At 73.4% G+C, this 55,287-nt stretch carries 57 protein-coding genes (2 of these 57 only partly in view); 40 read left to right on the top strand and 17 right to left on the bottom strand.

The annotated features are described in order from the left end of the window. The 7 genes from folP to O7602_RS00570 all read left to right on the top strand — a co-directional run. Positions 1-534, top strand: the 3' portion of a protein-coding gene (gene folP, locus O7602_RS00540) for a dihydropteroate synthase (protein WP_281586286.1). It extends 345 nt beyond the left edge of the window; the window shows 534 of its 879 coding nt (coding positions 346-879); its start codon lies off the left edge, out of view; its stop codon occupies positions 532-534. Beyond that, entirely contained in the window at positions 531-890 is a 360-nt protein-coding gene (gene folB / locus O7602_RS00545; RefSeq protein ID WP_281586287.1) for a dihydroneopterin aldolase, read from the top strand. Before folP ends, folB begins: the two co-directional genes overlap by 4 nt. Then, entirely contained in the window at positions 887-1,414 is a 528-nt protein-coding gene (gene folK, locus O7602_RS00550; protein ID WP_281586288.1) for a 2-amino-4-hydroxy-6-hydroxymethyldihydropteridine diphosphokinase, read from the top strand. Before folB ends, folK begins: the two co-directional genes overlap by 4 nt. Positions 1,415-1,452: 38 nt before the next feature. Then, on the top strand, positions 1,453-1,941 hold the full coding sequence (locus O7602_RS00555; protein ID WP_281590035.1) for a DUF3180 domain-containing protein: 489 nt from the start codon (positions 1,453-1,455) through the stop codon (positions 1,939-1,941). 118 nt (positions 1,942-2,059) lie between these two features. Further along, positions 2,060-3,292, top strand: coding sequence for an ABC transporter permease (locus tag O7602_RS00560; RefSeq protein ID WP_281586289.1), 1,233 nt, complete (start codon positions 2,060-2,062; stop codon positions 3,290-3,292). A 65-nt stretch (positions 3,293-3,357) separates the two neighbouring features. Next, the gene (locus O7602_RS00565; RefSeq protein WP_281586290.1) at positions 3,358-3,660 is read left to right on the top strand and encodes a hypothetical protein; all 303 of its coding nucleotides are present in this window, start codon (positions 3,358-3,360) and stop codon (positions 3,658-3,660) included. A gap of 81 nt (positions 3,661-3,741) precedes the next feature. Next, positions 3,742-4,233 carry a hypothetical protein gene (locus tag O7602_RS00570; RefSeq protein ID WP_281586291.1) on the top strand — a complete coding sequence of 164 codons (492 nt, stop codon included), beginning with the start codon at positions 3,742-3,744 and terminating at the stop codon, positions 4,231-4,233. A gap of 60 nt (positions 4,234-4,293) precedes the next feature. Here O7602_RS00570 and O7602_RS00575 read toward each other — a convergent pair whose 3' ends face one another. Continuing rightward, positions 4,294-5,286 (bottom strand): ATP-binding cassette domain-containing protein, encoded by a 993-nt coding sequence (locus O7602_RS00575; protein ID WP_281586292.1) that lies wholly within the window; start codon positions 5,284-5,286, stop codon positions 4,294-4,296. A gap of 2 nt (positions 5,287-5,288) precedes the next feature. Here O7602_RS00575 and O7602_RS00580 point away from each other — a divergent pair, with 2 nt between their 5' ends. The 4 genes from O7602_RS00580 to O7602_RS00595 all read left to right on the top strand — a co-directional run bounded on the left by O7602_RS00580 (position 5,289) and on the right by O7602_RS00595 (position 10,274). Further along, positions 5,289-5,978, top strand: a complete 690-nt coding sequence (locus O7602_RS00580) for an ABC transporter permease (protein WP_281586293.1) — start codon at positions 5,289-5,291, stop codon at positions 5,976-5,978. Then, positions 5,975-6,697: an ABC transporter permease subunit gene (locus O7602_RS00585; RefSeq protein ID WP_281590037.1), complete on the top strand. Its 723-nt coding sequence runs from the start codon at positions 5,975-5,977 to the stop codon at positions 6,695-6,697. The genes O7602_RS00580 and O7602_RS00585 overlap by 4 nt, the downstream gene beginning before the upstream one ends. Positions 6,698-6,898: 201 nt before the next feature. Further along, positions 6,899-7,903 carry a glycine betaine ABC transporter substrate-binding protein gene (locus tag O7602_RS00590; RefSeq protein ID WP_281586294.1) on the top strand — a complete coding sequence of 335 codons (1,005 nt, stop codon included), beginning with the start codon at positions 6,899-6,901 and terminating at the stop codon, positions 7,901-7,903. A 133-nt stretch (positions 7,904-8,036) separates the two neighbouring features. Next, positions 8,037-10,274, top strand: a complete 2,238-nt coding sequence (locus O7602_RS00595) for a hypothetical protein (protein WP_281586295.1) — start codon at positions 8,037-8,039, stop codon at positions 10,272-10,274. A 208-nt stretch (positions 10,275-10,482) separates the two neighbouring features. Here O7602_RS00595 and O7602_RS00600 read toward each other — a convergent pair whose 3' ends face one another. Next, positions 10,483-11,652 carry an NADH-quinone oxidoreductase subunit D gene (locus O7602_RS00600; protein WP_281586296.1) on the bottom strand — a complete coding sequence of 390 codons (1,170 nt, stop codon included), beginning with the start codon at positions 11,650-11,652 and terminating at the stop codon, positions 10,483-10,485. Beyond that, on the bottom strand, positions 11,649-12,725 hold the full coding sequence (locus tag O7602_RS00605) for an SAM-dependent methyltransferase (RefSeq protein ID WP_281590039.1): 1,077 nt from the start codon (positions 12,723-12,725) through the stop codon (positions 11,649-11,651). The genes O7602_RS00600 and O7602_RS00605 overlap by 4 nt, the downstream gene beginning before the upstream one ends. 174 nt (positions 12,726-12,899) lie before the next feature. Here O7602_RS00605 and O7602_RS00610 point away from each other — a divergent pair, with 174 nt between their 5' ends. The 7 genes from O7602_RS00610 to O7602_RS00640 all read left to right on the top strand — a co-directional run bounded on the left by O7602_RS00610 (position 12,900) and on the right by O7602_RS00640 (position 19,612). Further along, positions 12,900-13,835: a Rossmann-like and DUF2520 domain-containing protein gene (locus tag O7602_RS00610; protein ID WP_281586297.1), complete on the top strand. Its 936-nt coding sequence runs from the start codon at positions 12,900-12,902 to the stop codon at positions 13,833-13,835. Continuing rightward, positions 13,829-14,677 carry a pantoate--beta-alanine ligase gene (gene panC / locus O7602_RS00615; protein ID WP_281586298.1) on the top strand — a complete coding sequence of 283 codons (849 nt, stop codon included), beginning with the start codon at positions 13,829-13,831 and terminating at the stop codon, positions 14,675-14,677. Before O7602_RS00610 ends, panC begins: the two co-directional genes overlap by 7 nt. 28 nt (positions 14,678-14,705) lie before the next feature. After that, complete coding sequence (gene panD, locus O7602_RS00620; protein WP_281590042.1) at positions 14,706-15,134, top strand: aspartate 1-decarboxylase; 429 nt, start codon at positions 14,706-14,708, stop codon at positions 15,132-15,134. Between the two features lie 105 nt (positions 15,135-15,239). Beyond that, on the top strand, positions 15,240-16,133 hold the full coding sequence (locus O7602_RS00625; protein ID WP_281586299.1) for a septum formation family protein: 894 nt from the start codon (positions 15,240-15,242) through the stop codon (positions 16,131-16,133). A 61-nt stretch (positions 16,134-16,194) separates the two neighbouring features. Beyond that, the gene (locus tag O7602_RS00630; RefSeq protein WP_281586300.1) at positions 16,195-17,943 is read left to right on the top strand and encodes an L-aspartate oxidase; all 1,749 of its coding nucleotides are present in this window, start codon (positions 16,195-16,197) and stop codon (positions 17,941-17,943) included. After that, positions 17,940-18,836, top strand: coding sequence for a carboxylating nicotinate-nucleotide diphosphorylase (nadC, locus tag O7602_RS00635; RefSeq protein WP_281586301.1), 897 nt, complete (start codon positions 17,940-17,942; stop codon positions 18,834-18,836). The genes O7602_RS00630 and nadC overlap by 4 nt, the downstream gene beginning before the upstream one ends. Positions 18,837-18,853: 17 nt before the next feature. Further along, positions 18,854-19,612: a type III pantothenate kinase gene (locus O7602_RS00640; RefSeq protein ID WP_281586302.1), complete on the top strand. Its 759-nt coding sequence runs from the start codon at positions 18,854-18,856 to the stop codon at positions 19,610-19,612. Positions 19,613-19,677: 65 nt separating this feature from the next. Here the strand turns inward: O7602_RS00640 and O7602_RS00645 are convergent, their stop codons facing one another. After that, positions 19,678-20,418 carry a class I SAM-dependent methyltransferase gene (locus O7602_RS00645; protein WP_281586303.1) on the bottom strand — a complete coding sequence of 247 codons (741 nt, stop codon included), beginning with the start codon at positions 20,416-20,418 and terminating at the stop codon, positions 19,678-19,680. A 94-nt stretch (positions 20,419-20,512) separates the two neighbouring features. Between O7602_RS00645 and lysS the strand changes: the two genes are divergently transcribed. From lysS to O7602_RS00660, 3 genes are all read left to right on the top strand, one after another. After that, positions 20,513-22,021, top strand: a complete 1,509-nt coding sequence (gene lysS, locus O7602_RS00650; protein WP_281586304.1) for a lysine--tRNA ligase — start codon at positions 20,513-20,515, stop codon at positions 22,019-22,021. A gap of 115 nt (positions 22,022-22,136) precedes the next feature. After that, the gene (locus O7602_RS00655; protein ID WP_348651305.1) at positions 22,137-22,487 is read left to right on the top strand and encodes an Lsr2 family protein; all 351 of its coding nucleotides are present in this window, start codon (positions 22,137-22,139) and stop codon (positions 22,485-22,487) included. Between the two features lie 497 nt (positions 22,488-22,984). Then, positions 22,985-25,522, top strand: a complete 2,538-nt coding sequence (locus O7602_RS00660; RefSeq protein WP_281586306.1) for an ATP-dependent Clp protease ATP-binding subunit — start codon at positions 22,985-22,987, stop codon at positions 25,520-25,522. 244 nt (positions 25,523-25,766) lie between these two features. Here the strand turns inward: O7602_RS00660 and O7602_RS00665 are convergent, their stop codons facing one another. Then, the gene (locus O7602_RS00665; protein ID WP_281586307.1) at positions 25,767-26,669 is read right to left on the bottom strand and encodes an A/G-specific adenine glycosylase; all 903 of its coding nucleotides are present in this window, start codon (positions 26,667-26,669) and stop codon (positions 25,767-25,769) included. A gap of 96 nt (positions 26,670-26,765) precedes the next feature. Between O7602_RS00665 and O7602_RS00670 the strand changes: the two genes are divergently transcribed. The 3 genes from O7602_RS00670 (at position 26,766) to O7602_RS00680 (ending at position 28,720) form a co-directional block, all read left to right on the top strand. Then, positions 26,766-27,278 carry an ACT domain-containing protein gene (locus O7602_RS00670; protein WP_281586308.1) on the top strand — a complete coding sequence of 171 codons (513 nt, stop codon included), beginning with the start codon at positions 26,766-26,768 and terminating at the stop codon, positions 27,276-27,278. Beyond that, positions 27,275-27,838: a peptide deformylase gene (locus O7602_RS00675; protein ID WP_281586309.1), complete on the top strand. Its 564-nt coding sequence runs from the start codon at positions 27,275-27,277 to the stop codon at positions 27,836-27,838. Before O7602_RS00670 ends, O7602_RS00675 begins: the two co-directional genes overlap by 4 nt. A 105-nt stretch (positions 27,839-27,943) precedes the next feature. Further along, complete coding sequence (locus tag O7602_RS00680; protein WP_281586310.1) at positions 27,944-28,720, top strand: hypothetical protein; 777 nt, start codon at positions 27,944-27,946, stop codon at positions 28,718-28,720. A 6-nt stretch (positions 28,721-28,726) separates the two neighbouring features. Here the strand turns inward: O7602_RS00680 and disA are convergent, their stop codons facing one another. From disA to O7602_RS00700, 4 genes are all read right to left on the bottom strand, one after another. Continuing rightward, positions 28,727-29,914, bottom strand: coding sequence for a DNA integrity scanning diadenylate cyclase DisA (gene disA / locus O7602_RS00685; protein WP_281586311.1), 1,188 nt, complete (start codon positions 29,912-29,914; stop codon positions 28,727-28,729). A 142-nt stretch (positions 29,915-30,056) separates the two neighbouring features. After that, on the bottom strand, positions 30,057-31,505 hold the full coding sequence (radA, locus tag O7602_RS00690; protein ID WP_281586312.1) for a DNA repair protein RadA: 1,449 nt from the start codon (positions 31,503-31,505) through the stop codon (positions 30,057-30,059). Between the two features lie 105 nt (positions 31,506-31,610). Beyond that, positions 31,611-32,381 carry a hypothetical protein gene (locus O7602_RS00695; RefSeq protein ID WP_281586313.1) on the bottom strand — a complete coding sequence of 257 codons (771 nt, stop codon included), beginning with the start codon at positions 32,379-32,381 and terminating at the stop codon, positions 31,611-31,613. 142 nt (positions 32,382-32,523) lie between these two features. After that, positions 32,524-33,363 carry a UbiA family prenyltransferase gene (locus O7602_RS00700; protein WP_281586314.1) on the bottom strand — a complete coding sequence of 280 codons (840 nt, stop codon included), beginning with the start codon at positions 33,361-33,363 and terminating at the stop codon, positions 32,524-32,526. A gap of 45 nt (positions 33,364-33,408) precedes the next feature. Between O7602_RS00700 and O7602_RS00705 the strand changes: the two genes are divergently transcribed. From O7602_RS00705 to O7602_RS00720, 4 genes are read left to right on the top strand one after another with little or no spacing between them, the layout of a single operon-like run. Next, the gene (locus O7602_RS00705) at positions 33,409-34,164 is read left to right on the top strand and encodes a methyltransferase domain-containing protein (protein WP_281586315.1); all 756 of its coding nucleotides are present in this window, start codon (positions 33,409-33,411) and stop codon (positions 34,162-34,164) included. Between the two features lie 41 nt (positions 34,165-34,205). Further along, entirely contained in the window at positions 34,206-35,372 is a 1,167-nt protein-coding gene (locus O7602_RS00710; RefSeq protein WP_281586316.1) for an acyl-CoA dehydrogenase family protein, read from the top strand. A gap of 58 nt (positions 35,373-35,430) precedes the next feature. Further along, complete coding sequence (locus tag O7602_RS00715) at positions 35,431-36,450, top strand: type III polyketide synthase (RefSeq protein WP_281590044.1); 1,020 nt, start codon at positions 35,431-35,433, stop codon at positions 36,448-36,450. A gap of 39 nt (positions 36,451-36,489) precedes the next feature. After that, the gene (locus tag O7602_RS00720) at positions 36,490-37,092 is read left to right on the top strand and encodes a hypothetical protein (protein WP_281586317.1); all 603 of its coding nucleotides are present in this window, start codon (positions 36,490-36,492) and stop codon (positions 37,090-37,092) included. Positions 37,093-37,099: 7 nt separating this feature from the next. Here the strand turns inward: O7602_RS00720 and O7602_RS00725 are convergent, their stop codons facing one another. Further along, on the bottom strand, positions 37,100-37,792 hold the full coding sequence (locus O7602_RS00725) for a hypothetical protein (protein ID WP_281586318.1): 693 nt from the start codon (positions 37,790-37,792) through the stop codon (positions 37,100-37,102). A 327-nt stretch (positions 37,793-38,119) separates the two neighbouring features. On the opposite strand from O7602_RS00725, the gene O7602_RS00730 reads away from it, so the two are divergent. Together O7602_RS00730 and ispD are read left to right on the top strand one after the other, a co-directional pair. Continuing rightward, complete coding sequence (locus tag O7602_RS00730) at positions 38,120-38,605, top strand: CarD family transcriptional regulator (protein ID WP_013288937.1); 486 nt, start codon at positions 38,120-38,122, stop codon at positions 38,603-38,605. Between the two features lie 54 nt (positions 38,606-38,659). Beyond that, positions 38,660-39,355, top strand: coding sequence for a 2-C-methyl-D-erythritol 4-phosphate cytidylyltransferase (ispD, locus tag O7602_RS00735; RefSeq protein ID WP_281586319.1), 696 nt, complete (start codon positions 38,660-38,662; stop codon positions 39,353-39,355). A gap of 11 nt (positions 39,356-39,366) precedes the next feature. Here ispD and O7602_RS00740 read toward each other — a convergent pair whose 3' ends face one another. Next, positions 39,367-40,473, bottom strand: a complete 1,107-nt coding sequence (locus O7602_RS00740; RefSeq protein ID WP_281586320.1) for a hypothetical protein — start codon at positions 40,471-40,473, stop codon at positions 39,367-39,369. Between the two features lie 172 nt (positions 40,474-40,645). Here O7602_RS00740 and ispF point away from each other — a divergent pair, with 172 nt between their 5' ends. Further along, entirely contained in the window at positions 40,646-41,128 is a 483-nt protein-coding gene (ispF, locus tag O7602_RS00745; RefSeq protein WP_281586321.1) for a 2-C-methyl-D-erythritol 2,4-cyclodiphosphate synthase, read from the top strand. 36 nt (positions 41,129-41,164) lie between these two features. On the opposite strand, the gene O7602_RS00750 is transcribed toward ispF, so the two are convergent. Further along, positions 41,165-41,698, bottom strand: a complete 534-nt coding sequence (locus tag O7602_RS00750) for a hypothetical protein (protein WP_281586322.1) — start codon at positions 41,696-41,698, stop codon at positions 41,165-41,167. Positions 41,699-41,886: 188 nt separating this feature from the next. On the opposite strand from O7602_RS00750, the gene O7602_RS00755 reads away from it, so the two are divergent. Both O7602_RS00755 and O7602_RS00760 read left to right on the top strand, forming a co-directional pair. After that, entirely contained in the window at positions 41,887-43,239 is a 1,353-nt protein-coding gene (locus O7602_RS00755) for a BTAD domain-containing putative transcriptional regulator (RefSeq protein WP_281586323.1), read from the top strand. Between the two features lie 51 nt (positions 43,240-43,290). Then, positions 43,291-44,289 carry a tetratricopeptide repeat protein gene (locus O7602_RS00760; protein ID WP_281586324.1) on the top strand — a complete coding sequence of 333 codons (999 nt, stop codon included), beginning with the start codon at positions 43,291-43,293 and terminating at the stop codon, positions 44,287-44,289. A 3-nt stretch (positions 44,290-44,292) separates the two neighbouring features. On the opposite strand, the gene O7602_RS00765 is transcribed toward O7602_RS00760, so the two are convergent. Continuing rightward, complete coding sequence (locus tag O7602_RS00765; protein WP_281586325.1) at positions 44,293-45,489, bottom strand: homogentisate 1,2-dioxygenase domain-containing protein; 1,197 nt, start codon at positions 45,487-45,489, stop codon at positions 44,293-44,295. Between the two features lie 93 nt (positions 45,490-45,582). Here O7602_RS00765 and O7602_RS00770 point away from each other — a divergent pair, with 93 nt between their 5' ends. The 5 genes from O7602_RS00770 to O7602_RS00790 all read left to right on the top strand — a co-directional run bounded on the left by O7602_RS00770 (position 45,583) and on the right by O7602_RS00790 (position 49,959). Beyond that, the gene (locus O7602_RS00770; RefSeq protein WP_281586326.1) at positions 45,583-46,443 is read left to right on the top strand and encodes a hypothetical protein; all 861 of its coding nucleotides are present in this window, start codon (positions 45,583-45,585) and stop codon (positions 46,441-46,443) included. Next, complete coding sequence (gene fahA / locus O7602_RS00775) at positions 46,440-47,639, top strand: fumarylacetoacetase (RefSeq protein WP_281586327.1); 1,200 nt, start codon at positions 46,440-46,442, stop codon at positions 47,637-47,639. The genes O7602_RS00770 and fahA overlap by 4 nt, the downstream gene beginning before the upstream one ends. Positions 47,640-47,784: 145 nt before the next feature. Beyond that, a complete protein-coding gene (locus O7602_RS00780; protein ID WP_281586328.1) occupies positions 47,785-47,994 on the top strand; it encodes a DUF397 domain-containing protein in 210 nt (69 codons plus the stop codon). Positions 47,995-48,104: 110 nt separating this feature from the next. Then, positions 48,105-48,587, top strand: coding sequence for an SRPBCC family protein (locus O7602_RS00785; protein ID WP_281586329.1), 483 nt, complete (start codon positions 48,105-48,107; stop codon positions 48,585-48,587). A gap of 118 nt (positions 48,588-48,705) precedes the next feature. Then, entirely contained in the window at positions 48,706-49,959 is a 1,254-nt protein-coding gene (locus O7602_RS00790) for a PQQ-binding-like beta-propeller repeat protein (RefSeq protein WP_281586330.1), read from the top strand. 61 nt (positions 49,960-50,020) lie between these two features. On the opposite strand, the gene hisC is transcribed toward O7602_RS00790, so the two are convergent. The 4 genes from hisC to hppD all read right to left on the bottom strand — a co-directional run bounded on the left by hisC (position 50,021) and on the right by hppD (position 54,160). Further along, entirely contained in the window at positions 50,021-51,115 is a 1,095-nt protein-coding gene (hisC, locus tag O7602_RS00795; RefSeq protein ID WP_281586331.1) for a histidinol-phosphate transaminase, read from the bottom strand. Beyond that, entirely contained in the window at positions 51,112-52,155 is a 1,044-nt protein-coding gene (locus O7602_RS00800) for an RDD family protein (RefSeq protein WP_281586332.1), read from the bottom strand. The genes hisC and O7602_RS00800 overlap by 4 nt, the downstream gene beginning before the upstream one ends. A gap of 87 nt (positions 52,156-52,242) precedes the next feature. Further along, positions 52,243-52,944: an RDD family protein gene (locus O7602_RS00805; RefSeq protein ID WP_281586333.1), complete on the bottom strand. Its 702-nt coding sequence runs from the start codon at positions 52,942-52,944 to the stop codon at positions 52,243-52,245. 10 nt (positions 52,945-52,954) lie between these two features. Next, positions 52,955-54,160 carry a 4-hydroxyphenylpyruvate dioxygenase gene (gene hppD, locus O7602_RS00810; protein ID WP_281586334.1) on the bottom strand — a complete coding sequence of 402 codons (1,206 nt, stop codon included), beginning with the start codon at positions 54,158-54,160 and terminating at the stop codon, positions 52,955-52,957. Positions 54,161-54,299: 139 nt separating this feature from the next. Here hppD and O7602_RS00815 point away from each other — a divergent pair, with 139 nt between their 5' ends. Beyond that, complete coding sequence (locus tag O7602_RS00815; protein ID WP_281586335.1) at positions 54,300-54,788, top strand: Lrp/AsnC ligand binding domain-containing protein; 489 nt, start codon at positions 54,300-54,302, stop codon at positions 54,786-54,788. Positions 54,789-54,946: 158 nt separating this feature from the next. Next, positions 54,947-55,287 carry the 5' end (the start) of a PQQ-binding-like beta-propeller repeat protein gene (locus tag O7602_RS00820; RefSeq protein ID WP_281590045.1) on the top strand. It continues 1,057 nt past the right edge of the window, so only the first 341 of its 1,398 coding nucleotides appear in the window; its start codon is at positions 54,947-54,949; its stop codon lies beyond the right edge, outside the window.

Consider the following 55,287-nt stretch of genomic DNA (forward strand, 5'->3'; position numbering starts at 1 on the left):
GCCGACCCGGACATGGCCCGGGTGGTCCGGGACGCCGGCTGCCCCTGGGTGCTGATGCACTGGCGGGGCCACTCCCGCGACATGCGCGACCTGGCCACCTACACCGACGTGGTGGCCGACGTCCGGGCCGAGCTGGGTCGACGGGTCGACGCGGCGCTCGCCGCCGGCGTCGCCGCCGACCGGATCGTCGTCGACCCGGGGCTCGGCTTCGCCAAGACCGCCGCGCACAACTGGGCGCTCAGCGCCCGCCTGTCCGAGTTGGTCGATCTCGGCTTCCCGCTGCTGTTCGGTTCCAGCCGCAAGTCCTACCTGGGCCGGCTGCTCGCCGACCCGGCGGGCGTGCCCCGCCACACCGACGGGCGGGACGCCGCGACCATCGCGACAAGCGTGCTGGCCGTGGCCGCCGGGGCCTGGGGGGTACGCGTGCACGACGTCCGCGGCACCGCCGACGCGCTCGCCGTCTGGCGGGCCACCGGCAGCCCGCGGCTGGCGAGCGCGACGCGGGCCGGCGCCGGCAGCGGAGCGACCCGGTGACCGACCGGATCGAGCTGACCGGCCTGCGTGCGCACGGCCGGCACGGCGTCTACGACTTCGAGCGCGCCCAGGGGCAGGAGTTCGTGGTCGACGCGGTGCTCGAACTCGACCTGGGCCCGGCCGCCCGCTCGGACGAGGTGACCGACACGGTGCATTACGGCGAGCTGGCCGAGCGTTTGGCCGCGGTGATCACCGGCGAGCCGGTGAACCTGATCGAGACACTCGCCGACCGGCTGCTCGCCATCTGCCTGGCCGACCCGCGGGTCGGCGCCGCCACGGTGACCGTGCACAAGCCGGAGGCCCCCATCCCGCACGCCTTCCGGGACGTGGCGGTCACCTTGCGGCGTACCCGGTGACCCGGGCCGTGCTGTCGATCGGCAGCAACCTCGGCGACCGCCTCGGCCACCTGCGCGGCGCGGTGGCCGCGTTCGGCGACGACGTGCTACTGGTCTCCGGCGTCTACGAGACTCCACCGTGGGGCGACGCGGAGCAGCCCGCGTACCTGAACGCGGTGGTGATGGTCGCGGACCCGGCGGCGGCGCCGGGCGACTGGCTGGCGCGGGCCCGGGCCGCCGAGACGGCGGCCGGTCGGACCCGCGACCCGGCCCGGCGGTACGGCCCGCGCACGCTCGACGTGGACGTGATCGCGGTCTGGGACTCGGCCGGTCAGCCGGTGCTCGTCGACGACCCCGAGCTGACCGTGCCGCACCCCCGGGCACATCTGCGCGCCTTCGTGCTGCGGCCGTGGATCGACATCGAGCCGCACGGCCGGCTGCCCGGGCACGGCTGGCTGACCGACCTGCTCAACGCCGAGCCGCTGGCCGCCGACGCCCTGGAACTGAGCCCCCGGCCCGATCTGACGCTAGAGTCGGACACATGAGTACGGCCCGGACCCCACAGGACCCCGACCGCTTCCGGATGGGTCCGACCCGGGTCTCCACGCTTGTGGTGGCCGGCCTGGCCGCCGCCGCGGTGGCCTGGCTGCTGATCAGCGGCTTCTACTACGACTTCGCCCCCGACCTGCCCTGGCTTCCGGTGATCACGCTGGCCGGGCTGGCCGTGCTGGAGGGCTACGCGGCGGTCAACACCCGCAGCCGGATCGAGCGGCGGCCCGGCCGGGAGCCGGTGAATCCGCTGCTGGTCGCCCGGTTCGTGGTGCTCGCCAAGGCGTCCGCGCTGGCCGGCGCCATCTTCGCCGGCTTCTATGCCGGGTTGGCCGGCTGGCTGTTCGTGGAGCGGACCAACGCCGCCGAGAGCGACCGGCCGGCCGCGGTGGCCGGGCTCGTCGCCTCGCTGGCGCTCGTCGTCGCCGCGCTCTGGCTGGAGCGCGCGTGCCGGGTGCCCGAGCAGGAGGACGACGAGGACCGGGAGCCGGGCGACCGCGAGACACCGCGCGGGCGTCGCTGATTCCGAGGCTTCCCCCGCTCTCCGCCCGCCGGTACCGTCCCTGGCGACCGGAGAGCGACGGCCGCACCGGTCCGCCCCTGGAGTGGGCCGGACGCGGCCACCTGGGAGGCGCGCGCTGATGGGGTACGACGAGCCGGGCCGGACGGCCCCACCGGAGACGTCGTCCGGCGTGCCCGCCGCCGTACTGGAGAACATCTTCGACGACCCGTCCCACGGCGAGCCCGGCCGGGACCGGATCGCGGTGCACGTGGTCTGGGAGTTCGTGCTGCTGGCCGGACTGGCGGCGATGACCTGGCAGCTCTGGCGGTCCGACTCGGACGCGCTGCGCGGCGGCGCGCTGAAGTCGTTGCTCGTCGACGTGGCCGCGCTCGGCCTGCTCACCCTGGCCGCCGGCCTGGCCCTACGGGCCGCCGCGGTGAACCTGGCGATCGGCCCGGTCGCGCTGGCCGCCGCGCTGCACTTCGCCGAGCAGGGCGATCGGGGGGCCCGGGATGCGCTGCTCCCGGCGCTCGCGGTGGCGGCGGCCGGCGGGCTGGCGCTCGCCCTCGCCGTGGTGGTGCTGCACGTGCCCGGCTGGGCGGCCAGCCTGGCCGGAGCCGCCGGTGTGATCGTCTATCTGGAGCGGCGCACCGCCCCGGTCGCCGTCCAGGGCGAGTACGACCCCCGGCGCGCCGCGCTCTACCTCTTCGTCGGGTTCGCCGCGGTGGCCGTCCTCGGTGGTCTCTTCGGCACCATCAAACCGGTGCGGCGGCTGATCGGCCGGTTCCGTCCGGTCGCCGACCCGGCCCGGCGGCGCGGCGCGGTGGCCGCCACGGTGACCGCGCTGGCGCTCGTCGGCTCCACGGTGCTGGCGATGCTCGGCGGGGTGCTGATCGCCGCGAACGGCAACGGCCCGGTGGAGCCGGGCACCGGGCTGGACTGGACGGTGCTGGCGGTCGGCACGGTGATGCTCGGCGGCACCAGCGCGTACGGCCGGCGCGGCGGCGTCTTCGGCACCCTGCTCGCGGTCTGCCTGGTGGTGGTCTTCCTGGCCTGGACCGTGGTGCACGACTGGACGATCAGCCGGTGGGCGGTGGGCGGCGCCGTCCTCGGCGGCGGGCTGCTGGTCACGCGGCTGGTGGAGACGTTCGGCCGGCCCCGCCCGGCCCCGCCCGGCGTGGGCGTGCCCGGTCCGCTCCGGCCGGTCGGCGACGGCGTGGTCAGCGGTGGCTGGGCGATGACTCCGGCGCCCGGGCCGGCCGACGCCTGGCCGTCGGTGCTGCCGGAGCGGAACACCGACACCCCGGTCGACGCCTGGGAGGCGCCACGCTGGGGGAACGAGCCCCGACGCTGGGACAGCGACGACCGTTGACGCGCGTCCGCGGCGGCGTCGCGTCCGGCGCGCCGGAGGTGATCTCGCCGGTTAGGCTCGGCGGCATGACGGAGACTCCTGCCCCCGGCGGCCGTACCTTCGACGAGCTCGACAAGCTCCCCACCGAGGAGCTGCGCGAGCAGGCCTTCCACCTGGCCCGGGAGCGCCGCGACGTGGGGTTCTTCTGGTCGGTGCTGCGGCACCTGCCGAACGCCGACGAGGCCGCCGCCCTGGACGGCGCGCCGAACTCGGTCGGGCCGACCATCGACGAGGCCAACGCGCTGTGGCGGGAGTTGACCGGGCACGGCTACGAGGAGTCCGCGCCGCTGCTGCGCGCCGCCTTCATCGACTACCTGATGAAGCACTGACCGGTGGCCACCCGCCGGCCGCCGGTCGGCACGCGGCTGGGCAGGTTTGCCCGGCGCGGCGACCCGGGCACCGATCGCGCCATGGCCCGCACCAACCGTCCCCGCACCATCCCCCGGTACGGCACGGCCGCCGGGACCGGCACGCTCGCCGCGTTCCTGCTCGTGGCGGTCGGCGGCAGCCCGATGTACGTGGACTGGGCGCAGGGCCACACCGACCCGACCGGCGCCGGTGGCTGGTTCCTGCGGCTGCTGGCCTGGCCGGCCTGGCGGTGGCAGTCGGACGAGGGGGTGCTCGCCACCAACCTGCGGGCGATCCTGCTGCTCGTGCTGGCCGCGGCGTTGCTCTATCTGCTGCCCGGCCCGCAGGTGGACCGGGTGGCGGCCTCGGGCAGCCAGTTCCTCTCCGGCTGGGGCGCGTACGCGCTGGCCGCCGGGCTCAGCGCGCTGGTGGCCACGCTCCTCGGCCCGCACGGCACGCTCTACGCCGCCTTCCAGACCGCGAGCACCGGCGTCGCGTACGGCTTCTTCGCCGGCTGGGTCATCGGCCTGGCCAGCTTGGGCGGCCGGGCCTGACCGGGACCGGATCGTCGGCCCGGCCAGGTCGGGCGGGCCGGGCCTGACCCCCGGCCGGGCTCAGTCCACCGCGCCCATGGTCAGCACGCGGGCCCGGGTGAGCAGTCCGAGCGGGTGGCCGTCGTCGGTGACCACGGCGTGGTCCGCGCCGGAGGTGAGCAGCGCGCCCAGCGCGTCGTAGGCCGAGCTGCCCAACGCCACGGTGGGCAGTCCGGTCCCGTCGCCGGCCGGGAGCGGGTCGAGCACCGCGCGGGTCACCGGGGTGACCGCCAGCCGCCGGATGCCCCGGTCGGCGCCGACGAACTCGCGGACGAACGCCGAGGCGGGCGAGCCGAGCAGCGCGGCGGGGGTGTCGTACTGCTCCAGGACACCGCCCTCGGACAGCACCGCGATCCGGTCGCCGAGTCGCACCGCCTCGTCGAGGTCGTGCGTGACAAGCACGATGGTCTTGCGGACCTCGGCCTGGAGCCGGAGGAACTCCTCCTGCAACCGGGTCCGGACGATCGGGTCGACGGCCGAGAACGGCTCGTCCATCAGCAGCACCACCGGATCGGCGGCGAGCGCCCGGGCCACTCCCACCCGCTGCCGCTGGCCGCCGGAGAGCTCGTGCGGGTAGCGCCTGCCGAACTGCGCCGGGTCGAGGCCGACCAGCTCCAGCAGCTCACCGACCCGGGACCGGGTCCGCTCCCGCGACCACCCGAGCAGCCCCGGCACGGTGGCCACGTTGGCGGCCACGGTCTGGTGCGGGAAGAGGCCGACGTTCTGGATCACGTATCCGATGCGGCGGCGCAGCGTCACCGGGTCGACCCGGGTGACGTCGTCGTCGCCGAGCAGGATCCGTCCGTCGGTCGGCTCGATCAGCCGGTTGATCATCCGCAGCACGGTGGACTTGCCGCAGCCGGACGGCCCGATCAGCACCACCAGCTCGCCGGCCTCGACCGCCAGGCTCAGCTCTCGAACCGCCTCGGTGCCGTCCGGGTAGCGCTTGCTGATGCACTCCAGCGTGATCGAGGCGGCGCCGTGACCGGCGGGGGTCCCCGGGGTAACGTCCACGTGTGTTCCTCCACCTGAGCTACCGGGCCGCCCCGGGTAATCCGTGGTTCTCCTGGCAGTACGTGCGGGACAACTCTGACACCATCCTCGCGGCGCTGCGCGAGCACACCTGGCTGACCGCCCGGGCCGTGGTGATCGCCGCGCTGGTGGCGCTGCCGCTCGCGGTGGCAGCGTACTGGTTCCGGTCCCTGGCCGCGTCGATCCTCGCGCTGACCGGCGTGCTCTACACGATCCCGTCGCTGGCGCTGTTCGCCTTCCTCGCGCCCTATCTCGGCATCGGCGCGGTGACCGTGCTCACCGTGGTGGCGCTGTACGCGTTGCTGGTGATCGTCCGCAACGCGCTGGCCGGGCTGAACCAGGTGCCACCGGAGGTGCGGGAGGCCGCCGAGGGCATGGGGTACGGCCGGTGGGGCCGACTGTTCCGGATCGAGCTGCCGCTGGCGCTGCCCGGCATCCTCACCGGCGTACGCCTGGCGACCGTCTCGACCGTCGCCCTGGTCACGGTGGGGGTGGTGGTCGGCCGGGGCGGGCTCGGCCAGCTCATCTTCGCGGGCTTCCAGAACAACTTCTACAAGGCGCAGATCATGACCGGCACGGTGCTCTGCGTACTGCTGGCGCTGGTCCTCGACCTGGTCCTGGCCGGGGTGGGCCGGCTGCTCACCCCGTGGCTGCGCGAGAGGTCGGCTCGGTGAACCCGGTGCAGGCGGCGTGGATCTGGCTGAACGATCCGCTGAACTGGACCAACCCGGGCGGCGTGCTGGACCGGCTCGGCGAGCACCTGAGCATGTCCGCCCTGGCGGTGCTGCTCGGCTGCCTGGTGGCCTGGCCGATCGGCCTCTGGCTCGGGCACAGCGGGCGGGGCGGTGGCCTGGTGCTGCTGGTCTCGAACGTCACCCTGGCGATCCCGACCCTGGCCCTGCTGACCATCCTGCCGCTTACCTTCCTCGGGTTCGGTCGGCCGTCGGTGGTGGTGGCGCTCGCGGTCTTCGCGGTGCCACCGCTGCTGGCGAACGCGTACACCGGTGTCCGGCAGGCCGATCCGGAGGCCCGGGACGCCGCGCGGGGGATGGGACTGTCCGGTTTGCAGGTGCTGCGCCGGGTGGAGTTGCCGCTGGCGGTGCCCTACCTGGCGGCCGGTTTCCGGACGGCGGCCGTGCAGGTGGTGGCCACCGCCGCGCTCGCGTCCTTCGTCAACGGCGGTGGCCTGGGCCAGATCATCCGGGCCGGGTTCGGTCTCGACATCGCCGCGGGCGGGGGCCAGATCATCGCCGGGGGTGTCCTCGTGGCCGGCCTGGCGATGCTTGTCGAGGGCGTGCTCGCGGTGGTGGAACGGATGGTCACGCCGCGTCCGCTGCGCCGGGTCCGGCGGCGGGCGAACCGCCGCGCCGCCGCGGCCACGGCCGGCGGCTGACGCACCCGTCCGGCGGGTTTGCTGAGTTCCCGGTCACAGCCACGCGGCCGGCCGGTGACGATCGGATGACGAAAACCGCTCCGAATTTGTCGGTGGGGTCGGTGAGGATGTTGGGTGAAGTCGCGGGCGGCATTCGGATCGCCCGTCGGACACGCGGCCGGCCCGAAGGGGTCGCGCCGGGACACGGAAGGCGGGCACCTGATGCGCGCACGTTCACGGCTGGCCGCGGGGGCCTTCGGCGCCCTCGTCGCGGCGGGCCTTCTCACGGGTTGCGGTGACGCCGGCTCGTCCGGCACCGACGCTCCCGAGGCGGGCGCCTCGGGGGCCGGTTGCGCCCCGGTGGCGGGTGACCAACTGGTCGTCCTCACCGACGACAAGAAGCTCCAGAACACCGACAACGTCCTGCCCGCGATCAACGCGAAGGCGGCCACCCCGCAGTTGGTCGCCGCGCTGGACAAGGTCTCCGCGAAGCTCGACACCCCCAAGCTGATCCAGCTCAACCGGGCCGTCGACGAGGAGCGGAAGACCCCCCAGGTGGCGGCGCAGGAGTTCGCCGACGCCAACGGCGTCACCGACGGGATCGAGAAGGGGCCGGGCGGCCAGGTGACGGTCGGCGCCGGCAACTTCAGCGAGAGCCAGACCGTCGCCGAACTCTACAAGATCGCGCTCACCGCGGCCGGCTACCAGGTCAAGGTGCAGACCATCGGCAACCGGGAGCTCTACGAGCCGGCTCTGGAAAAGGGCCAGATCCAGGTCGTCCCGGAGTACGCCGCCACCATGGCCGAGTTCCTCAACACCAAGGCCAACGGCAAGGACGCCCAGCCGGTCTCCTCGCCGGAGCTGGACAAGACGGTCGAGGCGCTCAAGACCGAGGGTGACAAAGCCGGCCTGGTGTTCGGCCAGCCGTCCCAGGCCCAGGACCAGAACGCCTTCGCGGTGACCAAGGCGTTCGCCGACAAGTACGGGGTGTCCTCGCTCTCCGACCTGGCCGCGAAGTGCTCCGGTCAGGCCACCGTGCTCGCCGGTCCGCCGGAGTGCCCGCAGCGGCCGAAGTGCCAGGCCGGGCTCGTCGAGGTCTACGACTTCAAGGCCGGCTCGTTCAGCTCACTGGACGCGGGCGGCCCGCAGACCAAGAACGCGCTGAAGACCGGTTCCGCAAGCGTCGGCCTGGTCTTCTCCTCCGACGCCGCGCTCGCCACGAGCTGATCCACCGCCGCCGGCCGGTCGCACCGGCCGGCCGGCGGCCTCTTGTACGGGCGGGCAGCCCGATCCGCGATGCGTGCATCCGACGGTGCGGAGCCGTTCCCCTCGGGTGGAACACTCGGTAGTCTGCTCACCCATGCCCGCCTCGGTCGCCCCTGCCGACAAGCGCTCTCCGACGCTGCTGACGGTCCTGTTCTGGATCGGTGTGGGCCTGGCGCCCCTGGCGGCGCTCATCCTGCTGGTCGCCGACGGCAACGGCACACTTCGATTCGGTGCCGTGCTCGCGATCCTCGCCGTCGTGCTGATCGGGCTCTCCATCGCGCTGCGGTCCGAGAACGGTGCCGGCGATGCGGTGGCCGAGGAGTTGCGGGAGGAACTGGAGCAGTTCCGTCGGGACCTGCGGGCCGAGATCGTGGCCGCCGCCCAACGCGGCAACCAGGCGCTGGACCAGGCGCGACGAGCTGAGGAAGCGGCAGGTGCGGTGCGCCGCCGGCTCGACGCGGCGGCCGCGGGCCTGGCCGCGGCACCTGCCGACGAGCGTCCGGGCGGACGGGCCCGGGTGCCGGTCGCCGGGGCGTACGAGGCGGGGCGGTCTCAGCCGGCCGGCCAGGACGAGGACGCGTCGAGCCGGCCGGCGGGTGATCGCTACGGCACCGACCAGCAGGCCGACCCGCTGCGAGCTGCTCCCCACGATTTCGAGCGACCCGGCACGTATCCCGTGGAGGGGCGGGCGCGTCCGGAGCCGCCCGGTCGTGGCCGCGCGGTGGAGGAGCACACCGGGTTCGGCGGCCACGGCGGCGAGTCGACCCGGTCCGGCGCGACACCTGCGGAGGGCTACCGCGCGGAGCCGGCACGGTCCGGTGGACACGGCGCGGAGCGGCCCTCCGGCGGGGTGTACGGGGCGGCGCGGGTGCCCGAGCCGGGGGCCCGGCCGGAACACCGCCAGGTTGGCCTGGTCCACCACACCGAGACCGTGCATGTCACCACCCGGCACACCATCGTCGACGGCGGCGGCGGCGACGCGGCCGGCTCCCGGTACGGCGGATACGCCGGTCGCTGGTCGCCGCCCGCGGAGGACCGCCACCGGGACGAGTCGGTCGACCACCGGGCCGGACACCGCGAGGCGGGCCGGGACGACCACCCGTGGCCGGGCCGGTTCGGTGCGGCCGAGGACGCCTGGCCCGGGGGCCTGCGGTCCGGTGCGGGCGCAGAGCGGCCCTGGTCCGACGCGCGGGACGGCGGTCCGCGGGATGTCGGGGCCCGCCCAGGTCCGCCTGTCGACGGGGCCGGATGGAGCGGCGGCGGGGCCGGATGGGCCGCCGGCGGCGACGGACCGGACCGGATCGGTGGCGCGCATCCCTGGGCGGGCGTCGGCCGGGCCGCCGGTGGGGGGCGGGGCTGGGCGTCGCGGGAGGTGGACGACGGCTGGGCAGCCGGCCATGGCCGGGCACGTCCGGCGGACGAGCAGCGGTCCGGCTCGGGCGCGGAGCGGGCTGGCTTGGCGGCGGGCGACCGCCCCGAGGAGCGGCCCTGGCCGGGCTGGCACGACGGCCCGGTGGACCGGCACGACGGCCCGGTGGACCGGCACGACGGCTCGGTGGACCGGCACGACGGCCCGGTCCGTCCGGGTGCGTGGCTCGGGCCGGAAGAGCGGGTCGCAGCGGGCGCCTGGCCGGAGGAGCAGCCGTCGCCGGGCTGGTCGGGACCGTACGACCCCGGAACGTCCGGCGAGGGAGCGCCGTTCGGGGAGCACGTCCGGGGAGCGCCGTTCGGGGAGCACGTCCGGGGAGCACCGTTCGCGGAGTACGGCCGGGGAGTGCCGTCCGGGGAGCACGTCCGAGGAGCGCCGTCCGGGGAGCATGGCCGGGCGGCGCCGGCCGGGCAGTACGGGTGGGCGGGGGCCGTCGAACCGGACGGAGAGCACTGGTCCGAGATGCGGGCCGGTAACCGCTGGGCCGCGGTGCACGACGACGGCCAGGGGCGGGAGCTCCGCGTCGGCGAACGGCGGGCCGCGGTGCACGCCGACGGGGGCGGCACCGAATATCGGATCGAGGACCGCTGGGCCGCCGTCCGGGGCGTGTCTCCCGGCGCGGACGACGCCGGCTCGGTGCGTCACGATCCGGATCCGGGCGGAGGCTGGCCCGGGGAGAACCCACCGGCGCTGCCGTCCGGCGGGGTGCCGGTGCCCGAGGAGTGGCGTCCGCCGACCCAGCGCGGCGGCCAGCCGGAGTGGCGTCAGGTCGAGCCGGAGTGGCGGCAGCCCGAGCCGGAATGGCAGCCCGAGCCGGACCGGCAGCCCGAGCCGGAGTGGCGCCGGCCGGAACCCGGCGGCTACGGCCTGCCGTACCGGGACACCGCCGACCGCTGGCGCTGACCGCTCCCCTGCGACACCGACAGCAACACCCACGGCAGGACGCCGTCAGCCGGCGGGGACCGACGGCCGCGAGGTTTGGGTGCGTCTGTTGTTGCGGGAGCGACATCAGGTGCACCCAGAAGGGCGCCGGAAGGGTGGCGCCCCGCAAGCACCGCCGACAGCGCCTCACCCACCGACGGGCGGTCGGCCCGACCGGCGGCGGACGCGCTTACTTGTCGATGTCGCCGACCACGAAGAACATCGAGCCGAGGATGGCGATCAGGTCCGGCACCAGGCAGCCGGGCAGCAGGGTCGACAGCGCCTGCACGTTCGCGTACGAGGCGGTGCGCAACTTGAGCCGCCAGGGTGTCTTCTCACCCCGCGACACCAGGTAGTAGCCGTTGATACCGAGCGGGTTCTCGGTCCAGGCGTAGGTGTGCCCCTCGGGCGCCTTGACGACCTTCGGCAGGCGCGTGTTCACCGGCCCGCTCAGCCGGTCCACCCGGTCCAGGCACTGCTCGGCGAGGTCGAGCGAGGCGTACACCTGGTCGAGCAGCACCTCGAACCGGGCGTGGCAGTCCCCGGCGGTCTTCGTCACCACCGGCACGTCGAGCTGGTCGTAGGCCAGGTAGGGCTCGTCCCGGCGCAGGTCGAGGTCGAGGCCGGAGGCCCGGCCGACCGGCCCGGACGCGCCGAACGCGGCGGCGTCGGCGGCGGAGAGCACGCCGACGCCGACGGTGCGGGCCAGGAAGATCTCGTTGCGCCGGATCAGGTGGTCCAGGTCGGGCATCCGCCGGCGGACCTCGCCGATGGCGGCGCGGGCGCGGCCGGTCCAGCCGGCCGGCACCTCCTCCTTCAGGCCGCCGACCCGGTTGAACATGTAGTGGATCCGGCCGCCGGAGACCTCCTCCATCACCGCCTGGATGGTCTCCCGTTCCCGGAACGCGTAGAACATCGGCGTGATCGCGCCGATCTCCAGCGGGTAGGAGCCGAGGAACATCAGGTGGTTGAGCACCCGGTTCAGCTCGGCCAGCGCCATCCGCAGCCAGGTCGCGCGTTCCGGCACCTCCATGCCCATGAGCCGTTCGACGGCGAGCACCACGCCCAGCTCGTTGGAGAACGCGGACAGCCAGTCGTGCCGATTGGCCAGCACGATGATCTGCCGGTAGTCGCGTACCTCGAAGAGCTTCTCCGCGCCCCGGTGCATGTAGCCGACGATCGGCTCGGCGGCGACCACCCGTTCCCCGTCGAGCACCAGGCGCAGCCGCAGCACGCCGTGCGTCGACGGGTGCTGTGGCCCGATGTTGAGCACCATGTCGGTGCCGAGCTGCTCGCCGCCGGCCCCGGTGCCGACGGTCAGCTCGCGGAGGTCGCCGGCGTCCGTGGTCATGCCCGTCATCGTGCCACGAGCGGGTCGAGGGCGACGCCGACCGGCTGCCGCAGCCACAGGTGCCCGCCGAGGCCGGCCGCGTCGGTCAGCTCGGCCGCCGCCGACGCCGTGGCAAGCGCCCGCAGGTAGCCGGCCGGGTCGCGGGCGGCCAGGCTCAGCGGCGGTCGCCCGCCGTCGGCCCCGAGCGCCCGCAACGCCTCCCGCTGCGAAACCAGGGTGTACGCACACCGGGCGACCCGTTCACCGGCGGAGGCGACCGAGTCCATGGCGACGTGCGCGGTCACGTCGCACGACCCGTCCGGCACCGGTGGCACCTGCCGCCCGTCCCGGTAGCCGGTCAACGTCCCGGCGATGGGCCGTGACCCGCGCAGGTGCCCGTAGTCGACGGCCAGCGCGAGCCCGCGCTCGATCCGCCCCACCGCCTCCGCCCACGCCTCGTCCCGAGCCCGCCCGATCTCCACCCGCCCCCAGCCACCCGACTCCCCATCCCACCCGTCCCCGCCGTCGTTGATCAAGGAGTTTGCGTCGGGCGGGGCCCCGGACGACGACGCAAACTCCTTGATCAACGGCAACGGTCGGGGCGGGAGGGGCCACCAGGTGGTCAGCCAGGCGGTGTCGGTGGGGGAGAGGGCGGGGCCGGGGGTTTCCTCGCCTGTGGTGGGGTTCACCAGGAGGAGGTGCCAGTCCTGCGGGGAGAGGACTGCCACGTCCAGGGGGACGTTGTCCAGCCACTCGGTGGCGAGCAGCAGGCCGGTGATCCGTTCGGGGATCTCCGCGCGCCAGTCGATCTCCGGTGGCAGGTCGTCCGGGCGGGCGGCCCGTTCCACCGCCACCGGGTGGAGCCGGGCGGCCAGGTCCGGTCCGGCCTGCGCCAGCAGTGCCCGGAGCAGTTCGCCCCGGCCCGCGCCCACGTCCACCACGTCCAGCCGGGCGGGGCGGCCCAGCGCCTCGTCGAGCGCGACGAGCTGGCGGAGCAGGGCCGCGGCGAAGACCGGCGAGGCGTGCGCGCTGGTGCGGAAGTGGGCGGCGGGGCCGGGGCCGGCGACGAAGAAGCCGTCCGGGCCGTAGAGCGCCAGCTCCATGGCGTCGCGCCAGCGCAGCGCGGGGAGTCCGGACGTCACCGGCCGACCCTACGGCGCGCCGCCGCCGGCCCGCCGGGTGGCCGGTGAAGGTTTTCACACCTTCTTGTTTCCGGTCTGTCAACCGGGCGCATACTTGCCTCGACCGGTACCCCCTCCGAGGACTGGATCACTGACATGAGCGCACCGCTGCGCCCGCGGGCCCTCCGCGCCCCGCTCGCCGTCCCCCGTACCCTCTCCGTCGGTGTGCTCGGCGCCGGCCGGGTCGGTGCCGTGCTCGGCGCGGCTCTCGCCGCCGCCGGCCACCGCGTGGTCGCCGCGTCCGGCGGCTCCGGCGCCTCCCGCGCCCGGCTCGCGCTGCTGCTGCCGCAGACCCCGCACCGTGCCGCCCCCGACGTGGCCCGCGCCGCCACCGACCTGCTGATCGTCGCGGTCCCCGACGACGCCCTGGCCGGCGTGGTCGCCGACCTGGCCGCGCGGGGCGCGCTGCACCCGGGCCAGATGGTGGCGCACACCTCCGGCGCGCACGGGCTGGCCGTGCTGGCCCCGGCGGCTGCGGCCGGCGCCCGACCGCTCGCGCTGCACCCGGCGATGACCTTCACCGGTACGCCGGACGACCTGTCCCGCCTGGCCGGCATCTCCTACGGCGTGACCGCCCCGACCGAGCTGCGCCCGTTCGCGGCCCGGCTCGTGGCCGACCTGGGCGGCGTGCCCGAGTGGGTGGGTGAGGCCGACCGGCCGCTCTACCACGCAGCGCTCGCGCACGGTGCCAACCACCTGGTGACACTGGTCAACGACGCGGCCGACCGGTTGCGCGACGCCGGGGTGGATCGGCCGGAGAAGGTGCTCGCCCCGCTGCTGCGGGCCGCCCTGGAGAATGCGCTGCGCCTCGGCGACGACGCGCTGACCGGCCCGGTGTCCCGGGGCGACGCGGGCACCGTACGCCGGCACCTGGACCGGCTCGCGCGGACCGCGCCGGAATCCGTACCGGCGTATCTGGCGTTGGCCCGACGGACGGCGGACCGCGCGGTCGCGGCGGGCCGGCTGCGCCCGGCGGACGCGGCGGCGCTGCTGGACGTGCTGGACGGGATGGAGGTGGCCTCCTCATGGTGAGCGTGGTGCACACCCGCAAGGAGTTGGCGGCGGCCCGGGACGGGCTGACCGGCACGGTCGGCGTGGTGATGACCATGGGCGCGCTGCACGCCGGGCACGAGACGCTGCTGCGGGCCGCCCGGGAGCGGGCCGACCACGTGCTGGTGACCGTCTTCGTGAACCCGCTCCAGTTCGGCCCGAACGAGGACTTCGACCGTTACCCGCGCACGCTCGACGCGGACCTGGAGATCTGCCGGCGGGCCGGGGTGGACCTGGTCTTCGCGCCCCCGGTGCGCGAGATGTACCCGGACGGTCAGCCGACGGTGCGGCTGGACCCGGGTCCGCTCGGCGCGGACCTGGAGGGCCTGAGCCGCCCCGGCTTCTTCCACGGTGTGCTCACCGTGGTCCTGAAGCTGCTCCAGCTCACCCGCCCCGACCTGGCGTTCTTCGGGGAGAAGGACTACCAGCAGCTCACCCTGGTCCGCCGGATGGTCCGCGACCTGGACGTGCCGACCGAGATCGTCGGCGTGTCGACCGTGCGGGAGCCGGACGGCCTGGCCCTGTCCAGCCGCAACCGCTACCTCTCCGCCGAGGAGCGGCGGGCCGCGTTGAGCCTCTCCGCCGCGCTGCGTGCCGGCGTCGCGGCGGCCGAGCGGGGCGACGACGCGGGCGCGGTGCTGGCCGCCGCGCACCGGGGCTTCGACCCGGGTACGCCGGAGGCCCGCCTCGACTATCTGGTGCTCACCGACCCCGACCTGGAACCCGGCCCGGTCGCCGGCGCGGCCCGGCTGCTGATCGCGGCCTGGATCGGCGCCACCCGTCTGATCGACAACACCGCGATCCACCTCGCGCCGCGGCACTGACCCACCACGAATGCGGAAAGGCACCCCGATGCTCCGGACCATGCTCAAGTCGAAGATCCACCGGGCCACGGTGACCCAGGCCGACCTGCACTACGTCGGCTCGGTGACGGTGGACGAGGATCTGCTCGACGCGGCGGACCTGCTCCCCGGCGAGCAGGTCGCGATCGTGGACATCACCAACGGCGCCCGCCTGGAGACGTACGTGATTCCGGGCCGGCGGGGCAGCGGCGTGATCGGCATCAACGGTGCCGCCGCGCACCTGGTGCACCCCGGTGACCTGGTCATCCTCATCTCGTACGGGCAGATGGACGACGCCGAGGCACGGGCCCGGCAGCCCCGGGTGGTGCACGTGGACGCCGACAACCGGGTCGTCGACCTCGGTGCCGATCCGGCCACTGCCGCCCCCGGCACCGCCGGAGACCCCGTCCCCAACCCCCTGGCCGCCGCCCTGAACTGAGCCCCGTCGACGATCCCGCGGTTCGCGGTCTGTCACCGGAAGGTCATTTTCGGCTACCCTGAGCGGGCCGTCGGATTCGACGGTCGTCGGGCTGGGGGAGGCGCGATGGGCCGTGCGATGCGCAGTCTCGTCGCCGTGTTGGCTGCGGCGGCGACGCTGGCCGGGTGTGCCTCGTCCGGCGGGCTCGACGGCGACCTCACCGACGACTGGGCCGCCTTCGCGCCGGCCGGGCCGTTCACCCCGGCGGCCGAGGTCTGCCAGGTCGCCGACTTCACCCCGACCGTGGCCCTGGCGGGCTACGACCCGGTCGACTGCGACCTGCCGCACCGGGTGGAGACCGTGCACGTCGGTGCGTTCCCCGGCGACCGGGCCACCCCGCCGGCGCTCACCTCGCCGGAGTTGCGTGCCGCGTTCACCGAGTGCGACAAGCGGGCCGGCGCGTACGTCGGTGACGACTGGCGCGCCGGACGGCTGCGGCTCGGTGTGGCGATGCCCACCGCCACCGGCTGGACGGGCGGGGCCCGCTGGTACCGGTGCGACCTGACCGAGTTGAACACGGTCGAGGCGGCGGCCGTCGTGGTGGTCCGGACGGGCAGCCTGCGCGACGCGCTCAAGCCGCCCTCCCCGCTGCGCCTGGGCTGCCAGCGCACCAGCCGGGACGGGCACCGGGTGCAGCGGCTCACCCCGACCGACTGCGCCGGGGCGCACGATGCCGAGTTCGTCGGGGTGTGGGTGGCGCCGGACCGACCGTTCCCGAAGGAGCCGGCGGACTGGGTGCCGCTCTACGCCGGCTGCTATTCCGCCATCGCGCGCTTCACCGGTGTGCCCGCCGACCCGATCCTGCGTTACCGCAGCGACGTGGTGGTCCGTCCGCCCGCCGCCGGTCGCTGGGCGGTCGGCGACCGCGGTGTCCGGTGCTACCTGTGGCTCAGCGACCGCACGGTGACCGCCTCGCTGAAGGGCGCCGGCCCGGCCCGCCTGCCGGTCCGGACGAGGTAGCCGAAACCACTCGTCCCGCCCCCGCCGCCCGGGCCGAGGATGCTTCGGGTTGACTGTGCCCATGGACCTACCCACCGTCGACCTGCCAGTGCTGCCCCGGCTGCTCGCCGCGCCCGCGCCCGGCTGGGTGGAGACCACCGACGTGATCGTCGTCGGCTCCGGCGTCGCCGGGCTGACCGCTGCGCTGCACCTGCGCGAGGCCGGCCTGCACGTCACCGTCGTCACCAAGGTCGACATCGACGAGGGTTCCACCCGGTGGGCGCAGGGCGGCATCGCCGCGGTGCTCGACCCGGCGGACAGCCCGGCCGCCCACGCGTACGACACCGAGGTGGCCGGCGTCGGCCTCTGCGACCCGGCGGCGGTCCGGGTGCTCGTGGAGGAGGGCCCGACCCGGCTGCGCGAGCTGATGCGGATCGGGGCGGAGTTCGACCGCAACCCGGACGGCTCGCTGATGCTCGGCCGCGAGGGTGGCCACCGGGCCGACCGGGTCGTGCACGCGGGCGGCGACGCCACCGGCGCCGAGGTGCAGCGGGCGCTGCACGCGGCGGTGCGGCGCGACCCGTGGATCCGGCTGGTCGAGCACGCCCTGGTGCTCGACCTGCTGCGCGCCCCCGGCGACGGTCCGGATGGTTTCGGCCCGGCCTGCGGGATCACGCTGCACGTGCTGGGCGAGGGCAGCGAGGACGGCGTCGGCGCGATCCTCGGCCGCGCGGTGGTGCTCGCCACCGGCGGGATGGGGCAGGTCTTCGCGGCCACCACCAACCCGTCGGTCTCCACCGGGGACGGGGTGGCGCTGGCGTTGCGCGCCGGCGCGGCCGTCACCGACCTGGAGTTCGTCCAGTTCCATCCGACCGCGCTGATCGTGCCGGCCGGTGGGCCGGGCGCCGGCCTGGCGCAACAGCCGCTGGTCTCCGAGGCGTTGCGGGGCGAGGGCGCCCACTTGGTCGACGGCGACGGCAAGCGGTTCATGGTCGGCCAGCACGAGTTGGCCGAGCTGGCTCCCCGGGACGTGGTGGCCAAGGGCATCCACCGGGTGCTGAACGCGTCCGGCGCCGACCACGTGTTCCTGGACGCACGGCACCTGGGCGGCGACTTCCTGGCCCGGCGGTTCCCCACCATCGTGGCGTCCTGCCTGGCCATCGGGGTGGACCCGGCGACCGACCTGATCCCGGTCGCGCCGGCCGCCCACTACGCCTCCGGCGGCGTCCGGACCGACCTTCGTGGCCGCACCTCGATCCCCGGCCTGTACGCCTGCGGCGAGGTGGCCTGCACCGGCGTGCACGGCGCCAACCGGCTGGCCAGCAACTCGCTGCTGGAGGGGCTGGTCTTCGCCCGCCGGATCGCCGAGGCCGTCGCCGCCGGGCTGCCCGAGCAGGCCCGGCCGGCGGACACCGGCGCCTGGGTGGGCGGGCCGGGCCGGCTGGTGCCGGCGGCGGGCACGGCGGAGCTGCAACGGGCGATGTCCCGGGGCGCGGGCGTGCTCCGGTCGGCGGAGTCGTTGACCGGCACCGCGGCCACGCTCACCGCGCTGAGCGAGGGGCGGGGCGTGCCCCGTACCGCCGACTGGGAGGCGACGAACCTGATCACCGTGGCGTCGACGCTCGTCGCCGCCGCGTACGCCCGCGAGGAGACGCGGGGGTGCCACTGGCGGGAGGACTTCCCGGCGGCCGACGACAGGTGGCTGGGTCACCTGGTGGCCGGGGTGGGCACGGATGGGCTGCTGGTCGAGCGTTGGGTGAGCGCGAGGAGTGAGCCGGTCTTGCGAGCCCCGCAGTCGCGAACGTCAGGAACAGAGGAGAGGATTCCATGATCGAGTCGACGGTGCGGGCGCTGCGGGACGGCGGGCTGGACCCGGAGCGGGTCCGGCGGATCGTCGTCGACGCGCTGGCCGAGGACCTCGGCCCGGACTTCCTCGACGTGACGAGCGTCGCGACCGTCCCGGCCGACCAGCGGGACACCGCCGACCTGGTGGCGCGCGAGGACGGGGTGGTGGCCGGGCTGCCGGTGGCCGCCGCGGTGTTCGAGCTGGTGGGCGACGTGACTGGCGCCGGGCGTACGGTCGAGGTGTCGCTCGTGGCCCACGACGGGCAGCGGGTGGCGCGCGGCGAGGTGCTGGCCACCGTGACCGGGCCGACCCGGCTGCTGCTCACCGCCGAGCGGACGGCGCTGAACCTGCTCTCCCGGATGTCCGGGGTGGCCACCCACACCCGGGCGTGGGCGGACGCGCTGGCCGGCACGAAGGCGATGGTGCTGGACACCCGCAAGACCACGCCGGGGCTGCGAGGGCTGGAGAAGTACGCGGTCCGAGCGGGTGGTGGCACGAACAAGCGGATGGGCCTGCACGACGTCGCGATGATCAAGGACAACCACAAGCTGGCGGCGGGCGGGATCGCGCCCGCGTTCCGGCGGGTCCGGGAGGCGTTCCCGGACGTGCCGGTGCAGGTGGAGGTGGACACGCTTGCCGAGGCGGTGGAGGCGGTCGAGGCCGGGGCCGGCTTCCTGCTGCTCGACAACATGACCCCGGCGCAGCTTCGTGAGGTGGTGGCCGTGGTGGGCGACCGGGCGGAGTTGGAGGCGACCGGTGGGCTGACCCTGCCGGTGGCCGCCGAGTACGGGGCCACCGGCGTGGACTTCCTCTCCGTGGGCGCGCTCACCCACTCCTCGCCGATCCTCGACATCGCTCTCGACCTGCGCGGTAGGTGACCGTCTAGGCTGCCGCTGTGCTGCTCTGCATCGACATCGGAAACACCAACACCGTGCTGGCGACCTTCGACGGCGACAAGCTGGTGCACTCCTGGCGGATCAAGACCGACGCCCGTTCCACCGCGGACGAGCTGGGCCTGATGTTCCGCGGGTTGCTTGCCGGTGACGCGGTGGAGATCACCGGGGTGGCCGCCTGCTCGACCGTGCCGGCCGCGTTGCGCTCGCTGCGCACCATGCTGGCTCGCTACTACGCCGACCTGCCGAGCGTCATCGTCGAGCCGGGCGTGCGGACCGGGGTGCAGCTCGCCATCGACAACCCGAAGGAGGTGGGCGCGGACCGGGTGGTGAACACCCTCGCCGCGTACACGCTCTACGGCGGGCCGTCGATCGTCGTCGACTTCGGCACCACCACGAACTTCGACGTGATCAGCGACCGGGGCGAGTTCCTCGGCGGGGCGTTCGCGCCGGGCATCGAGATCTCCTTCGACGCGCTCGCCGCCCGCGCTGCGCAGCTGCGCAAGGTGGAGGCCACCCGGCCCCGCTCGGTGATCGGCAAGAACACCGTGGAGTGCCTTCAGGCCGGCCTCTACTTCGGCTTCGCCGGCCAGGTGGACCGGATCGTCGAGCGGATGTCCGGGGAACTGGGCGAGGTGAACGCGGTCATCGCCACCGGCGGCCTGGCCTCGCTGGTGCTGTCCGAGTGCCGCACCATCACCCACCACGAGCCGATGATCACCCTGATCGGCCTGCGGATGGTCTACGACCGCAACACCTGAGGTGCAAGGAGGGGGCCCTTGTTAACGCTTCCGGTATAGGAAGGGCCCCCGGTTAACGCCAGCGCTCACCGCTTGCGCGCCGTGAACACAAGCGTCCGGTACGGCAGTTCGACGGTCTCCCGACCGACCAGGTCGGGGTGGGTGGCGAAGAGGTCGCGGAGTTCCCGGTCGATCCTCGCCTGCTCGTCGGCGGTGGCGGTCAGCCAGAAGGAGCGGGTGCGCAGCATGCCGATCACCCCGTCCGGGGTGAGCGTGGTCCGATGGGTGAACTCGGTCAGCTCCACCCGGCCGAAGGCCGGTCCGAAGCTGGTGACCTTCTCGACCAGGTTGCCGGCGTGGTCGCGCAGGTCGGCGATCCGCTCCAGCTCGGCCACCCACTCGACGTCGTTGTCCCGGGTGTTCCAGATCGGCGCGAAGGTGCCACCGGGGCGCAGCACGCGGGCGATCTCGGCGTGCGCCGGCTCCTTGTCGAACCAGTGGTAGGCCTGCCCGACCAGCACCGCGTCCGCCGAACCGTCCGGCAGCGGCACCGATTCCGCGCTGCCGGCGAGCGCCGTCGTGCCCGTGGTGGCGACCGCCAGTTGCGCCCGCATCCCCGGATCCGGCTCGACGGGTACGACGTGGTGCCCGAGCGCCGTCACGCCACGCGTGAGGATGCCGGTGCCGGCACCGAGGTCCACCACCCGGGCCGGGGCGGTCAGCCCGGCCAGCGCCCAGCGCAGCGCCGCCTCGGGATAGCGGGGCCGGAACCGGTCGTACGCGGCGGCGGCCGCGCCGAACGAGAGCGCCGCAGTGGGGTCGGTCATGGCGGGCAGGTTATCCCGTAACGGTCGGCACGGCGCTTGAGTACGCTCATGGGCTGACCCCGCCGTTGTCCCCCAAGGCCTGAGGAAGCGTGCCGTGACCGAGCAGAACGCCCTGCCCACCGACCCCGCCGACGACCTTCCCGAGCAGATGAAGGTCCGCCGGGAGAAGCGGGACCGGATGCTCGCCGAGGGCGTCGAGCCGTACCCGGTGGGTTTCCCCCGGACCACCACGCTCGCGCGGCTCCGCGAGCGCTACGCCGACCTGCCCACCGACACCGCCACCGGGGACCGGGCCTCGGTCACCGGCCGGGTGATCTTCATTCGCAACACCGGCAAACTCTGCTTCGCCACGCTGCGCGACGGCGACGGCACCGAGCTTCAGGCGATGCTCTCGCTGGACCGGGTCGGGCCGGAGCGCCTGGCGGACTGGAAGCGCCTGGTGGACCTCGGCGACCACGTCGGGGTGACCGGTGAAGTGATCACCAGCCGGCGCGGCGAGTTGTCCGTGCTTGCCGACGAGTGGGCGGTCACCGCCAAGGCGCTACGCCCGCTGCCGGTGGCGCACAAGCCGTTGAGCGAGGAGTCCCGGGTCCGGCAGCGCTACGTGGATCTGGTGGTCCGCCCGCAGGCCCGGCAGATGGTCCGCACCCGGGCCACCGCGGTCCGCAGCCTGCGGGACACCCTGCACGCGCAGGACTTCGTCGAGGTCGAGACCCCGATGCTCCAGTTGCTGCACGGTGGCGCCGCGGCCCGCCCATTCGTGACCCACAGCAATGCGCTCGCCACCGATCTGTATCTGCGAATCGCACCGGAACTGTTTCTCAAGCGCGCGGTGGTGGGTGGCGTCGACCGTGTCTTCGAGATCAACCGCAACTTCCGTAATGAGGGCATAGACTCTTCGCACTCGCCGGAGTTCGCGATGCTGGAGACCTACCAGGCGTACGGCGACTACGACACGATGGCCGAGCTGACCCGAAATCTGGTGCAGCAGGCCGCCGTCGCGGTCGCCGGCTCGACGGTGGTGACGCACGCCGACGGCCGTGAGTTCGACCTGGGCGGCGAGTGGCGGTCGGTGACGCTGTTCGGTGTTCTTTCCGAAGCGCTCGGTGAGGAGGTCACCGTCCGCACGGAAAGGTCACGCCTGGTGGAGTACGCGGACAAGATCGGTCTCTCGGTGGACCCGAAGTGGGGGCCGGGCAAGTTGGCCGAGGAGTTGTTCGAGGAGTTGGTGGTGCCGTCGTTGCAGGCGCCCACGTTCGTCCGCGACTACCCGGAGGAGACCAGTCCGCTGACCCGGGCGCACCGCAGCGAGCCGGGGCTGGCCGAGAAGTGGGACCTCTACGTGCTGGGATTCGAGCTGGGCACCGCCTACTCCGAGCTGGTCGACCCGGTGGTGCAGCGGGAGCGGCTGGTGGCCCAGGCGCAGCTCGCGGCGCGCGGCGACGACGAGGCCATGCGGCTCGACGAGGACTTTCTCCGGGCGATGGAGTACGGAATGCCGCCGGCCGGTGGTATGGGAATGGGAATCGACCGGCTCCTGATGGCCTTGACCGGCCTGGGAATTCGGGAAACCATCCTGTTCCCCTTGGTCCGGCCGGAGTAGGCACGCAAGGCTTCTCCGGCTTGTTACGCGATCCTATTGACGGAGCAAGCGTCGGACAGGTTATTGTGCTCGGTGTATTGCAGGAGCACAACCCTGCTCGAAAGGAATGTGGGACGTGGCCAAGCAGATCATTCACAAGCTGGTCGATGACCTGGACGGCGGGGACGCTGACGAGACTGTCAAGTTCGCGCTCGACGGCGTGCAGTACGAGATCGACCTCTCGGCCTCCAACGCGGAGAAATTGCGCGACGTATTCGCGCAGTACATCGCGCACGGCTCGAAGGTCGGTCGTGGGGGCGTGGTGGTGGGCGGCCGGGCCGCGCGTGGTCGCGGCGGCGCGACCGCGGACCGCGAGCAGAACCGGGCCATCCGCGAGTGGGCCAAGAAGGCCGGCAAGGACATCTCCGACCGGGGCCGGATCCCGCAGGAGATCGTGGACGAGTACCACGCGAAGGCGGGGCACTGACCCCGTCGTACGCGATGGTGGCGGCACGCCGGTCCGGAGGACGTTTCCGGGCCGGCGTCGGCGTTTCCCGGCCGGCCCTGCTGGATGTCTGGTTCGTGGTTATTTGGGCGGTCGGTGGGCCGCTGTTCGGTCCCGGTCCCGGCGCGGGAAGAAACCGGCGTCGGACGGAGTTGTCCACAGGCGGTGGAGATTGCGTCCACAGGCTGTGGACGACCGAGGCGGGTGTGCGTTTCCCCGCTCGAAGCCCCTCGACCGGGCCTTCCGCTGCCGGTCGAATTTCGCTCTGCGCGTACAGGCGGGAGTCCCGGAACACCTCCTGAGCGTGGACGGTTGGCAGAAACGACGTCGGAACGGTCGCCGGCGGGGTCACACGACCTCAGCGGAGACGGTCCGCGACGATAGAGTAAGGAGGCACGGACGCCCGTCCCGGACGTCCGCGCACCGGCCCCGCCGAGATCTGACCATCAAGGCGCACGGCATGTGAGGAGCACGAGGGCATGTTCGAGCGGTTCACCGACCGAGCGCGACGGGTTGTCGTCCTGGCCCAGGAAGAGGCCCGGATGCTCAACCACAACTACATCGGTACGGAGCACATCCTGTTGGGCCTGATCCATGAGGGTGAGGGTGTGGCGGCGAAGGCTTTGGAGAGCCTGGGTATCTCGTTGGAGGGCGTCCGCCAGCAGGTTGAGGAGATCATCGGTCAGGGCCAGCAGGCGCCGAGTGGGCATATCCCGTTCACGCCGCGGGCGAAGAAGGTGTTGGAGCTGTCCCTGCGCGAGGCGCTGCAGCTCGGCCACAACTACATCGGCACCGAGCACATCCTGTTGGGCCTGATCCGTGAGGGCGAGGGCGTGGCCGCCCAGGTGCTGGTGAAGCTCGGCGCCGACCTCAACCGGGTCCGTCAGCAGGTGATCCAGCTGCTGTCGGGTTATCAGGGCAAGGAGCCGGCTGCTGCGGGTGCTGCGCCGGGTGAGGCCGCGCCGTCGACGAGTTTGGTGTTGGATCAGTTCGGTCGGAACCTGACCCAGGCTGCTCGGGAGGGCAAGCTCGACCCGGTGATCGGGCGGGAGAAGGAGATCGAGCGGGTCATGCAGGTGTTGTCCCGCCGGACGAAGAACAACCCGGTGTTGATCGGTGAGCCCGGCGTGGGTAAGACCGCTGTGGTGGAGGGCTTGTCCCAGAAGATCATCAAGGGTGAGGTGCCGGAGACGCTGAAGGACAAGCAGCTGTACACGCTTGACCTGGGTGCGTTGGTGGCGGGTTCGCGCTACCGGGGTGATTTCGAGGAGCGGCTGAAGAAGGTGCTCAAGGAGATCCGCACCCGGGGTGACATCATCTTGTTCATCGACGAGATCCACACGTTGGTGGGTGCGGGCGCGGCGGAGGGTGCGATCGACGCCGCGAGCATTTTGAAGCCGATGCTGGCGCGTGGTGAGTTGCAGACCATCGGCGCGACCACGCTGGATGAGTACCGTAAGCATTTGGAGAAGGACGCGGCGTTGGAGCGTCGGTTCCAGCCGATCCAGGTGGGTGAGCCGTCGCTGGCGCACACCATCGAGATTTTGAAGGGTCTGCGGGACCGGTACGAGGCGCACCACCGCGTGAGCATCACCGACGCGGCTCTGGTCGCGGCGGCCACCCTGGCGGATCGGTATATCTCGGATCGGTTCCTGCCGGACAAGGCGATCGATTTGATTGATGAGGCGGGTGCGCGGATGCGGATCCGTCGGATGACGGCGCCGCCGGACCTGCGGGACTTCGATGAGCGGATCGCGCAGGTGCGTCGGGACAAGGAGTCCGCGATCGACGCGCAGGACTTCGAGCGGGCCGCGCAGTTGCGGGACACGGAGAAGCAGTTGCTGGGTCAGAAGGCGCAGCGGGAGAAGGAGTGGAAGGCCGGGGATCTGGATGTCGTCAGTGAGGTCGACGACGAGCAGATCGCTGAGGTGCTCGGGAACTGGACCGGTATCCCGGTGTACAAGTTGACCGAGGAGGAGACGTCGCGTCTGCTGCGGATGGAGGACGAGCTGCACAAGCGCGTCATCGGGCAGGAAGACGCGGTCAAGGCGGTGTCGAAGGCGATCCGGCGCACGCGGGCGGGTTTGAAGGATCCGAAGCGGCCGTCGGGGTCGTTCATCTTCGCCGGCCCGTCCGGTGTGGGTAAGACCGAGCTGTCCAAGGCCCTGGCGGAGTTCCTGTTCGGGTCCGAGGACGCGTTGATCCAGTTGGACATGTCGGAGTTCCACGACCGGTACACGGTGTCCCGGCTCGTCGGTGCCCCTCCCGGGTATGTCGGGTACGACGAGGGTGGGCAGCTGACGGAGAAGGTGCGGCGGCGGCCGTTCTCGGTGGTGTTGTTCGACGAGATCGAGAAGGCCCACCCGGATGTGTTCAACACGCTGTTGCAGATCCTGGAGGACGGCCGGTTGACCGATGGTCAGGGTCGGATCGTGGACTTCAAGAACACGGTCATCATCCTGACCACCAACCTCGGTACCCGGGACGTCGCGAAGGCGGTGTCGCTGGGCTTCCAGGCCTCCGACGATTCCGAGTCGAACTACGACCGGATGAAGCAGAAGGTCAACGACGAGCTCAAGCAGCACTTCCGGCCCGAGTTCCTCAACCGGATCGACGACACGATCGTGTTCCACCAGCTGCGGGAGATCGAGATCCTGTCGATCGTGGACATCATGATCCAGCGGATCGAGGGTCAGCTGCGGAACAAGGACATGGGCCTGGAGTTGACCGACAACGCCAAGAAATATTTGGCGAAGAAGGGCTTCGACCCGGTCCTGGGCGCCCGTCCGCTACGCCGCACCATCCAACGCGACATCGAGGACAACCTGTCCGAACGGATCCTGTTCAACGAACTGACCCCCGGCCAGATCGTCGTCGTCGACTGCGAAGGCGACCCCGACAACATCGACAAGGCCAAACTCGTCTTCCGCGGCGCGGACCGACCCGACGCCGTCCCGGACGCGGTGCCGGCCGATCTCGGCGCCGCATCCACCGGCGCGGACGACAACGCCGCGTAGGACAACGCCGCGTAGGTCAGGGCAACTGTTCCCAGGGCGACGGCCCCGGTCGGCGAGAGCCACCGGGGCCGTCGCCTTTCCGGGCGCGCGGTGACCAGGCCCAGGCGCAGGGGGCAGCACTGACCGGGCTCAGGCGCGGGAGGCGGCCGTGACCGGGCTCAGCGCCGGGGGCGGCGGTGACCGGGCTCAGGGCGAGAAGGCGGCGGTGACCGGGCTCAGTGCGAGAGGGCGGCGGTTACTGGGGTCAGGGCAGCAGGGGGACGGCGGGGCCGTCGCCGGCCAGCCGGAAGGACTCCTGACCCACCGGCTCCACAAGCCCGTCGGTGACCAGGCCGGCCAGTGCCCGCGCCCGCTGCACGTCGTCGTGCCAGACCTGGTCCAGCCGCTGGTGCGGCACCGGTCCGGTGGCGTCCCGGAGCACCGCGAGCAGCAGTCCGCGTACCTGCCGGTCGGTGCCGGCGTAGCGCTGTGGGCGGCGGGTCGGTCCGGCGGGGGCAGCCTGCCCGGATGCCCGCCAGGCGCAACTGGACTCGACCGGACACACCGCACAGCGGGGCGCGCGGGCGGTGCAGACGACCGCCCCGAGTTCCATGAACGCCGCGCTGGCCAGGGCCGCCGCGGCCGGTTCGACGGGTAGCAGTTCCTCGGTGGCGACCAGGTCCGCGGGCCGGGTGGTCGGGCCGGCGTCGGGCTCACCCGCGACCGCCCGGCTCACCACCCGCCGGACGTTCGTGTCCACCACCGGGTGCCGCTGACCGTACGCGAACGCGGCCACCGCGCGGGCCGTGTACGTGCCGACGCCGGGCAGCGCCAGCAACTGGTCGAGCCGGTCGGGCACCACTCCGCCGTGCCGCTCCACGACCGCCACCGCGCACTCGCGCAGGCGTACCGCCCGGCGGGGGTAGCCGAGCCGTCCCCACATCCGGATCGCCTCGGCCGGGGTGTCCTCCGCGAGCGCGCGCGGTTCCGGCCAGCGGGCCAGCCACGCCTGGAAGGCGGGCACCACCCGGACCACCGGGGTCTGCTGGAGCATGACCTCACTGACCAGGATCGCCCAGGCGCCGATGCCCGGCCTGCGCCAGGGCAGATCACGGGCGTTGCGCTCGTACCACCGGCTGACCTGGGTGGCGAAGGTGGGCTCAGTCATGGCGGTGCCGATGATGTCACGGGTGTCCTTCCCGCAGGTTGGGCGGGCCGGGTGGGCCGGCGCGGCGGGTCTCCGGCGGCGGGGCAGAATGTCCGAATGAATGAGCTCGCGATCACCGTCATCGGTCGGGACCGGCCGGGCATCGTGGCCGATGTCGCGGAGGTCCTCGCCCGGCTCGGCGCGAACCTCACCGACTCGACGATGACCCGGTTGCGGGGGCACTTCGCGATGACCCTGATCTGCGTGGGCCCGGCCGCCGCGGATGTCGAGGCCGCGCTGGCCCCGCTCGCCTCCGACGGGCACCTGCTGGCCACCGTGCGCGCGGTCACCCCGGACGGTGGCAGCACCTCCGCCGGTGAGCCGTACGTGCTGGCGGTGCACGGGGCCGACCGCATGGGCATCGTCGCGGCGATGACCCGGGTGCTGGCCGATGTCGGCGGCAACGTGACCGACCTGAGCACCCGGCTGACGGGTTCGCTCTACGTGGTGGTCGCCGAGGTGGAGTTGCCGCCGGGCAGCTCGGACGAGGTGGCCGGCCGGCTGACCCGGGCCGCGGCGGAGTTGGGCGTCGGGGTCAGTCTCCGCCCGGCGGACACGGACCTGCTGTGACCGCCGAGGGTTACGCCGGCCTGGGCGGCTGGACACCGGAGAAGCTCGGCGTTCCGGGCGAGGTGCGTCGGGTGGTCGCCGCCCCGGAGCCGGTGCTGAGCCGGCCCGGCCCGGAGGTCGACCCCACCTCGGTCGAGGTGGTGCGGCTGGCCGCCGACCTGGTGGCGACCATGCGGGTCTCGCCTGGTTGTGTGGGGCTGGCGGCGCCGCAGGTGGGGGTGAGCGCCCAGGTGTTCGCGGTGGACGTGACCGGGCACCCCAAGGCGGTGACCGTGCACGGCACGTTCGTGCTCTGCAACGCCCGGGTGGTGGAGGCGAGCCGGTGGAAGGCAGGCCGGGAGGGCTGTATGTCGGTGCCGGACCTGACCGGCGACGTGAAGCGGGCCAGCCGCCTGGTGGTGGAGGGGATGCTGCCGGGCAGCGGCGAGGTGGTGCGGTTGGTCACCGACGGTTTCGAGGCGCGTGCGCTACAGCACGAGATCGACCACTGCGCCGGCCAGCTCTTCCTCGACCGGGTGGCCGGGGCGCACGCCGTCTACCAGCGCAAGGTCTATCTCTGACGGGGCCCGCCCGCTTCCACTGTGGACGCGATGTCGGTTGTGGCGCAGGGTCACCGGCGCGTCGGACCGGCGCGCCGAGCGTCACGCGACTACGGTAGGCGCATCATGCGTCTGACGGTCGGTTCCCTGCCTCCCGCCGTGTACTGGCGGCGTCGCGCCGTCGTGCTCGGCGCGGTGCTGCTCTTCCTGATTGTCCTGCTCTATTCGTGCACCGGCACGGACCACAACACCGGCGCGCCGGGCGGTGATCCATCTCCTGGCGGGTCGGCCGGTGCGGCTCCGGATCCCTCCGGCTCGGTGTTGACTCCGCAGTCGACGAGTCCGTCGCCCACACCTGGCGCTTCCGGTGACACCGGCGGCACGAACACCGGCGGCGGCTCGGGCGACGGTTCGGGCACAGGTGACGGCACGGGCGACGGTGCCGGTGACGGCACGAACACCGGCGCCGGTGACGGTGGTACGTCCGGGCAGTCGGTCTCCGGCGACGGCACCTGCACCGACGCGGAGTTGCGGGTGACGCCGGTCGCGCTGCCGGCCAGCGCACCGCAGCGCACCGTGGTCACGCTGCGCCTCAAGATCAAGAACGTCTCCGACCGTACGTGCAGCCGGGACGTCGGCGCCGATCTGCAGGAGCTCTACGTCAAGGCCGGCGCGGAGAAGGTCTGGTCGTCGGACACCTGTGGCACCAACCGGGGCTCGAACGTGCAGTCGTTCGCGTCGAACTTCGAGCGTTCCTACGAGCTGGGCTGGAACGGCCGGGACACCAGCCGCTGCGCCGATGGCCTGGCTGCCGGCCCGTACGCGCCGATCGGCACGTACCAGGTCTTCGCCCGGGTCGGCACCAAGATCAGCGAGCCGGTGAAGCTGACCATCACCGGCTGAGGCGGGTCAGACGTACCGTTCCAGGATGGACGCCTCGGCGAGCCGGGACAGGCCCTCACGGACCCCACGGGCACGGGCGTCGCCCACCCCCTCGACCGCCTGGAGGTCTTCCACTGTCGCGCCGAGCAGCCGCTGGAGGCTGCCGAAGTGCACGACCAGCCGGTCGACCACGGCTGCCGGCAGCCGTGGCACCTTGGCCAGCAGACGGAACCCGCGCGGGCTGACCGCCGCGTCGAGCGCGTCGGAGGCGGACGGGTAACCGATGGCCTTGGCCACCGCCACCAGGTCGATCATCTCGGTGGCGCTGAGCAGGTCGAGCTCGACGAGCGCCTCGTCGAGCGTGCGCGACTTGCGGCCGACCGGCAGGTAGTCGCGGATGACCAGGGTGCGGTCGGCGTCCACACCGGCCATCAGCTCGTCGAGCTGGAGCGCGAGCAGGCGGCCGTCGGTGCCCAGCTCCACCACGTAGCCGGCGATCTCGTCGGCGATCCGCCGGACCATTTCCAGCCGCTGCACCACGGCCACCGCGTCGCGGACCGTGACCAGGTCTTCGATCTCCAGCGCGGAGAGCGTGCCGGAGACCTCGTCGAGGCGGAGCTTGTAGCGTTCGAGCGTGGCCAGCGCCTGGTTGGCCCGGGACAGGATCGCGGCCGAGTCGTCGAGCACGTGCCGCTGGCCGTTGACGTAGAGGCTGATGATCCGCATCGACTGGCTGACCGAGATGACCGGGTAGCCGGTCTGCCGGGCCACCCGCTCGGCGGTGCGGTGCCGGGTGCCGGACTCCTCGGTGGGGATGGACGGGTCGGGCATCAGATGCGCGCCGGCCTGGACGATCCGGGTGCCGTCGCTGGAGAGCACCACGGCGCCATCCATCTTGCACAGCTCGCGGACCCGGGTGGCGGAGAATTCCACGTCCATCGGGAAGCCGCCGGTGCAGATCTGCTCGACCACCTTGTCGTAGCCGAGCACGATCAGCGCGCCGGTGCGACCGCGCAGGATCCGTTCCAGGCCGTCGCGGAGCGCGGTGCCGGGCGCCATGAGGGCGAGGTTGGCCCGCAGCGGGTCGGCGCCGGCCCCGCCGACGCTCGCGGCGACGCTCACGCTGATCGCGCGGGTCGGGTTGCCGCTGACGGCACCGGTGCGGGCGTGCGGCGTCGCCGTTGCGGGCTTGGTGGCATCGCGGTCGGTCGGCACGGGCACATTCTACGGACTGCGGTGCGGTGGGTGCTCTCGTGGTTACTGTGATGTGTCACGATGTCCGGCTTTCGCGGTCGCCGACGGGCCGCGTGGCCTGTCCGGAATCGCCCGGCCGGTCCCGGCTCGTGACCACTCACGGTCACTCCGCGGAGGCGCGGGCGGCGGCCTGTAGTGCGGCCCGCACGTCCGTGACCTCGATCACCCGCATGTGCTCCGGGGCGACGCCGCTGCTGCCGGGGCCGCAACCGGGTGGGACCAGGGCCAGCCGGAAGCCCAGCCGGGCGGCCTCGGCCAACCGGCGGGGCACCGCGCCGACCCGGCGCACCTCGCCGGTGAGCCCGACCTCGCCGATGGCGACCAGGTGCGGGTTGAGCGCGAGGTTGAGCCCGCCGGAGGCCACCGCGAGCGCCACCGCGAGGTCGGCGGCCGGCTCGACCACCCGGATGCCGCCGACGGTGGCGGCGAAGACCTCACGGTCGTGCAGCGTCAGCCGCTCGGTGCGCCGTTGGAGCACGGCGAGGACCATGGCCAGCCGGGCGCCGTCGAGGCCGGAGACGGTGCGTCGGGGCGAGCCGGCGACCGTCGCCCCGATCAGCGCCTGCACCTCGGTGACAAGCGCCCGCCGGCCCTCCATGGCCACGGTCACGCAGGTGCCCGGCACCGGCTCGGAATAACGGGTGAGGAAGAGGCCGGACGGGTCGGCCAGGCTGCTGATGCCGCCCTCGTGCATCTCGAAGCAGCCGACCTCGTCGGCCGCGCCGAACCGGTTCTTGACGCCACGCACCATGCGCAGCGAGGAGTGCTTGTCGCCCTCGAAGTGGAGCACCACGTCCACCAGGTGCTCCAGCACGCGTGGGCCGGCGACCTGGCCGTCCTTGGTCACGTGGCCGACGAGCACGGTGGCCACGCCGCGTTCCTTGGCGACCGCGACAAGCGCGGCGGTGACCGCGCGCACCTGGGTCACGCCACCGGGCACGCCCTCGGTGCCGGTGGTGGAGATCGTCTGCACCGAGTCGAGCACCAGCAGCCCCGGCTTGACCGCGTCGAGGTGGCCGAGGACCGCCGACAGGTCGCTCTCGGCGGCCAGGTAGAGCTGGTCGTGCAGGGCGCCCATCCGCTCGGCCCGCAGCCGCACCTGGCTTACCGACTCCTCGCCGCTGACCACGAGCGACGGGCTGCCGGCGCCGGCGGCCCACTGCTGGGCCACGTCGAGCAACAGCGTCGACTTGCCGACGCCGGGCTCGCCCGCGAGCAGCACCACCGCGCCGGGGACCAGGCCGCCGCCGAGCACCCGGTCGAGCTCGCTGACGCCGGTCGGACGGGCCCGGGCCGGCGCGGCGCTGATGGTGGCGATCGGCCGGGCCGGCTCGGCCGGCATCCGGGAGCTGACCACCCGGCCGGAGACCATCGGGCCGGTGACCGTGGACTCGACGACCGAGCCCCACTCGCCGCACTCGGGACAGCGGCCCATCCACTTGGGTGGCTGATGCCCGCAGGCGTCGCACTCGTAGGCCGGGCGGGGTTCGCGGGCGGCGGCACGGCCGCGGCCGGCGCCGGCGCGGGAGGAGGTCGATCGGGGCGTGGTCACCACCGGACGCTAACCGGACGGTACGACGAAAGCCCACCGGAAACGGCGACACCGCCGAAGTGGCGCGGGCCACGACGACGGTGTCGACGGAGAACGGGTACGGCGTCAGCCGTGGCTGCCGCCCTCGACGCCACCCTCTTCGGCGGCGTGCTCACGCGGGTTGACGACCGCGGACGGCGGCGCCTCCGGGGTCAGCGGGACGCCGACCTGGGCCGGCGTCCGGATGACCTGGCCGTTGCCGAAGTCGAAGGTCAGGTTGACCTGCTGGCCGACGACCAGCTTCTGGTTCAGGCCGACGAGCTGGAGGAACTGCGGGTTACCGCTGTTGAGCTGGGCGTACCCGAGCGCCGGGATCTCGATCCGGGCCGGTTGGCCGGCGGGCGCGGACTCGCTCTCCGACGGCGACGGGCTGGCCGAGCCGGACTCCCCGGCCGACGGCGAGGCGGGCACCTCGAGCGACTGGCTGGGGGAGGCGCTCGGGTCGGCGGCGGTCGGCGAGACCGAGGCCGGCTCGGTCGGCGAGCCGGTCGGGGTGGCCGCGCCGCTGGCGCCGGCGGCACCGGTGAGCAGGATGTCCCGGGCGCTGTCGGTGGTGACGGTCACCGTGACCGGGGCCTCGCTGTCGTTGTAGATCACGACATTGAGCGGCGCGTTGGCGCCCGCCTCGTAGCCCTGAGGCCCGGGGAACTGCACGTAGAGGCCGCGCACCTTGTAGAGGTTGTCGGAGGTCTGGACGTTGACGCCCTGTACCGACGGGATCTTGTTGGCGGTCTCGGCCACCTGCCCGGTGCCGCACCCGGCGAGCAGCAGACCCGCCGCCGCGGTGCCGGCCAGCAACAGGGCCGGCCGCCGGGAACCCCTGATCGAGCGCGTCACGTCGGTCCTCCTCGTCACGATCCCCGCCCGGTCGACCGCCGGGCACGGGGTGGCCTTGCCCGCGCAGACCGCGCTCCAGGGTAGTTGGAGCTGATCGAGGCCCGCACGCGGACCCGGCATTGCCACCCGCGACGGGGACCGCTCAGACCACCCGGCCGTTCGCGACCAGCAGCACCACATCGATGAGCGCCACCACCAGCACCGCCCGGAAGGCGGCCACCTGTCGACCGCCGGTCCGGGCCGCCGCGCGCCCGGCGTACCCACCGATCGCCGGCACCGCGACGGCGGCGGCGACCGCCGCCAGGCCGGCCCACGACGGCGGCCCGGGCGGGCCGAACACCAGGGTGACGGTGGCCGCGAGGAGCAGCCCGGCGGCAGTTAGCCGGCTGCCCGCCGGGCCGAGCCGGTGCGGCAGTCCGCGCACTCCGGTCCGCGCGTCGTCGGCCAGGTCGGGCAGGACGTTGGCGAAGTGCGCCCCGGCGCCCAGCAGCGCGGCGGCGGCCACCAGCCAGGCCGGCGGCGCGGGCGAGCCGGGTAGGGCCAGCACCACGAACGCGGGCAGCGCGCCGAACGAGACCGCGTAGGGCAGCACCGACACCGCTGTCGACTTCAGCGGCTTGTTGTAGAGCAGCGCGGAGACCAGGCCCAGGGTGGCGCAGGCCGCCGCGGCGGGGCCGCCGGCCAGCGCGAGCAGCGGGGTGGCGACGGCGGCCACCGCGGTGGCCCGGGCCAGCGCCGGCCGGGCGACCGCGCCGGTGGTCACCGGCTTGTCGGTACGCCCCACCGCGGCATCCCGGTCGGCGTCGATCAGGTCGTTGCTCCAGCCGACCGCGAGTTGGCTCGCCAGCACGGTCAGCGCCACGGTCACCACCCCGGTAACGGAGTGCCCGACGCCGACGGCGAGCAGCGCGGCGACCACCGTGACCGCCGCCGCCGGCTCCGGATGGCTTGCCCTGACCAGCCCTAACACCCGCGTCGACATAAGGGAAGTCTGGTCGTTACCGGGGAGTCGTGCCACGCTCGGTCCATGCCAGAAGCGTCCCCGGTGTCCCGTCCGCGCCGGTCGCTGCCCCCGAACGACCCCCGGCAGTACGACGACCTGGCCGGCGAGTGGTGGCGGCCGGACGGCGCCTTCGCGATGCTGCACTGGCTGGCCCGCGCCCGCGCGGCGCTGGTGCCCCCGGCGTCCTCCCGGGACGATCTGCTCGTCGACCTCGGTTGCGGCGCCGGGTTGCTGGCGCCGCACCTGGCCGGCAAGGGCTACCGGCACGTCGGGGTGGACCTGACCCGTTCGGCGCTCGACCTGGCCGCCGCGCACGGGGTGACCGTGCTCCAGGGCGACGCCACCGCGGTTCCGCTGGCCGACGGCTGCGCCGCCGTGGTGTCCGCCGGTGAGGTGCTGGAGCACGTGCCGGACTGGCGACGGGCGGTCGCCGAGGCGTGTCGGCTGCTGCGCCCCGGCGGCCTGCTGGTGCTGGACACCATCAACGACACGTTGCTGGCCCGGCTGGTCGCGGTGGAGGTGGGCGAGCGGCTGCCCACGGTGCCGCGCGGCATCCACGACCACCGGCTGTTCGTGGACGCCCGCGCGCTTGTCGCCGAGTGCGCCCGGCACGGCGTGGCGTTGCGCGTACGCGGGCTCCGCCCGGAGTTGGGCGGCACGCTTGGTTGGCTGCTGCGCCGGTGGCGGGGCGGTGACCGTCCGGTCCGGGCGCAGCCGCGCATCGTGCCGACCCGGTCGACCGCCGTCCTCTACCAGGGCAGTGGCCGGCGAGGCGGGTAGCCGGGACCGCCCGGGGTAAGGGACGCGGAGAGGGAGGCGACATGACTGTGGACGCGCTGGGGGCGGCCCGCCGGTTGGCGCCGCGACTGGCCGCCCGCGCGGCCGGGCACGACCGGGACGGCTCGTTCCCGGCGGACGACTTCGCCGACCTGCGGGAGGCCGGCCTCTTCGGGTTGATGGTCCCGCGCGAGCTGGGTGGGCTGGGGGCGACCTTCGCCGAGTACGCCGCGGTCGCCACCGAGCTGGCGCGCGGCAACGGCGCGACCGCGCTGGTGTTCAACATGCACGCCTCGGTCACCGGCGCGTTGGGCGCGGTCACCGAGGAACTGGCCGAGGCGCTCGGCGTACCCGAGGAGGCGCTTGCCGCCCGGGACCGGCTGCTACGCGCGGCGGCCGACGGCGCCTGGTACGCGGTGGCGATGAGCGAGCGCGGCGCCGGCGGCCGGTTGTCCCAGCTCAGCACCGTCTACGAGCCGGTCGACGGTGGCTGGCACATCAAGGGCAGCAAGACCTTCTGCTCCGGCGCCGGCCACCCGGACGGCTACCTGGTGGCCGCGCGCAGCGCCACCGACCAGTCCGTGGTCTCCCAGTTCCTGGTGCCGGCCGGGGCGGGGATCACGGTGGAGCCCACGTGGGACTCCCTCGGTATGCGCGCCACCTCCTCGCACGACCTGCACCTGGACGTGACCGTGCCCGCCGACCGGCTGCTCGGCGGCGTGGAGGGGCTGGCCCTGGTGGTGGCCCAGCTCATGCCGCACTGGCTGGTGGCCAGCTACGCGGCCGTCTACGTCGGGGTGGCGCGGGCCGCGATCGACGCCGCCGCCGAGCACCTGAACGCCCGGAACCTGGCCGGCCTGCCGGCGGTCCGGGCCCGGCTGGGCCGGGCGGACGCGGCCACCGCGGCGGCCGAACTGGCGGTCACCGAGGCGGCCCGACGGGTCGACGAGAACCCCGGCGACGCCGAGACGAACCGGTGGGTGTGGCGCGCCAAGCTGCTGGCCGGCACCACGGCAGCGGACGTGGCGGCGTCCATGCTGGAGGCCGCCGGCACCTCGGCGACCCGCCGGGGCCATCCGCTGGAGCGGCTCTACCGGGACGCCCGGTGCGGCTCGCTGCACCCGGCCACCTCCGACGTGTGCGCCGACTGGCTCGGCATCGCCGCGCTCGGCGGTGACCCGGACCGGGACGGCACGGCCCCTCGTTGGTGAGCGGAGACAGCTATCGAGAGGTGGGGACGTGGGCGTACCGGTGATCGCGGGTCTGGGCATGGCACAACCGCCGGGCGCCGCGCAGGCCGAGCTGTGGTCGGGCTTCTTCGAGAAGCACTTTTCCGGCACCACCCGAGCGCTGGCCGAGAAGATCTTCGCCAATTCCGGGGTGACCCGCCGGCAGGCCGCGGTGAATCCCCTGCTGGAGGACGTCTCGGAGTGGCCGACCGAGCGTCGGATGCGCCGCTACCAGGTGGAGGCGCTGCCGCTCGGCAAGGAGGCGGTCGGCCGCGCGCTCACCGCCGCCGGCCTGGACGCCAGTGAGATCGGCCTGTTCGTGGTCTGCTCCTGCACCGGCTACGCGACCCCCGGGCTGGACATCCTGCTCGCCCGGGACCTGGGCATGGCCCGGGACACGCAGCGCATGTTCGTCGGGCACATGGGTTGCTACGCGGCCCTGCCCGGGCTGGGTGCGGCGAGCGACTTCGTCACCGCCCGGGGGCGGCCCGCGCTGCTGCTCTGCGCGGAGCTGACCAGCCTGCACATCCAGCCGCCTGGCGCGCGGGTGGACACCCAGCAGATCGTCTCGCACGCGCTCTTCTCGGACGCCGCGGTCGCCGCCGTGGTCGTGCCCGGCGGCCGGGGGTACGCGGTACGCGAGGTGACCTCGGTCACCGACACCTCCACCGCCGACCACATGACCTGGGACGTCACCGACACCGGCTTCCGGATGGGGCTGTCGCCGAAGGTGCCGATGGTGCTTTCCCGGTTCGTCCGTGACCTGGTGGACGATCTGCTGGCCCGGCACGGGCTCGGCCGGTCCGAGGTGGACGGCTGGGCGGTGCATCCGGGCGGCCCCCGGATCCTCAACGTGGTCGAGCGTGAGTTGGCCCTGCCGCCGACGGCGCTCGCGGCGTCCCGGCAGACGCTTGCCGAGCACGGCAACTGCTCGTCCCCGACGGTCCTGCTGATCCTGGACCGGCTGGGCCGGGCGTCCCCGTCGCCGCGTCGGGTGGTGATGCTCGCGTTCGGGCCGGGGCTGACGCTCTACGCGGCCCTGCTGGAACGCGAGTCCTGACGGGTCGCCGGGGATCGTCCACATGGTTACGCTGCACGCATGGCGTCCGAGGAGCGGATCCGGCGTGTGTTGCTGGCCGGCCTGACCGTGCTGGCGTTGGCGTTCGGCGCGTGGTGGTGGCGGTTCACGGCGCCGGCTGTCGACCCGGTGACGGGCCGGCCCGCCGACGACATCGTGCACTCACGTGTCGATCTCGACGGCGCGACCGGCGAGGTGCTGCCGGGCCGGCCGGCCGGCTCGGATCCGCTCGTCGGCGTGGTTCCACGCGCCGTCCGGGACGGTTCCGATCCGGACCGGTCGGTGGTGATCCGGGTGAACCCCGACGGGGCGGCGCGCCCGGTCCGGGTGTCGCACGTGGTGTGGCGGGAGACGTCCGAGCTGCCGGCGGACGGGCAACCTGTGGTGCGGCAGGTGACCCCGTCGCCGGGCGACACGTACCAGCTGTCGGTGGGCTGCTCCGGCGGCGGGGCCGTAATGATGCGGCTGACCGGCGCCGACTCGGACGACCTGGAACGGGTGCACGACTGCGACGGGACGTTCGACGTCTTCTTCGTGGAGGGCGCCGGCGGGCGGGTGCGGGTGTGGTTCGCCGCGCTGCGGGGCGAGCCCCGGCTCGACGCCCGGCTGGAGGCGCTCTACTGAGGCCGGGTCAACCGCTCAGCCGGGCCAGGTCGGCCTGGTAGTCGCCCGCGGGGCCGAGCTCCGGCACCACCCGGACCAGCGTGCCGCGCCGGTCCACGAGCAGCGCGGCGGCGGTGCCGGGGTGGGCGGCGAGGTGCAGGTAGGAGCGCAGCCCGCCGGCCGGGTCGCCGAGTGGGCGTACCCCGGTCGCGATGGCGGGTCCGGCGCTGCGGCCCTCGGTCACGGTGACCACGGTGACTCCGGCGGGCGCGGTGGCCGCCGCCGTGCCGACCTCCTCGGTGCAGGCACAGGCGTCGACCAGGATGATCATGGCGGGCAGCAGGCTGCGCAGGGGCACCGGCGTGTTGTCGGCGCCGACCAGGTCGAGCGCGGGCAGCGGGCCGACCACCGGCGGGCTGGCCGTGGTGGCCCGGGGGAGCACGGTCGGGCCGCCGGCCCGGTTGGACCGGGGCCAGGTGACGGCGGCCAGCCCGGCGAGCGTGACAAGCATCGAGATCAGTAACGCCAGGAGGGGGAACCCGAGGCGCACCGGGCCGGGGTGACGGGAGCGCCGGGTGCCGCGGCGCAGCTCGCGGCGGATCTGCCGGGCCTCGTATTCGAGCGCCGAGGCGTCGTCCGGCACCACCACCCGGCCCCATTCCGGAGGGAGCCCGGGCAGGCCGTCCGGCGGCCCCTGGCCGTCAGCGTCAGGCACGCCCATCGGACCCCCAGGAACGTCTCGGCGAGCGGACGTCGCGTCCACCCCCAGGGTCCCGCACCGGGGGCCGTACCGCCACACCTGGGCGCGAATGGAGTTGCGGAGCTACCATGGAAGGAGCGCATTGCCCTAGATCCGTACGCTCCGACCGGCCGTACCCGGTAGTCATTTGTTCGTGACGGAGCGTGTTGAAACCATCGACTTGAGCTCCTGTCAAGCCGAAGAAAGACCTCTCACAGGGCCCCTGAGCTGCGCCAACGATCAGGACAGCGGTGAGACATCGGTGCCTGAGCGTGTTACCCTAGACACAGCGAAAGGGGTTTCGAACCTATGGTTTTCAGTGTCGGCGAGACCGTTGTTTACCCCCACCACGGGGCCGCACTCATCGAGGCAATCGAGACTCGGGTGATCAAGGGCGAGCCCAGGGAATACCTCGTCCTGAGGGTCGCACAGGGTGACCTGACGGTCCGGGTGCCCGCCGAGAACGCCGAGATCGTGGGTGTGCGCGAGGTGGTCGGCGAAGAGGGCCTGGGCAAGGTCTTCGACGTGCTCCGTGCACCGCACACCGAGGAGCCGACCAACTGGTCGCGGCGTTACAAGGCGAATCTGGAGAAGCTGGCCTCCGGTAACCCGCTGAAGGTGGCCGAGGTCGTCCGCGACCTGTGGCGCCGGGAGCGGGAGCGGGGCCTGTCGGCGGGCGAGAAGCGCATGCTCGCCAAGGCTCGTGACATCCTCGTGGGCGAGGTCGCACTGGCCGAGAAGAGCACCAAGGACGAGGCGGAGACGCTGCTCGACAAGGTGTTGACCGAGGCCTGATCCGCATCTTTGCCTCTACCCGCACCGCAGCGAACGAAAACCGAGGACCGCGACGTGACCGCGCAGCTCAATCCGCGCGGTGACGTCGCGGTCCTCGTTCCTGCGGCAGGTGCCGGGGTACGCCTCGGCCCCGGTGCCCCCAAGGCGCTCCGACCGCTCGCCGGGGAGCCCCTGCTGGTGCACGCAGTCCGGCGGATCGCCGCCGCGCCGTCCGTGCACACGATCGTGGTGGCCGCGCCGGCCGCCGACGTCGCATCGGTGCGGGCACTGCTCGCGCCGGTGGCGCCGGTGACCGTGGTGCCCGGCGGCGCCGAGCGGCAGGCGTCCGTCGCGGCAGCGCTCGCCGCCGTGCCGGCCGGGCCGGAGATCGTCCTGGTGCACGACGCGGCCCGGGCGCTGACCCCGCCCGACCTGGTCGAGTCGGTCGCTGCGGCGGTCCGCGACGGGCACGACGCGGTGATCCCGGTGCTGCCCGTGGTCGACACGATCAAGGAGGTCGACGCCGCCGGGCGGGTGCTCGGCACCGTCGACCGGGCGGCCCTCCGGGCGGTGCAGACGCCGCAGGGCTTCCGCCGCGCGGTGCTCGATGCCGCGCACCAGGCGGCCGGTGATCCACTCACCGACGACGCCGGCCTGGTGGAGAAGCAGGGCGTCGCGGTGTTCTGCGTACCCGGCGCCGAGCTGGCCATGAAGATCACCCGCCCGTTCGACCTGACCCTGGCCGAACACCTCCTGACCACGGGTTCCTGACGCCCTGACCGTCAGAGATCGGCCGTCGAGCGAGCCCGGCGGAGGCGATCACGAACCACGTACCGCTGGCCCTGGGTGAAGGCGCTTCCCCTGCCCCGCTCGTGATGAGGTATCGCAGCGGGCAGGGTGAGGTGGCCGGCCGACCCCGGAGCGGTAAGACCGAACACCTGATAGCGGCCTTCGGTCCAGCCGTGCTTCCGACTGACTTCGATGATCTCGGCGAGGGTTGCGTCCAGGGTTTCGCCCGTTGTCCGAAGTCGGTTGATCTCACCCACCGTCCAATCGACGTTGTCCAGGCGGAAGAGGATCTTGGCAACCTCCTGATTGATCTGGCGCTGTGAGTAAAACGCCAGGTGCTCCACCGGCTGGAAGGAGCGGCCCGGCTGGCAGACGTACGCGCGTGCCGCCTGGTAGAGCCCCCAGGCGTTCCTGGCGGAGACAACGACGGTGTCGTTGCGCGGCGCGGGGCGCTGCCGGTGCACCTCGGTGACCCGCTCGGTTCGGGCGAGCCAGTGGGCGGCCTGAGGGTCTGCCCACCTGGCGACCTCGATCATCTGGCTGAGCCGGAAGGGCACATCCGTGGTGAGAAGTGAGTCATGGTGCGCGAGCCGGTTGCGGAACATCCGAAGCGCGTTCAAAGCGCTTGCCACGTCATGACGTTTCCCGGACGAGTACGGGAAGGACCGGTGCAGGGCATCCCGCCACAGTTGCTCGTGCTCCGAGCCCAGGAGCGCGACCCAGAAGCCGAAGCTCAAGCTGGCGATGATCTGGTCGCGCGTCTCTTTCCGAGGATGCTCCCGCCGCAACCGGTCGCGAACCTCAGCGACGTTCCGGTCGATGCGGTCCTGGACCGGCCGCCTGATGCCGATCGGAAGAAGGACCCAGGGAATGCCCTTCTCCGGCTCGCCCAGGTGCTCTCGCATCACGCGGTCGATCGCATTGCGCGTGACGACCTCGACGTAGTGGAACGCCTCGAACGAGGCGCCCGTCAAGGCAACGCTCCACTCGTACAGTTCGCACGCCTTGCTCTCGTCGCCACCCGCGGCAGCCAGGTAACTCTGGAACCGGCCGGACGAGATCCAGCGCTTGACGGTACGAGCATGGGGATGCGGCGTCACGAGTCGGATGCTAAGTGTGACGAGGCTCCGGAGGCGCTTCCCACGCCGAACAAGAAAGAGCCCCAGGCGCGTGCACGGAGGCAGAGGCGACACTGGGGCGTACAGGGAAACATTAAGCGCACGCCAGCACCATCGTCAAGGACGGCTACGGGCCCGCGCGTACGCTCGGGTCATGATCGTTCCTCTGGTGGCCGTCGGCACCGACGTGCACGCGTTCGCGGCCGGGCGGCCCTGCTGGGTCGCCGGCCTGCACTGGCCGGGTCAGGACGGCCTGGCCGGTCACTCGGACGCCGACGTGGTGGCGCACGCCGCCTGCAACGCGCTGCTCTCCGCCGCCGGCCTCGGCGACCTGGGGGCCAACTTCGGGGTGGACCAGCCGGAGTGGGCGGGCGCCTCCGGGGTGGCGCTGCTGACCGAGAGCGCCCGCCGGGTGCGGGCGGCCGGCTTCGCGATCGGGAACGTCTCCGTCCAGGTGATCGGCAACCGGCCCAAGATCGGGCCGCGGCGGGACGAGGCGCAGCGGGTGCTCTCCGAGGCGGTCGGCGCGCCGGTCACGGTCTCCGCGGCGACCACCGACGGCCTCGGCTTCACCGGGCGCGGCGAGGGGCTCGCCGGCATCGCGGTGGCGCTCGTGTACGAGGCCCCGGCCGACTGACGCGGCGACCGGGCGCGCCGGTCGCCGCGCCGGGATTCAGTCGACGTCGGTGCAGACGTTGTGGGTCGTGCCGTGGAGCATCGTGATGGTCTTGTCGAAGGTGGGGGTGAACGCCACCCGGAACCGGCCGTCGACGATCCACAGCCCCTTCGGCAGCGAGCCGGCGTTCTCCCGGAAGCCGAGCAGCACCGGACCGGAGACGTACCAGGTCATCGATCCGTCGGTGTGGTAGAAGACGAGCGAGGTGCCGCTCGCGTCCGCGGTGGAGGTGGCCCCGGTCTCCAGGTTCGTCACCCGGTCGATGAGGGCGCCGGTGAACAGCTCCCGCTTGGGTGAGCCGTCCGGGTAGGTCGCCAGGGTCAGTTTCCGCACCTCGTCGACGATCGGTTCCACCCGCACCGCGAACTCGCACCGGGCTCCGGCGGGCATCTCGAACGCCTCCTGGGGCGCCGGCACCCAGGCGCCGGCACGCACGCTGCCGCTGCCGGCGGCGCTCGCCGGGCCGGGCTGGGTCGCGACGACCACCGCCAACACCGCCGCCAAGGCGACGCTCATCCTGCTGACACGCATGATTACTCCGTCCGGGTCACTTGTCGGGGACGGGATCAGCCTCGGCACCGTGACTCACCACCGGCTCACCGTGTCGACGGCGCCGCCGGCCCGTCCGGCCGATGCCCGGGGCCGCGCGCCGAGGTGCCCGACCACGCGCTCACCGCCGGCTGGCAACCGTCGGCCCCGGCTGGCTCGTCCTCGTCGGTATGGAGTTCCGCCTGCTCGGGCCGTTCGAGGCTCGCCACGACGACCGGCCCGTCGAGCTCGGCAGCCGACGCCAGGAGCGCTGCCTGCTCGGGCTGCTGCTGCTCGACGCGGGTGCGGTGGTGCCGACCGACCGCCTCATCGACCTGCTCTGGAACGGTCGGCCTCCGGCCGGGGCGCGCGGAGCGGTGCAGACGTACATCGGTCGGTTGCGGGGCTCGCTGAAGCCGTACGGGGTGCGGATCAGCACCCGAGGTGAGGGCTACGTCGTCGAGGATGGCGGGCATCGCGTCGACGTCGACGAGTTCGGCGAACTGGTCCGGGCGGCAGGTGGCGCCGCGGACCCCGCCGAGCGGGTGCGGTTGATCGACCGGGCGCTCGCGCTCTGGCGGGGGCCGCTGCTCGCCGCCGAGGCGGACGGCGAACTTCGCGACCGCCTGCACGGCCCGTGGGAGGAACTCCGCCTGGTGGCGGTGGAACTGCGCGCCGAGGCGCAGCTCGCGCTGGGCCGGCACGGCCGGGTGATCGCCGAGTTGACGCCCCTGGCCGCCCGGCATCCGACCCGGGAACAGCTGGTGGCCGTGCTGATGACCGCCCTGTACCGGGGCGCGCGGCGGGCCGATGCGCTGCGGCTCTACCGCACGACCCGGGAGTTGCTCGTGGCGGACTTCGGCGTCGAGCCGGGGTCGCGGCTACGCGAGGTACGCCGACGCGTCCTGGCCGGGGACGACCGGCTCGACCGGGTGGGGCGGCCCGCGTACGAGGTGCGGGTCCGCGACGAGGCCCTGCCCTGGAGTGTCGGCGGCCATCCCGCCCTCGACTTCTGCAACACCTTCGCCGGGTGGGGACTCGAATCCCCGCTGCCCGGGGCCGAGTGGTTGCGCGGCTACCGGACGCTTGCCGTCTGGGCCGGGCACGTCGGGCTGGCCGACGAGGTGTCCGTGAATCGCCTGCTGCACCTGGCCCGGCGCGACCCCGACGCGGCGGAGGCGGTGCTCGCCGAGACCCGTACGCTCCGGGCCGCCCTCTACGCCAGCCTGGTCGAGCCGGCCGACCACCGGTCGTTCGACGTGGTCGCCCGGGCCGCCGAGACAGCCGCCCGGAACCTGGTGTTCCGGCGCGAGGGGGAGGGGCGCGGGCGCTGGTGGGTCGCCCTCGCCGCCGGGTTGCGGCTGCCCCTGCACGCCGCCGCGTTCAGCGGCGCCCAGTTGCTCGCCGACGCGAGTCGGTTCACCGTCCGGGTCTGCGCCGACGAACGCTGCGGGTGGTTGTTCCTCGACGAGAGCGGCAGACGCCGCTGGTGCAGCCTCGGGACCTGCGGGGGTCGGGCGGACGCGCCCTGCCGCAGCGCCTGAGCGGCGACGCTTGTCGACGGGAGGTGGGGCGGGGCGGTTACGCTCGCCGGGATGCCGAGTGACGCCACCCCCGACCAGTCCGCCGCCGACGGCTTCCTCCAGCGCGCCCACCTCCTCGCCGAGCTGGGCCGTTACGACGAGGGCATCGGCGAACTGACCGCGTTGATCGCGACGGAGCCCGCACACCTGGGCGCGTTGACCATGCGGGCCCGGATGCAGCTCGCCGCCGACCGTCCGGCCGAGGCGCTGGCGGGGGCCGAGGCGGCGCTGGCGGCGGCGCCGGGTGACGTGCCGGCGCTCGTGGTACGCGGGCTCGCGCTGCTCGACCAGGAGCACTGGAAGGCCGCGGCGAGCACCGCGGACGAGATCCTGGCACTCGGCCCGACCGACCCGTACGCGCAGCGCAGCGCCGCCGCGATCCTCTCCGCCGCACGGAACGGGCAGCCGGCGCTCGACGCGGCCTGGCGGGGGGTCGAGCTGACCCCGGACGAGCCGGAGGCGCATCTGGTGCTCGGCCTGGTCTCGGTCCGGCTGGAGCTGTTCGACCTGGCCGAACGGGCGTACCGCGAGGCGTTACGGCTGGACCCGGAGCTGGCCGGGGCGGGGCAGGACCCAGGCGTGGCCCGGCTGGAGCGCCGCCGCTACGCGGAGACGCTCGAGCACCTGACCGAGGTGGCCGAGATCTCACCGGCCGGGCCGGATCCGGTCCGGACCGCCGACGACGGCCTGCGCCGGCTGGTGCTGTCCGCCGCCGGTTGGTCGCTTGCCGCCACGCTGCTGGCCGCCGGGCTGGCCCCGGTCGCGCCGGGTGTGTCCCGGCTGTTCGCGGTGCTGGTGGCGGTGGGGGTTGGCGTGTTGGCGGGGCTGCCGGCGGCCCGGTCGCCCGGGCTGCGGGACGCCATGTCGCGCGGCCTGGCCCCGGCGGTGTACGCGTCGGCCGCCGGACCGCTGCTGCTGGCCGGGTACGCGCTGACCGGCGGCCCGTGGCCGTTGGTGGCGGCGACCATGGTCACGGTGTTCGCCTGGTTCACCGCGTTCCGCCGGGGGTAGGCGTCAGGGTTTGCGCGCCCAGGTCCAGGCGTAGCCGTCGTCCTCGCAGGCGGTGCCCGCGTCGCAGAGGTCCAGCGGGCGGAACGTGTCCACCATGACCGCCAGCTCGTCGAAGAAGTCCGCCCCGATCGAGCGTTCGGCGGCGCCCGGCTGCGGGCCGTGGGTGAAGCCGGACGGGTGCAGCGAGATCGAGCCCTGCTCGATGCCGGAGCCGCGCCGGGCCTCGTAGTTGCCGCCGGTGTAGAAGAGCATCTCGTCGGAGTCGACGTTGTGGTGGTGGTACGGCACCGGAATGGCGGCCGGGTGGTAGTCGACCTTGCGCGGCACGAACGAGCAGATGACGAAGTTCGGGCCCTGGAACGTCTGGTGCACCGGCGGCGGCTGGTGGATCCGTCCGGTGATCGGCTCGAAGTCGTGGATGGAGAACGCCCACGGGTACATGTGCCCGTCCCAGCCGACCACGTCGAACGGGTGGTGCGCATAAACATGACGCGTCCAGGCTGTGCCGCTGCCGCCCGGGCCTGCGGCCCGAGAGCGGTGCCGGACCAGCACCTCCACTTCCTCGCCGTCGACGAGCAGCGGGGTGTCCGGCCCCCGGACGTCGCGCTCGCAGTAGGGCGAGTGCTCCAGGAACTGCCCGCGGACGGAGAGGTAGCGCTTGGGCGGGCCGATGTGCCCGGCCGCCTCGACGGCGAGCAGCCGGGTCGGCTCGTCACCGGTCGGCACCAGGCGGTGGATGGTCGAGGTGGGGATGACCACGTAGTCGCCGGCCACCGCGTCGAGCACGCCGAACGGCGACTCCACCCGCAGCGAGCCGGATTCCAGGTAGAGGCAGTGGTCGCCGGTGGCGTCGCGGAACAACGGCGAGGGCCGGTCGGCGAGCACGTACGCGATCCGGACGTCGTCGTTGGCGAGCAGGTACCGCCGGCCGAGCACCGGGTCCGCGCCGCTGCCGTCGAGTTTGTGGGTGCGCAGGTGGCGCGGCTTGAGCGGCAGGTTCGGCACCCGGGTGACGGTGGGTGGGGCGTACTCCTCGGCGGCGAGGATCGCGGTCGGCGCGTGCCTGTGGTAGAGCAGCGACGAGTCGGAGGAGAAGCCCTCCTGGCCGACCAGCTCCTCCGCGTAGAGCGTGCCGTCGGGCTGTCGGAACTGGGTGTGGCGCTTGCGGGGCACCTCGCCCACGCTGCGGTAGTAGGGCATTTCGCCTCCCGTTATGTCCCGTTGCCGGCCGGTGGCGTCCGATAATCGGACGCTGTTGTCCGTTCCTCGTAGCGTCCCGTACATTCTTGTCTCGTGTCAACGCAGGTGCCCCGCCTCCTCACCGGCCTGGTGGACGACGCCGCGGTCTTCCCGCCGGGCAACGCCGCGCTGCCCGACGCGGTGACCGCGCACCGCGAACACCGCACGGCCTGGTACGCGGACCTGGTGGGCCCGCTGCTGCTGCCCGCCTCGGAGATCGTCCGCGGCGCGCTGCGCGGCCTGGTGGACCCGGGCCTCGTCATCGGGCTGATCGGCGACACCGGCCTGGACCGGCTCCCCGAGGCGCTGGCCGCCCTGACCCCGGACGGCGTGACCGCCCGGCAGGTCGAGGCGCCGGTCGCCAAGCGCGGCGAGGACCCGCAGCCCGGCGTGGCCCAACTGGCCGCGTTCGCCGGCCGGCTCGACGGCACCGCCGTCTACGCCGAGATCCCGCTGACCTTCGGGCTGATGGGCGCGCTCGACGCGCTCGCCCGGGCGCGCGCCGACGGGCTGCCGGTGGCGGCCAAGTTCCGCACCGGCGGCCTCGCCGCCGAGCTGTTCCCGACGCCTGTCGAGCTGGCCGCGGTGATCTGCGCCTGCCGGGAACGGGACCTGCCGTTCAAGCTCACCGCCGGGCTGCACCACGCGATCCGGCACCGCGACCCGGAGACCGGCTTCACCCACCACGGCTTCGTCAACGTGCTGGCCGCCACGCTTGCCGCCGTCGAGGGCGCCGAGGTGGACGCGGTGGCCGAGCTGCTGGCCGCCACCGACCCGCTGCGCGTGGTCGAGTCGGCCCGGGCCCGGCGCGAGGCGCAGCGCCCGCTCTGGGCCGGGTACGGCTCGTGCAGCATCGCCGAACCACTTACCGATCTGATCCGGCTGGGGCTGGTGAACGGAGGCTATGACCTATGAGCTGGGTTGAGGGGGCGGCGGGGTCGCCGTACGGGGTGACGAACCTGCCGTACGGCGTGTTCCGGCACGGCGACCGCGAGCCGCGGATCGGCGTCCGGATCGGCGAGTCCGTGCTGGACCTGGCCGGCGCCGAGGCGGCCGGTCTGGTGCTGGCCGGCGGCGCGCTGGGCCGGCACACGCTCAACGCCTTCCTGGCGCTCGGCCGGCCGCAGTGGACCGCCGTCCGGGAGCGGATCGTCGAGCTGCTCACCGACTCGGCCCACCGGGCAGCGGTGGAGTCGCTGCTGGTGCCGGTACGCGAGGTCGAGCTGCTGCTCCCGTTCGAGGTGGCGGACTACGTCGACTTCTATTCCTCGGAGCACCATGCCGGGAACGTCGGGCAGATCTTCCGGCCCGGCCAGCCGCCGCTGCTGCCGAACTGGAAGCACGTGCCGATCGGCTACCACGGCCGGGCCGGCACCGTGGTCGTCTCGGGCGCCCCGGTGGTCCGCCCGATCGGGCAGCGGGCCAGCGCGCAGGGCCCCACCACGGGCGCGTCGGTGCGCCTGGACATCGAGGCTGAGGTCGGCTTCGTGGTCGGGGTGCCGAGCCGGCTCGGCGAGCGGGTGCCGGTGGACGACTTCGCCGACCACGTGTTCGGCGTGGTGCTCGTCAACGACTGGTCGGCCCGGGACATCCAGGCCTGGGAGTACCAGCCGCTCGGCCCGTTCCTCGGCAAGTCGTTCGCCACCTCGGTCTCCGGCTGGGTGACGCCGCTCGACGCGCTCGCCGCCGCGTTCGTGCCCGCGCCGGACCAGGATCCGCCGGTGCAGGAATACCTGCGGGACACCCCGCACCTCGGGCTGGACCTGACCCTGTCGGTCGAGTGGAACGGCGAGCGGGTGGCCGAGCCGCCGTTCGCCACCATGTACTGGACCCCGGCCCAGCAGCTCGCCCACCTCACCGTCAACGGGGCGTCGCTGCGCACCGGCGACCTCTACGCCTCCGGCACCGTCTCCGGTCCGGAACGTGACCAGGTCGGCTCGTTCCTGGAACTCACCTGGGGCGGGGCCGAGCCGGTGAAGTTCGCCGACGGCAGCCAGCGGACCTTCCTGGAGGACGGCGACACGGTGACGATCACCGCCACCGCACCCGGCCCGGACGGCACCACCGTCGCGCTCGGCGAGGTCACCGGGACGATCCTCCCGGCCCACTGAGATCCACCTTCTGCAACGACGGCCCCGATCGCACCAGGTGTGCGATCGGGGCCGCTTCCTTGTGCGTTTATCGACGCGGGTCGAGTGCGCCCCGGGCGGTGCCGGTCCGGGACGTACGAGGAAGAGAAAACAGGAGGGACCGAGCATGACCGAGCTGACCGGCGCTGTGTGGCGCACCAGCAGCCGCTCCAACGATCAGGGCCTCTGCGTCGAGGTGGCCACCAATGTGGTCGCCGCGCACGGCGTGGTGGGCGTACGCGACTCGAAGGACCAGGACGGGCCGGCGCTCGCGGTGAGTCCGCCGGGCTGGTCCGCGTTCGTCACGGCGCTGCGGGGCGACGCCTTCCGGGGCTGACGATCCACGGGAACGCCGGCGCCCCGTCCGGGGTGCCGGTGGTGGAATTGTCGCCACGGGGCTCCACGGGACCGGTGCCGGCCCGTACCGTGGATGACACGGGAGGTGCCATGTCGACGGTTACCGTTTCCGCTTTCATCGAGGCGCGGGACGCCCATCTGTGGCGCCTGCTGACCGACCTCCCGGCCCGTGCCGACTGGCTGTCCGCGGTGGGCGCGGTCGAGGTGCTCACCCCCGGTGGGTTCGCCCCCGGCACCACCTGGCGGGAGACCCCGGCCCGGCCGGACGGCGGGGCCCCGCCGGAGGAGTTCGAGGTGGTCGAGGCCGTCGCGCCGCGCCGCCTGGTGCTCGGCTCGCGCGGCTCCGGCGTCGACTACCGGATCACCTGGACGCTGCGCACGGTCGAGCGGCGGCGGCGCGGCTGCACCGAGGTCACGGTCGAGCAGCAGGCGGTGCCGACCCGGCCGTACGGGCGGGTCCTGGCGCTGATCCTCGGCGGCCTGGCCGCCCGGGCGGTGGAGGGCGCGCTCCGGCGTGACCTGGCCGACCTGGCCGTGGCCGCCGGCCCGTCCCGATCCGCCGAGGCCGCCTGAGCCGCTCCGACCGCCCTCGCCCCGCCGGCCGCGAGCCGCGAGCGGGCGGCAGCCGGGAGCCGGGCGACCGGGTCGCGCTCCGGACCTGGCCGGTAGGGTGCCGGGGCGGAGGTGGCGGATGGCGGAGGCCGGCAGGCGGCGGGCCGTGGTGGCGCTGGCGGCGGTGCTGGCCGTCGCGGCGTCGGTCGCCGTGGTCGCCCGGGTGCTCGCGCCGGCAGAGGTCGAGACCGTGGCCCGGGAGCCCTACCCGGCACTGCCCGCACCGACCGCCGGGGTGATCGGGCGGCTGCCGGTGGCGCCGCTCGTCGTGGACGGCCGGCTCCGCGTCTACGCGGGCGCCCGCCAGGTGTACGCGGACCAGCCGGTCACCGGCCGGCACCGGGTCACCCCGTTCTGGTCCTACCGGCGTTGGCCGGCGACGCTTGTCGGGGTGCTCGCCGTGGGCACGACCGTGGTCAGCCGCTGGTCGGACGGCAAGCTGGTGGCGCTCGACGCGCGTACCGGACGGGTGGCCTGGCGTGCCGACGGCCCGGAGCCGGGGTCGACGGCGGAGCCCCGACGCACCTTCGCCGCCACCGTCTGGGATCCGGCCGGCCTGCACGTGGCCCGCGCCGCGGACGGGCGCGACGTGCTGCTCGCCGCCGGTCCGGGCGCGGTCGGCGGGTACGCCCTGGGCGACGGCCGCCGGCTCTGGCACGCCGAGGTCGGTCGCGGCTGCCGGGTCGACGTGGGCAGCACCGCGAGCGGCGAGATGGTCGGGGTGGACACCTGTGCCGGGCCGGACGCGGTGGAGCTGCGGGACGCGACGACAGGTGTGCTGCGGACCCGCTGGCGACCGCCGGACGCGCCGGACCGGCTCGTGGTCACCCCGGTCGGCTGCCGCGCCGGGCACTCCGGGTGCCGTGGCCTGCGTACGGCCGGGCCGGGCGGCGAGGACAGCCGGGGTTGGCTGGTGACGGATCCCGGCGAGCCGACGGCCGCGCCGGGCCTGGACGGTCCGGACTCGGTGCTGGACGGCGAACGGGTGGTGGACACGTCCGGTCCGGTGGTGACCGGACGGTCCGCGCGTACGGGTGAGGAGCTGTGGCGTCGGGCGGACGTTCACCCGGCCCGGGTGCTCGCGGTGGAGCCGGGCCGGGTGCACCTGCTGACCGACCGCCGGGAACTGGTCACGCTCGATCCGTTGACCGGCGCGACCCGGTCGGAGTTCGTGCTCGACGTCGGGCGGGACGGGATCGGCTGGCAGCCGGGCCGGGCGTACGCGGTGAGCGGCTACGTCGCGGTGGAGCGGGTCCGGGAGGACGCCGTCCCCGAGGACGACGACCAGGGCTGGTTCCTGATGGCCGAGCCGGTGTTGCTCGCCGCCACCTGACGCCTCCGGCCGGTGAGGAGGGGCCCCTTCTCGACGCCAGGCGTTAAGAAGGGGCCCCTCCTTAAGCCTCGGCGGCGGCCAGGAAAGCGTCGTTCTCGGCCGGGGTGCCGATGGTGACCCGCACCCCGTCGCCCGGGAACGGCCGGACGATCACGCCACGCGTCTCGCACGCCTTGCCGAACTCCATCGCGCGGTCGCCGAGCGGCAGCCACACGAAGTTGGCCTGGCTCTCCGGCACGTCCGGCACGAACTTGCGTAACGCCTCGGTGACCCGGTCCCGCTCGGCCACCACCAGCGCGCAGCGCCGCCGCACCTCGTCGGCCTGGGCCAGCGCGGCGAGCGCGCCGGCCTGCGCGGCCGTGCTCGTGGAGAACGGGGTGACCACCTTGCGGACGGCGGCGGCCACCGCCGGCGCGGCGACCAGCCAACCGATCCGCAGGCCGGCGAGACCCCACGCCTTGGACAGCGTGCGCAGCACCACCACGTTCGGCCGGTCCAGGTAGTCGAGGCCGTCCGGCACCTCGGCGTCGGTGACGAACTCCCGGTACGCCTCGTCGATCACCACGAGCACGTCGTCCGGCACCGCGTCGAGGAAGCGGTCCAGCTCGGCGCGGCGCACCGCCGTACCGGTGGGGTTGTTCGGGTTGCAGACCAGGATCATCCGGGTCCGGTCGGTCACCGCCGCCGCCATCGCGGCCAGGTCGTGCCCGTGCCCGGCGTCGTTCGGCACCCGCACGCTCGTCGCGCCGCTTGTCGCCGCGATGATCGGGTACGCCTCGAAGGAGCGCCACGAGTAGATCAGTTCGTCGCCGGGCAGGCAGGTGGCCCGCACCAGGTGCTCGGCGAGCGCCACCGAACCGCAGCCGGTGGCGATCCGGTCGGCGTCCACGCCGTAGCGCTCGGCGAGGGCCTGGCGCAGCGCCACCACGCCCATGTCCGGGTAGCGGTGCGACCCGGCGACCGCCTCGGCGACCGCCTCCACCACGCCCGGCAGCGGGCCGTACGGCACCTCGTTGCTGGCGAGCTTGATCGCCTCGGGAAGGCCCAGCTCCCGGGCCAGGTCGGCGGGGCTGCGGCCGGGCACGTAGTTGGGCAGCGCGTCCAGGTCGGCGCGGGTGAGCCGCAGCGCGGGCTGGGGACGTCCGGTCTCGGTCATGGGGATTCTCCCGGGGGGTCGGCGCGGTCGCGCGGGGTGGTGGGGGCGTCGGGCCGGGCGCGGGGGAGCTGGACCACCACGGTCTGCGCCCGCTTGTCGTGCAGCGCCTGGCGCAGCGGTTGGTCGAACAGCGGGGAGACGGCGTCGACGAACTGGAACAGCAGGCCGAGCCCGCAGCAGTACCAGAGCAGCGTGGGCAGGCCGAGGGTGCTCCACCGCCGGAACGCCCGGCCGAAGCCGAGCGGTTGGTCCGTCTCGACCGGCAGCGCGCGTACGCGGGCCAGCCGCTTGCCGAAGGTCTGCCCGCGCGCCGCCATCGACGGCACCTCGTACGCGAACCAGAGCGCGGTGGCGATCAGCAGGATGACGACTTGGAGCCCGCCGGCCTGGTCGTCGATCTGGGGCAGCCCCTCGGTGGAGGTGTCACCGTTCAACGCCCGGCGCATCGTCTCCCGCAGGTAGGGCTCGATCGCCTCGAAGTAGCGCCAGACGAACCATCCGTTGACCAGGACGTTGAGCAGGAACACCACGCCGAAGTCGATCAGGCGGGCCACCAGCCGGGCACCGTACGAGGCGAGCGGCAGCCCGTGCGGGCGCGGGACCGGCGGTCGGCCCGGCCACTGCGGGTAGGGCCAGCCCGGCGGTGGTCCCTGCTGCCCCGGCTGCCCGGCCTGCCCGGGTTGTCCCGGCCAGGCCGCGCCCGGCCCCGGTGGCCCGGACCACTGCTCGGGCTGGTGCGGCTGGCCCGGCCAATGCCCGGGCTGGTGCGGCTGCCCGGGTCGGCCGGGCTGCCCCGGCCCGTGACCGGGCTGCCCCGGCGCGCCTGATGTCGGGGCGTGCCCTGGCGAGTCGGCCGCGCCGGTGTGCGGCGTCGCGCCGGAGGTCGGCGTCGGGGCGGTCGGCTCGGGCTCGGCGGGCGGGGGACCGTCGGGCGGGGTGACGTCGACCGGGATCGGCGCGCCGATCCAGCCCTCCCCGTCCCACCACCGGCGGGTCTCCGGCTCGGCGGGGTCGACGTACCAGCCGGGTTCCACACTCACGGATGTGCCTCGCTGTGCTCGTTCAACGTCACGGTGCCCCCTCAGTTCGCGACTGCGGGGCTCGCAGGCCCGGCTCGCTCCTCACGCTCACGGACCAACCTTAACGACGACCGTGCCGGCGAACTTGTCGTGCAGGCACTGCTGCCAGGGCTTGTCCCAGAGCTGCCAGAACCCGTCGAGGTAGTTGAGGAACGGCACGAGCGACCCGGCGACGAACTCGACAAGCCAGCGCTTGCCGAGCATGCCCCGGGTCAGCGTCGCGCCGGGACTCGCCGGGATGATCCGCAGCTTCATCACCCTCTTGCCGAGCGTCTGCCCGGTCCGGCGGGCGTACTCGACGTGGTAGAGCCAGTAGAAGACGAACAGGAACGCGATGATTCCCAGATCGGCGGCGAGCAGCGGGAAGAAGAAGTCCGCCCAGACCGCCGACGGGTCCGGTCCCTCCGGGCCGCTCTGCTCGATGTTCCCGACCGCACGGAAGATGATGACGAAGAAGATCGGCAGGAAGACGACCATTGCCACGGCCGACGCCACGGCGGTGTCGATCAGCCAGGCCAGCAGCCGGTCGCCGAAGCTCGCGAGCGGCTGCCCGTCCGGTGCCACCGGGGGCGGCGCGAACGCCGCGTACGGGGCGTACCCGGGTGGCGGCGACGGGTAGCCGGGGAGGTCGGCGTACGTCGGCGGGGTGTGCTGCACGGGCACCGTCGGGCCGGCGGGCGGCGCGACGCCGCCGCCCGGGGGCGGGGGCCCGGCGGGCGGCGGCGTCGTGTTCGGGGGAGGCTGGGTCACGCGGACAGTGTCACAGATTGCCGCGCTTCTCCTGCTCCCGCTCGATCGCCTCGAACAGGGCCTTGAAGTTGCCCTTGCCGAAGCCGAGGGAGCCGTGCCGTTCGATCAGCTCGAAGAAGACGGTGGGCCGGTCCTGCACCGGCTTGGTGAAGATCTGGAGCAGGTAGCCGTCCTCGTCCCGGTCCACCAGGATCTTGCGGGACTGAAGCTCCTCGATCGGCACCCGCACGTTGCCGATGCGGGCGCGCAGCTCCGGGTCCTGGTAGTAGGAGTCCGGGGTGTCCAGGAACTCCACGCCGGCCGCCCGCATGGCGTCCACGCTTGCGAGGATGTCGTTGGTGGCCACCGCGATGTGCTGGGCGCCGGGGCCCCGGTAGAACTCCAGGTACTCGTCGATCTGCGACTTCTTGCGGGCCACCGCCGGCTCGTTGAGCGGGAACTTCACCTTGCGGGTGCCGCTGGCGACCACCTTGCTCATCAGCGCGGAGTAGTCGGTGGCGATGTCGTCGCCGATGAACTCGGCCATGTTGGTGAAGCCCATGACCCGCTTGTAGAACTCGACCCACTCGTCCATCCGGCCCAGCTCGACGTTGCCGACCACGTGGTCAACGGCCTGGAAGAAACGCTTCGGCTGGAGGCCGGCGTCGATCATCGGCTGCCGGTCCACGATCGGGCCGCGGGCGACGAAGCCGGGCAGGAACGGGCCGGTGTAGCGGGACCTGTCGACGAGGGTGTGCCGGGTGTCGCCGTACGCGGCGATGGACGCCATCCGGACGGTGCCGTGCTCGTCGCTGACGTCGTGCGGCTCCAGCAGGCCGGTCGCGCCCTGGGCGGTGGCGTGCGCGTACGCGGCGTCCACGTCCGGCACCTCGAGCGCGATGTCGGAGATGCCGTCGCTGTGCGCGGCCACGTGCTCCGCGCCGTCGGCGTCCGGGCGGACCACGCCGGTCAGCACGAACCGGGCCGAGCCGCTCGTCAGCACGTACTGCGCGTGGTCCCGGTAGCCCTGCTCCGGGCCGCGGTAGGCCACGCAGGTCATGCCGTAGGCGGTGGAGTAGTAGTGCGCCGCCTGCTTGGCGTTGCCGACCAGGAAGTGCAGGTGGTCGAGGCCCCGGACCGGGAACGGGTCCCGGCTGATGTCGTGGTCGACGGCGCCGACGAGAACGTCGGCGTCGGTCTCCTCGGTGGGCTGGGGTCGGTCGATCGCCTGGGTCATGGTGGCCTCCCTCGCGTACCGGCCGGCCTCGTGGGCCGCCGTGGTGTGCTTGTCCGGCGAGCATCGCCGGAGCGTCTCGGGTTGGGCAACAGTTGCCGAAATTCCTGGTCAGGTTGTGCATTCGGTATGGTGAACCACCATGAACACTGATCAGGATGTACAGCTCGACGAGCTGGACGCCCGCTTGATCGAACTGCTCGCGCAGGAGCCCCGGATCGGGGTGCTGGAGTGCTCCCGGCGGCTCGGCGTGGCGCGCGGCACGGTCCAGGCCCGGCTGGACAAGCTGGTCGGCCGGGGCGTGGTGGGCGGGTTCGGGCCGGACATCTCGCCGGCCGCGATCGGCTTCGGGGTGACCAGCTTCGTCACCCTGGAGATCAGCCAGCGGCACGGCCACGACCAGGTCACCGCACACCTGGCCGCCATCCCGGAAGTGTTGGAGGCGCACACCATCACCGGCTCCAGCGACCTGCTCTGCCGGATCGTGGCCCGGTCGAACACCGACCTTCAGCGGGTCATCGACCAGATCGTCGCCTCGGAGGGCATCCGGCGCGCCTCCACCATCATCGCGCTGGCCGAGCAGATCCCCTACCGCACGCTGCCGCTGGTCCGCTCCGCCGCCCAGCGGTGAAGGAGGGGCCCCTTCTTAACGCATTCGGTAGAGGCGGGGCCCCCTTTTAACACCTGAGGCCGCGCAAGAAGCGGCGCGACACGCCCCGCGCGAAGCCCGGGGGACCGGTGATCGTCGCTACCGTGTCGGGTGTGAAGGGCCTAGGCGCACGCGGCTGGTTGCTGCTCGGGCTCATCACCGTGGTCGTGCTCGCCGCCACCGGCGTCTGGAACCCCTTCCCCGGCCTGTGGGACTGGGTCGACCGCAGCAAGCCGATCTCCGAGCCGGACGTGGTCTGGCAGCAGCGCGTCGGCGGCACCCCGCGCAGCGTCACGATCGCGGGTGACACCGTGATCGTGGAGCAGCGCACCCGGGTCGAGTCGCGCAACCTCGCCGACGGCACCCAACTCTGGGAGCGCAAGGCCGACTGGTCCGCGGTCGCCGGCAGCGGACGCGAGTCGGTCGTCGCCGTGGGCAAGCTGCTGAACAAGGGGTACGAGGTGCTCGACCCGGTAACCGG

The organism is Micromonospora sp. WMMD1128 (genome assembly GCF_027497235.1).
In the GTDB taxonomy this organism is placed as follows: domain Bacteria; phylum Actinomycetota; class Actinomycetes; order Mycobacteriales; family Micromonosporaceae; genus Micromonospora.

Bases quoted from the DNA above. Each gene is read 5' to 3' on its own strand.
- O7602_RS00555 (WP_281590035.1), top strand. From the start codon at position 1,453: ATGGGTCCGACCCGGGTCTCCACGCTTGTGGTGGCCGGCCTGGCCGCC.
- O7602_RS00560 (WP_281586289.1), top strand. From the start codon at position 2,060: ATGGGGTACGACGAGCCGGGCCGGACGGCCCCACCGGAGACGTCGTCC.
- O7602_RS00565 (WP_281586290.1), top strand. From the start codon at position 3,358: ATGACGGAGACTCCTGCCCCCGGCGGCCGTACCTTCGACGAGCTCGAC.
- O7602_RS00570 (WP_281586291.1), top strand. From the start codon at position 3,742: ATGGCCCGCACCAACCGTCCCCGCACCATCCCCCGGTACGGCACGGCC.
- O7602_RS00590 (WP_281586294.1), top strand. From the start codon at position 6,899: ATGCGCGCACGTTCACGGCTGGCCGCGGGGGCCTTCGGCGCCCTCGTC.
- O7602_RS00595 (WP_281586295.1), top strand. From the start codon at position 8,037: ATGCCCGCCTCGGTCGCCCCTGCCGACAAGCGCTCTCCGACGCTGCTG.
- O7602_RS00600 (WP_281586296.1), bottom strand. From the start codon at position 11,652: ATGACGGGCATGACCACGGACGCCGGCGACCTCCGCGAGCTGACCGTC.
- O7602_RS00605 (WP_281590039.1), bottom strand. From the start codon at position 12,725: ATGGAGCTGGCGCTCTACGGCCCGGACGGCTTCTTCGTCGCCGGCCCC.
- O7602_RS00610 (WP_281586297.1), top strand. From the start codon at position 12,900: ATGAGCGCACCGCTGCGCCCGCGGGCCCTCCGCGCCCCGCTCGCCGTC.
- panC (WP_281586298.1), top strand. From the start codon at position 13,829: ATGGTGAGCGTGGTGCACACCCGCAAGGAGTTGGCGGCGGCCCGGGAC.
- panD (WP_281590042.1), top strand. From the start codon at position 14,706: ATGCTCCGGACCATGCTCAAGTCGAAGATCCACCGGGCCACGGTGACC.
- O7602_RS00625 (WP_281586299.1), top strand. From the start codon at position 15,240: ATGGGCCGTGCGATGCGCAGTCTCGTCGCCGTGTTGGCTGCGGCGGCG.
- O7602_RS00630 (WP_281586300.1), top strand. From the start codon at position 16,195: ATGGACCTACCCACCGTCGACCTGCCAGTGCTGCCCCGGCTGCTCGCC.
- nadC (WP_281586301.1), top strand. From the start codon at position 17,940: ATGATCGAGTCGACGGTGCGGGCGCTGCGGGACGGCGGGCTGGACCCG.
- O7602_RS00645 (WP_281586303.1), bottom strand. From the start codon at position 20,418: ATGACCGACCCCACTGCGGCGCTCTCGTTCGGCGCGGCCGCCGCCGCG.
- O7602_RS00660 (WP_281586306.1), top strand. From the start codon at position 22,985: ATGTTCGAGCGGTTCACCGACCGAGCGCGACGGGTTGTCGTCCTGGCC.
- O7602_RS00665 (WP_281586307.1), bottom strand. From the start codon at position 26,669: ATGACTGAGCCCACCTTCGCCACCCAGGTCAGCCGGTGGTACGAGCGC.
- O7602_RS00670 (WP_281586308.1), top strand. From the start codon at position 26,766: ATGAATGAGCTCGCGATCACCGTCATCGGTCGGGACCGGCCGGGCATC.
- O7602_RS00680 (WP_281586310.1), top strand. From the start codon at position 27,944: ATGCGTCTGACGGTCGGTTCCCTGCCTCCCGCCGTGTACTGGCGGCGT.
- O7602_RS00700 (WP_281586314.1), bottom strand. From the start codon at position 33,363: ATGTCGACGCGGGTGTTAGGGCTGGTCAGGGCAAGCCATCCGGAGCCG.
- O7602_RS00705 (WP_281586315.1), top strand. From the start codon at position 33,409: ATGCCAGAAGCGTCCCCGGTGTCCCGTCCGCGCCGGTCGCTGCCCCCG.
- O7602_RS00710 (WP_281586316.1), top strand. From the start codon at position 34,206: ATGACTGTGGACGCGCTGGGGGCGGCCCGCCGGTTGGCGCCGCGACTG.
- O7602_RS00715 (WP_281590044.1), top strand. From the start codon at position 35,431: ATGGCACAACCGCCGGGCGCCGCGCAGGCCGAGCTGTGGTCGGGCTTC.
- O7602_RS00720 (WP_281586317.1), top strand. From the start codon at position 36,490: ATGGCGTCCGAGGAGCGGATCCGGCGTGTGTTGCTGGCCGGCCTGACC.
- O7602_RS00725 (WP_281586318.1), bottom strand. From the start codon at position 37,792: ATGGGCGTGCCTGACGCTGACGGCCAGGGGCCGCCGGACGGCCTGCCC.
- O7602_RS00730 (WP_013288937.1), top strand. From the start codon at position 38,120: ATGGTTTTCAGTGTCGGCGAGACCGTTGTTTACCCCCACCACGGGGCC.
- ispF (WP_281586321.1), top strand. From the start codon at position 40,646: ATGATCGTTCCTCTGGTGGCCGTCGGCACCGACGTGCACGCGTTCGCG.
- O7602_RS00750 (WP_281586322.1), bottom strand. From the start codon at position 41,698: ATGCGTGTCAGCAGGATGAGCGTCGCCTTGGCGGCGGTGTTGGCGGTG.
- O7602_RS00755 (WP_281586323.1), top strand. From the start codon at position 41,887: ATGGAGTTCCGCCTGCTCGGGCCGTTCGAGGCTCGCCACGACGACCGG.
- O7602_RS00760 (WP_281586324.1), top strand. From the start codon at position 43,291: ATGCCGAGTGACGCCACCCCCGACCAGTCCGCCGCCGACGGCTTCCTC.
- O7602_RS00765 (WP_281586325.1), bottom strand. From the start codon at position 45,489: ATGCCCTACTACCGCAGCGTGGGCGAGGTGCCCCGCAAGCGCCACACC.
- fahA (WP_281586327.1), top strand. From the start codon at position 46,440: ATGAGCTGGGTTGAGGGGGCGGCGGGGTCGCCGTACGGGGTGACGAAC.
- O7602_RS00780 (WP_281586328.1), top strand. From the start codon at position 47,785: ATGACCGAGCTGACCGGCGCTGTGTGGCGCACCAGCAGCCGCTCCAAC.
- O7602_RS00785 (WP_281586329.1), top strand. From the start codon at position 48,105: ATGTCGACGGTTACCGTTTCCGCTTTCATCGAGGCGCGGGACGCCCAT.
- O7602_RS00790 (WP_281586330.1), top strand. From the start codon at position 48,706: ATGGCGGAGGCCGGCAGGCGGCGGGCCGTGGTGGCGCTGGCGGCGGTG.
- hisC (WP_281586331.1), bottom strand. From the start codon at position 51,115: ATGACCGAGACCGGACGTCCCCAGCCCGCGCTGCGGCTCACCCGCGCC.
- hppD (WP_281586334.1), bottom strand. From the start codon at position 54,160: ATGACCCAGGCGATCGACCGACCCCAGCCCACCGAGGAGACCGACGCC.
- O7602_RS00815 (WP_281586335.1), top strand. From the start codon at position 54,300: ATGAACACTGATCAGGATGTACAGCTCGACGAGCTGGACGCCCGCTTG.